The following is a 41,602-nucleotide window of genomic DNA, read 5'->3' as shown; positions in this document are numbered from 1 at the left end:
CAAATTATTAGCAATATGGTTTAACCGGTATAATATAGGACAAGCCGTTTTTTGATCTGTGGTTATATTATTTTTCGGACTCAGAGCCGGTATTAATTCGTTGCATTATCATTTCATAGCCATCATTTCCATAGGTAAGGGAGCGGTTAACCCTGCTTATAGTAGCTGTAGAGGCTCCCGTGGATTCTGCAATTTCGATATAGGTTTTACCCTCTGTAAGCATCTTGGCAACCATAAGCCGCTGTGAAATGGTAAACAGTTCGTTTATAGTACATACATCTTCAAAAAAATTGTAACATTCTTCCCTGCTTTTCAGAGTGAGGACTGCATCGAAGAAATAGTCCATTGCTGGTGTTTTTAATTTGTCTTTCATTTTTAATCTCCGAATTTACTTAAATTATTTTGCAATATAAGAATATTTTAACACTTTACAATAGCAAAGTAAAGAGCTAATAATTTATCCAGAATATTGCCTGAACCTGATAATTATGGCATAATGGTAGCTGAATAACGGCTTATTCTAATATCAGATGATGATAAAAGAAGGATAATAGATACAGGAAAATTTACTACAGAGCTAAGTGAGGCGGGAGTGATAAAATGGAGAAGCTGAAACTAAGTCTTTTACAAAAATGGGATATAAGTGACCAATATACCTTTGTGCATAGCACCGGAATACTTAATGATGGAAGGGCTTTGATTTTTACAAGAGAGGCAGAAGTTTCGGATAAGTATTGTGTTATTATGTTTTCGCCTTCAGAAGTAAAGAAAATAGCTGTCTGTGATTGTTCGGACTCAGGAAGAAATTATCCTGTGTTTTTTATGTGTGGTGAAGGGTTTGGAATTATAAAAGACGGAAAACAGATTGAATATTATAGAGGTGATTTTTCTGTACCGGAAATCATACCTATAAAAAACGGTTCTTTAATTTCGGGAAAGGTTATACCGGAAAAAGCCCAACAAAGATGTTTTCAGGTTATATCAGACAGCTCTCTTATTCCAGTTTGTTTTGAAAATAAAATTTATTATGGCTTAGCAAGGTGTTTTGGACTTTTAGACATTGATTTTGAGGTAAAATCGGCTAAGTGGAAATCTTTTTTGGAAATAGATAAAAAAGCATTTGTAAATTATGATGATAGTAATGATGAAATGCCTAAAATTGACAGTTTGAAAATATTTGATAATGAAATTTATGCATTTACGTCAGGGGAAAGTACAACATCTGTTAATAAGTGGGGGCTGGATTACTATGCTCTTGCTAAAATCTCTGATAAGGGAAAGGTAACGGAAAAGCTCATTGAGTCGGATAACTTGAAATCATCAGGTAAAAAAGGTGGTGTGAACGGAACATTTACAAATTCTGAATATGTAATAATGACACCTCTCTTTAAGAATGATGATTGGAATGGAAAACAGAAAGTTTTTTCACTTAGTACGGGTGAATACTTTGATATCGGTTTTCCTAAAGGAATGGCAAAGCATACGCTGCATAATATAAGTGAAAATCTTTGTCTGACATCTCTTTATAACAGGGGATTAAGAGAAATTGCGGTTTGCAAAATAGAAACAGTTAATTAAAGAGTAATTTAAGGAGAAAACATTGAAAAAAGGTGAAATCGCAGAGGGAATAATCAGTTATGTGGATTTTCCGGATAAGGGAATAATAATCCTCGGAGATGATGAGAGAAAGGTTGTACTTAAGGGAGGAATAACAGGTCAGAAAGTAAGATACAGAATTCAGAAAAAAAGAAATGACAGGTATGAAGCCTGTATAGAAGAAGTTATAGAAAAAGCGGCCATAGAAACCAGAGAGCCTGTCTGTAAGAATTACGGACTTTGCGGTGGCTGTTCTTACCATACCCTGCCTTATGAAGAACAGCTTAAGTTAAAAAGCACTCAGGTAAAGAAGATGCTTGACAGAGTTATAACTACTGATTATGAATATGAGGAAATACTTGGAAGCCCTAATGAGTGGGAAACCAGAAATAAAATGGAATATGCATTTGGTGATAGCTATAAGGGTGGCCCAATGTCGCTTGGGCTTCATAAACGAGGACATTTTCACGATATTTTATATACTGATGACTGTAAGATAGTAAATGATGATTTTAATAAGGTACTAAGATGTGTATTTGAGCATTTTAACGAAGCAGAAATCTCATTCTATAATAAGGCAATGCACAGGGGATATCTCAGACATTTGCTTGTAAGAAGGGCAGCTAAGACAGGAGAAATTCTGGTAGCCCTTGAAACTTCATCTGACTTTATAACAAAATCCGAAAAGAATGCTATGGAAATGGATAGCCTGAAGGAGTTTTTAGCTTCATCAAATGCAGTGTATGATAAGGATAAAGAGCAGAGTCAGGCAGAAAAGAATATTTTGGCCAAAATGGTGGAAAAGCTAAGAAAAGTAAGCTTAGAGGGTGAAATAGTCGGTATTATCCATCTTATAAATAATGAAGTTTCTGATGATGTGAAGGCTGAAAGGCAGGAAATTCTCTTTGGAAGAGATTATATAAATGAGGAGCTGCTTGGACTTAAATTTAAAATCACTACATTTTCATTTTTCCAGACTAATTCTCTAGGAGCAGAAGTACTTTACAGCAAGGTAAGGGAGTATGTGGGAAATAATGAAGGAAATGTAGTATACGATCTTTACAGCGGAACCGGCACCATAGGTCAGATAATTTCACCTGTAGCTAAGAAGGTAATAGGTATAGAGATAGTGGAAGAGGCCGTAATCGCAGCCAATGAAAATGCCAAGTTAAATGGGCTTACCAATACTGAGTTTTTGGCAGGAGATGTATTTAAGGTGCTTGATGAAGTGAAGGAAAAACCTGATTTCATTATCCTCGACCCGCCAAGAGACGGTGTATCCCCTAAGGCACTTAAAAGGGTGTTATCCTATGGTGTGAGGGATATAGTTTATATTGCCTGTAAGCCTACAAGCCTTGTAAGAGATATTCCTGAGTTTGAGGCAGTAGGGTACAGGGTGAAGAAGGTCTGTTTGTGTGATATGTTTCCGGAGACGTTGCATGTGGAGACGGTATGTTTATTGTCCAAACTTCATGAAGCTAAGAATCATATGGGGGGTGACGTCGAAGATAAAGCAGAGAAAATTGAAACTTGGGAAATTCGTGTATGATTATCTTATATAGAGAAAAAGTATACTTATGCACTAACTTGACAAATATTGAATTTTAATTTATTATTAAATATAGATTCAGTATTATTATAGAAAGAGGTGTGCTATGGCACAAGTATTAAAAGAAGAAGTTAGAAATAGAATACTAGAAGCAGCAGAAAAAGTATTTTATGAAAAGGACTATAGAGGTGCCAAATTAACAGAAATTGCAAAAGAAGCAGATATTCCTGTGGCACTAATTTATACCTATTTCAAAAATAAGGAAGTTTTGTTTGATGCAGTAGTAAGTTCTGTTTATATAAACTTCGAGTCAGCTTTTAATGAGGAAGAATCTTTGGAAAAAGGTTCTGCTTCTGAAAGGTTTGATGAAGTCGGCGAGAATTATATTCATGAACTTTTAAAAGAGCGTAAGAAGTTAATTATTTTAATGGATAAAAGCACAGGTACAAAGCATACAGAAGCAAAACAAAAACTCATATCGCAAATGCAGATTCATATTGAAGTAAGTTTAAAAAGACAATCTAAACAGGAATATGATCCAATGCTTGCCCATATTTTAGCCAGTAACTTTACAGAGGGGCTTCTTGAAATAGCAAGGCACTATCAAAGTGAAAAGTGGGCAAAAGATATGCTAAAACTTATTGCAAGGTGTTATTACAAGGGAGTGGAATCCTTGTAATCAGCATAAAAAATAGACTTTGCGTAATCAGCAAAGTCTTACTTTAAACCTTAATATTGAATTAAAATTCAATATTATTCAATTTTGAAAGGAGAGTTGTTCATGCCGGAAAAAGAATTACGAAAAAAAGTGATTGGAAAAAATGGTTTAGCAGGTTCACTTCTTGCTTTAAAAATAGTATTTGATTTGATACCACAAATCTTAATTGTATATTTGATTAGTTCTTTAATCACAAACAATATTAACGAAGGTAATTTAAAGTATATATTCTTGGGAATCTTTACATCGTTTTCATTAAAGGGAGTGTTTTACTATTTTGCAACAAAGGTTGCTCATGAGAAAGCATACGAAAAATTGACAGAACTTAGGGTAGATATTATTGGGCATTTGAAAAAACTAAGTTTGGGATTCTTTAAAGAACATAATACTGGGGAGCTTACCAACATTGTTCAGCATGATGTAGAGCAAGTGGAAGTATACCTTGCCCATGGTCTTCCTGAAATAATGGCAGTTACGCTTCTACCTACAATTATTTTTGTAGCTATGATTTTTGTAGACTGGCGTCTTGCTCTTGGAATGATTGCCGGAGTTCCACTTATGTATTTGGTAAAAGTTCTTTCTCAGAAAACAATGGATAAAAACTTTACGATTTACTTCAATCATGAAAACAGAATGAGAGAAGAGCTAATGGAATATGTAAAAAATATTTCTGTGATTAAGGCTTTTGCTAAAGAAGAGGAAATTAGTGAAAGAACATTAAAAACGGCAAGAGAATATATTTACTGGGTTAAAAAGAGTATGGGAGCAATCACAATTCCAATGGGACTCATTGACATATTTATGGAAATTGGAGTGGTTATTGTCATGATTTTGGGAAGCATATTTCTTTATCATGGAAATATTACAACACCTAATTTTATTCTTGCAATAATTTTATCGTCTGTGTTTACTGCATCCATAAGTAAGACAGCTACATTGCAACATTTTTCTATTGTGTTTAAGGAAGCGTTAAAGGCGATTGGAAAAGTTTTAACAGTTCCACTTCCAAACAAAAAGACAGAACAAGGTTTAGAATTTGGAAACATAGAATTTAAAGATGTAAATTTTGCATACGGAAAAGATGGCTTTGAGCTTAAAGATATCAATTTGACTTTTAAGAAAAATAGCTTGAATGCCTTTGTAGGGGCAAGCGGTTGCGGAAAGAGTACAGTATCTAACTTGCTTATGGGATTTTGGGATGCAGACGAAGGACAAATACTGATAAATGGAAAAGATATAAAAGAATATAGTCAAGAAAATATTTCAATGCTGATTGGTAGTGTCGGGCAAGAAGTTATCCTTTTTGATTTAAGTATTTTTGAAAATATAGCAATCGGAAAACGAAATGCAACAAAAGAAGAAGTCATAGAAGCTGCTAAAAAAGCGAGATGTCATGACTTTATTTCAGCATTGCCAAATGGATATGAAACACGAGTAGGTGAAATGGGAGTTAAGTTATCCGGTGGAGAAAAACAAAGAATCTCTATTGCAAGAATGATACTGAAAAATGCACCGATTTTAATATTAGATGAGGCAATGGCAGCTGTTGATAGTGAAAATGAAAGACTAATCGGTGAAGCGATTGATGATTTAAGTAAGGATAAAACCATCATTACAATTGCTCATCATCTAAATACGATTAGAGATTCAGACCAAATTATTGTTATGGATAAGGGAGTTGTTCTTGATGCAGGAAGCCATGAAGAGCTGATGAAAAGATGTGATTTTTATAAGGATATGGTTGAAGCACAGAACAAAGTAGACAGATGGAATTTGAAAGACGATAGTCCTTCACGAGCAAGAAACGAAGAGGATTGCGAGTGTATCAACGCAAGTCTTTCACGAGCAAGAAACGAAGAGGATTGCGAGTGTACGGAGGTGGTAACAGAAAATGTTTAGAGAAATATTAAAACTACTTACAAAAACCGGTAAGAGAGATTTGACTATATCAAGTATATTCTTTGCTCTTTATGGACTAAGCTCCATAGCTATGATTGTTATCGTATTTTCTATACTGTTTCAGATATTTGATGGAACGAGTTTAGGTATGCTTTATAAATATTTTATTGCGATTGGATTACTTGTAGTCTTCAAAGGTATTTGTAACATGGTTGCGGATATGAAAAAGCATAGTGCGGGTTTTGATATTGTTCAGCAAATCAGAGAACGCATGATTATCAAATTGAAAAAATTCAGTTTAGGATTTTATACCAATGAAAGACTTGGTGAGATAAACACAATACTTCATAAAGATGTTGATAATATGTCCCTCGTTGTAGGACACATGTGGTCAAGAATGTTTGGCGATTTTTTGATAGGTGCAGTCATATTTATTGGTCTTGCAAGTATTGATTTCAAACTTGCTATTCTGATGACTGTATCTGTTCCGATTGCACTTATCTTTCTGTATCTGACGATTAAGCAATCTGAAAAAATAGAAAATCAGAACAACTCAGCACTTCTTGATATGATTAGCTTATTTGTTGAATATGTGAGAGGAATACCTGTACTAAAGAGTTTTTCTAACAATAAGAGCTTGGATAATGAACTAATGAATAAAACGAAGAAGTTCGGAGAAACAAGCAAGAAAGCTTCAAGATTTAAGGCAAAACAATTATCTATATTTGGTTTTTTACTGGATATTGGATATTTAATTCTATTAATCGCAGGAGCAATATTTGTTGTAAAGGGAAATCTTGATGTACTTAATTTTATTATCTTTACAGTAATTTCAAAAGAGTTTTATAAGCCGTTCGCTTCTATGGAACAACACTATATGTATTATGTTTCGGCAGTAGATAGTTACGAGCGACTTTCAAGAATTTTATATGCAGATGTAATCCCGGATAAAATGAATGGAATTGTTCCGAAAGATAATGATATAGCTTTTGAAAACATAGATTTTTCCTACGAAAAAGACGAATTTAAAATGGAAAAATTGAGCTTTTCTATTGCTGAAAAACGGGTGACAGCCTTAGTTGGAGAATCAGGTAGTGGAAAGACTACTATAACCAACTTGCTTTTAAGATTTTATGATGTGCATAAAGGAAAAATCACGCTTGGAGGTGTGGATATTAGAGATATTCCTTATGATGAACTTTTAGATCGTATCAGCATTGTTATGCAAAATGTTCAACTGTTTGACAACACGATTGAAGAAAATATCAGAGTAGGTAAAAAAGGAGCAACAAAAGAAGAAATCATTGAAGCTGCAAAAAAAGCAAGGATACATGATTTCATTATGAGTTTACCAAATGCTTACGAAACAGATATTGGAGAAAATGGTGGGCTTCTTTCAGGTGGACAAAGACAAAGAATATCTATTGCAAGAGCTTTTCTAAAAGATGCACCAATTTTAATTCTTGATGAAATGACAAGTAATGTTGATCCTGTAAATGAATCTTTGATACAAGATGCCATTACAGAACTTGCAAAGAATAGAACTGTTCTTGTAGTGGCTCATCATTTAAAAACCATTCAAAAAGCTGACCAAATTCTCGTATTCCAAAAAGGCAATTTACTTGAAAAAGGAAAGCATTGGGAACTTCTTGATAAAAATGGTTATTACACAAAATTATGGAAAGCTCAGTACGAGGTATAATCATGATTTTGTTAAAAGATGTTTCTTATGAATGGGAAGATGGACGAACTGCTTTAAAAAATATCAATCTTGAAATTAAAAAAGGTGAATTTATTTTAATTTCAGGGAAAAGTGGAAGTGGTAAAAGCACTCTTGGAAGTGTAATGAATGGTCTTATTCCGCATTATTATAAAGGAAAAATGCAAGGAAAAGTCTTTGTGTCAGGAAAAGATATAAGTAAATTATTACTTCATGAAATAGGGCATATTGTAGGGACTGTATTTCAAGATCCAAGAAGTCAGTTTTTTACGACAACGACAGATGAAGAAATAGCTTTTGGGCTTCAAACCATCTGCAAATCAAGAGATGAAATCAAACATAGAGTAGAAGAAGTATATGCAGAGCTGGATACCCCGGAACTGAAAGGAAAATCTGTTTTTGAATTATCAAGCGGACAGAAACAAAAGATAGCTATTGCAAGTATCTATGCGATGAATCCGAAAGTTTTAATTTTAGATGAACCTTCAGCAAATTTGGATATGAAAGCAACATTTGACCTGTTTTTAATTTTGGAGAAATTAAAGAAAAAAGGAACAACGGTTGTTCTAATTGAACATCGTTTGTACTATGTAAAGTCTTTATTTGACCGTTTTCTTTTGATGAAAGATGGAGGAATTGCACAGGATTTGAGTCGGGAAGAAGTTATCCATCTTGAAGGGGAGTTTTGGGATGAAAATGGACTAAGAACTCTTGAATTAGAAGAATACAGGATAAGTGAGAAGAAAGATTCATATCAATTAAATGATGAAAGTATTAGTGGAAAAGGCTTGAAATTTTGTTACTCAAGTACAACTAAGGTTGGAAATAAGCAAAAACAGTACATCTTAAATCATCTTGATTTCAATATGGAGTGCGGAAAAGCCATTGGTCTTATCGGCTTAAATGGTACCGGGAAAACTACCTTTGCAAGAGTGATTTCAGGACTTGAGAAGATAAAAGAGGGAACAATATGGGCGGAAAAAGATAAAGAGTTGAATCGTAAAGATTTAATGGATATGTCATATTTTGTCTTTCAAGATTCAGACTATCAGTTATTTTCGGGAAGTGTACTTGATGAAATGTTACTTGGTATGGAGGGTAAAGATAAAAAAGAAAATACTCAAAAGGCAAAGTCTATTTTGAATGTACTTGGCTTAGATAAATACATTGATAAGCATCCATTTGCTTTATCAAGAGGAGAAAAACAAAGACTGACAATAGCTTGTGGAATGATGAAACGGGCAAAAGTTTTTATCTATGATGAACCAACATCAGGTTGTGATAAAGACTCAATGCTTTCAGTCGCAAAACTAATTGAAGAACAATTAAAAAATGGGACAACAGTTTTGGTAATAAGTCATGATTTTGAGTTTTTAGCAAACACAGTGAGCAAGCTATGGGTAATGGGAGATGGGAAAATAGAAAAGGTTTTGAATATGAGTGAAAGTAATAAATTTCTCATATTAGACAAGATGAGAGGAGGTAGAGAGCTTGTCAGATAGAAAAACTATAGATCCGAGAATAAAACTTACTCTACTTCCAATTGCCTCCTTTACGAGCTTTTTTATAAGCGATACAATTCTACTTTTTGTACTAATTGTTTTTGCCTTTTTTCTATATTTATATAGCGGGATGTGGAAAAGATCGTTACGCTTTACCTTGTTTTTTGTGCTTTTATACTGCATAGAGTTAGGGCTTGGAAAGTTCCAGGAAGCAAGTATTGTATTTGCAATATATATGTTTATTTACTTTGCATCAAGAATGACCTTAATCGCTATGTTTGGTGGATATATAGCAAAGACTACAAGTGTAAGTGAAATGCTGGAAGCGTTAAATAGAATGAAAGTACCAAGAAGCATTGGTATACCTTTTAGTGTTTTGCTTAGGTTTGTACCAACTATAAAAATAGAACTCAAGGCATTAAAAGAGAATATGAAGATTCGAGGAATCGTAACAAGCAGATTTTTTCCGTTGCTACATCCAATTAAATATATTGAATATACGTTTGTTCCGCTTTTAATGAGAATGATTAAGATTTCAGATGAATTGTCAGCTTCGGCACTCATTAGAGGACTTGATAGTGATGAGAAGAGGGTAACATTAACAGAATTGCGGTTTAGAAAAACAGACTTAATGATTGGACTATTAGGAGCTTTGATAATTGCTCTTGTGATAGTAATACAGAAAATTTATTAGGAGGACTTTTATGAAAAACAAATTGAATGGTCGTGATTTTATTACAATCGGAATCTTTAATGCAATTGGAATTGTCATATACATGGCAGCCGGCTTTGCTATGGCAACAACAGTTATTGGAGGATTTATTGCTTCAGGAGTTAGCTTTATGGTAGCTGCTACCGTTTATATCCTTATGGCTGTAAAAGTTAAAAAGAATGGCGTATTTACAATATCAGGAATGCTTCTTGCTTTAATTGCATTGTCAGGAGGACATTTGCCTCATGCAGTCTTTGCTGTAATCGGTGGAATTATATGTGATTTGATTATAGGAAATTATGAGAGCAAGGGACGAATGATTATTGGATATGGGACATTTGCATTAGCGGATTTTTTAGGGACAGTAATTCCTGTGATTTTATTCGGGACAGCTTCTTTTGTGGAAAGAGCATCAAAATGGAAAATGAGTGAAGCGGGGATAAATGAAGCATTATCTTATTTCAAAGTTTCGTGGGCAGTAGGATTTGGCTTGATAACTTTTGTTCTTGCTTGCATAGGAGCATTTGTTGCAACAAGGATACTTAAAAAACATTTTGAAAAAGCAGGAGTGATTTAATCAATCTTTGTTTGTGAGGGAAAAATGGATTAAATAATGGGTGTCAAATACTTTTGACACCCACATCATAAAAAAGAATGAATAGCAAGCGTTAAGTAAGTTTTAAATTTCATCGTATTATATCATAGTTCATCCTAAATAAGTTTCCAATTAAAGTTTTAATGTTTTGATTGTACCTAAATCCTTTGTAACTATAGCCGTATCAAATCTTACTTCAAATAAAATCAAGGATTCCCCGGCATATTCTATAGTATCTTTGTAATCCGGAACTTTAGCAATAAATTGCTCAGCAACATCAAAAATAGTTTTTGGACTTTTTTGAACTATGCCCTTAGCTTTGACATGTTCATTTCCTGAGTGAGGAATTGTAGTAAATGCCACATATGGATTTGATTTTATTTCTTTGATTTTATCATTTCCTTTAAAAGACGAAAAGTAAAGTATATTTTCAGCCGGCTCAAAATAAAAATTTACTATTCTCACATTTGGCATATTATCTACAGATGTTGCTAAGGCTATTTCTGTTTGTTCAGCCATAATTTTTAAAAATTCTGTTTTTGTATTCATTTAAGAAGACCTCCTTTTTTTATAGTTTAATTATACTGAATAAAAGTATCAAATTGTGAAACCTTTAAAATTCATCTACAAACTTAAAGAGATTTGATATGAGTCATATTATCTTCTATTTTTTTAATAATCAATTCCTTTAATTCAGGCGGAGTAATTGCAATAATTTCTTTTCCAAAAACAGAAAAGTAACTCGAGATAAAATCTTCTTCATTTTTGTTGTAAAATCCTTTAATAACCGGTGTATTATTACACCAAGCTAATGTCATTGATGGATAATTTTCTTTTATAAATAAATCTACACCTTTTTCTGTTATATTTACTTCAAAATCGGTAGAATTCTTTTCTTTGAAATTATTTGTTTTCAAAGTTTCAATTTTATGGTCGTTAACAGGTTCTTTATTTTTATTGACAGATAAAGAAAGAATTTTATCACAACGAAATACTTGCATTTTGTCATTATCATAATTATATGCTGTTACATACCATTGACCAAACGATGCAGATATATTCAAAAATTGTACAGTGTATTTATAATCGTTATTTTTACTTTTATAAGTAATATCACATACAGAACAGTTAATTGATAAATACAATACATCTTTCAAAAAAGGACAATTATTCACTTGCTTTAAAGATGTAAAGCTGAATACTGTTTCCATTCTGTCCAAATTCAGCTTATGTTCTTTAGAGATACAGGATTCAAATTTCAGTTTTAGTTTCTCTAGGTCTAAATCAAAAGGGGTAGATTGATATTCTTTCAGTGTCAGCATGGAGAAGTACATCGCATACATTTCATCAGTGGTAAAAATAATAGGTGAAAGTAATCGGTTTTTTAAAATTCCATATCTTCCATACCTGCCATGTTCCGAAAATATTGGCATTCCAATCTGTTCTAAAGATTGAACATCTCTGATTGCAGTGCTTCTTGAGATATTATATTTCTCCATCAAATCTATTAAGTTAAAATAGCTCTTATTATTTAAATATATCATCATATCATTAAGTCGCTCTGATTTATTCATTTTAACATCTCCTATAAACATAAAGGTGTCACAATGTGAAACCTTTTGTACATTATACTATAAATGAAAGAAAAATACGAGGTAAAAACAAATGGTCTGAGAATTATTTTTAACATCATTGCAAAGTAGTATAGGAACTTTAGCGATATTTTATGTGAATAATGGAAAATGTTGTGCTTTTAATACTTATTACTAAAAAGGTAATAAAAGAACCGAGCTATAAACACATTAAAATAATCCCTTGACAAGAAAATATTATAATGTTAGCATAAATTATTTCTATGAGATAAGACGTTTAATTTTATTAAGAAGGGAATTAGTAATTATGAAAACTTACCGTGATTTTGATAACTATCTAAAAAACTTTCCTGATGAAAAGGGATATTTCGGTGAATACGGAGGAATGATTTTACCTCCTGAATTAGTTCCTGCTTTTAAAGATATTACACAGGCATATTCGGAAATCTGTAATAACGCACGTTTTATAAATGAATTAAGACGCATCAGAAAAGAGTTTCAAGGCAGGCCTACTCCTGTTTATCATTGTGAACGCTTATCTTCATTGCTGGGAAAATGTCAAATATACCTTAAAAGAGAAGATCTTAACCATACAGGTGCACATAAACTGAATCATTGTATGGGTGAGGGTCTGCTTGCTAAATTCTTAGGTAAGAAAAAACTCATTGCCGAAACAGGTGCCGGACAACATGGTGTTGCACTTGCCACGGCTGCGGCCTATTTTGGTTTGGAATGTGATATCTACATGGGAGAAGTTGACATAAAAAAACAGCATCCCAATGTAATAAGAATGAAAATGCTCGGTGCAAATGTAATACCTGTAACGCATGGACTTAAAACATTAAAAGAGGCGGTAGACGCTGCTTTTGAAGCATATTTAAAAGAATACAAAGATGCAATATACTGTATAGGATCTGCTGTAGGACCTCATCCATTCCCTATGATAGTTCGTGATTTTCAATCAATTATAGGAATAGAAGCAAAAGAACAATTCAAAGAAATGACAGGTAATTTGCCTGATGTTGTTTGTGCGGCTGTTGGAGGAGGCTCTAATGCGATAGGAATGTTTGAAGCATTTCTGGCGGAACCGGTTGATATTGTAGGTGTAGAACCGCTTGGAATAGGAAGTGGCGTAGGAGAACATGCAGCAAGTATGACATTCGGTAAAAAAGGAGTTCTTCATGGTTTTGAAAGTATGCTCTTACAAGATGAAAACGGAGAACCGTTGCCTGTGTACTCCATAGCCAGCGGACTTGACTATCCGTCAGTCGGACCTGAACATGCATATTTGAGAGAATGTGGAAGAGTAAAATACGAAGCTGTGAATGATGATGAGGCTATGCAGGCATTTTTCTTACTATCCCGTTATGAAGGAATAATTCCTGCAATAGAAAGCTCACATGCTGTGGCATATGCAATAAAATATGCCAGAAATCAAAATCCGGGATCAATACTTGTAAATCTTTCGGGTCGAGGTGATAAAGATATTGATTATGTATATGAAAAATATGGTACAGGTGAGCAATTTTTAAAAGAATTTATTAATAAATAATATATCAATTTTATATTATTAGCTGATTATAAAATAAGTTTTTTTGTCAATGGTAGAGGTGTAAAATCACCTCTACTATTTGTATAAAAGTCAAATATTTCTATACGAAGCCAATAATGTAAATATATCTTTGACACTGTCTTAAGTATTTTATCCCTGTTCTCACAAATCGGCAAAATTCATTGAGTTTTCATTATGAAACTATTGAAGTCCTAAGCAGCAGGTTTTATAATCATTCGCTTACAGCTTGGCAAATTATGACAGAATTGGTTTTCTAAATAGAAAATAGTTGCCTTGAGGTTGATTACCTTTTAACTCACAACAGATTTGATTTATAAAATTAGAAAATTAATCCGTTATAATATAAAATACTACTGTGAAAAATAAGTAATATATGCTAATCTAATACTATAAGTAAATGAATGAAAAATGAATAATAAGAAGGGAGGGACATACTTTAAAAATCAATTCTTTCGTAGCTATTAGTGATAATGATTGTGAATGCAACATGAACAGAGAAGGAGCGCTATTTTATGGAAGAGAAGAAATATTTAAAGTGGTATAACAAAGTCGGATACGGTGCAGGTGATATAGCAGGTAATGTAGTATATGCACTTTTAGCAGCATTTGTAATGATTTATTTAACAGATACTGTTGGACTAAATGCCGGTATTGTGGGTACTCTAATTGCAGTTTCAAAGATTTTTGATGGAATTAGCGATATATTTTTTGGTGCTATGATTGACAAGACAAAGTCAAAGATGGGTAAAGCAAGACCTTGGATGTTATATGGATATTTCGGATGTGCTGTCTGTTTAGTTGCAATCTTCTGTATTCCTGTGGATATGGGACAGAAGGCACAGTATGCCTGGTTCTTTATAGCATATACATTATTAAATGCAGGTTTTTATACAGCAAATAATATTGCTTACTCAGCGCTAACAGCTCTCATTACAAAGAACAACTCAGAGCGAGTTCAGATGGGTTCTATAAGATTTATGTTTGCGTTTGGTACAAGCATGCTAATCCAGGCAATTACAGTTGGTTTTGTTGCAAAACTCGGAGGAGGGGCAGCAGCCTGGAGAACAGTGGCAATCATTTATTCAATCATCGGTGTTATTTCTAATACACTTTCTGTTTTATCAGTAAAAGAACTTTCAGATGAAGAACTTGCAGAAGATAAGAAAAGTGATGAATCTGAAGAAAAGTATAATCTTATTAGTGCATTTAAGCTTCTTGTGCATAACAAGTATTTCCTTATGATTTGCGGTTCGTATCTTTTAATGCAGCTTTATTCAGCAACGCTTGGAATGGGTATTTACTTTATGAAGTATGTACTTGGAGATGAGGGATTATTTGGTACTTTCTCCTGGGCTATCAACATCCCTATGATAGTCGGTCTTTTAGTGACACCGATTTTAGTTGCTAAGTTTAATGGGATGTATAAGTTAAATGTTGCCGGATATGTGATTGGTACTGCCGGACGACTGGGTGTAGTTGCAGCAGGATATATGGGAAATATTATGCTTATGCTAGCTTTTACAGCAGTTGCGGCACTCGGAATGAGCCCTCTTCAGGGAGATATGAACGCTCTTATAGCAACAACATCAGAATATACAAGACTTACAACAGGTAAGAAGGTTGACGGAACGATGTATTCCTGTACATCATTCGGAACAAAAGTCGGTGGTGGACTTGGTACTGCAATCGCGGGTTGGATGTTGGCTGCAAGCGGATATGTTCAGAATGCTGTAACTCAGTCGCAGCCTTGCGTGAATATGCTTTATGTTATGTATCTCTGGCTTCCGATGATTTTTAACTTAATAATTACGTTTGTCCTTATCAGACTAAATGTTGAAAAGGCAAACAAAGAACTACAGAAACAAACAAAATAATGTATATTTAAGAAATGGCGTTGTCTTATAGGTATTTCCTGTAAAACAATGCTTTTCTGTATCATGTCAATTTTTTATATTGCTTCAATATGGTATAATATTATAAATGTTAAATGAAACAAACTGAAATTCAGAGGTAGACTAAATGAGTGACTTTGAAAAGTTATTTTCTCAAATTAAACAACTTTCAGCTGCAATTACAGAGAAAAAATATTACGACTACAGTAAAAAGGGATATGATATTTTAGTTAGAATATATGATATGGGAATTACACAGGAACAAGTATATAGCGCATTTTTGCAATATTACAACAGTTTACAAGATGGATTACCTAAAGAGTGGCTTGCAGAAATGTTAGATTATATAAGTGGATGGTGTAGTCCGGAAAAATGCATTTGGAAGAATGATAGTTCAAGTTAGTTGCAAAACCGGATTACAGCCGGTGCTGCACTAAAGAACATATCGTCAGTAAAACTGTTGAAGTCTCTTGGCTTTATACAGGTAGGAACAGAAAAAGTGTCTTTTCACAAAGATGAAAATGGAAAAGATATTGTATTTGATGGTGGAATTTTTGAATTGAAATAAGGTAATAGTACAAGTATGTTAATACAAGCAATTACAGATGGGTAGGAAATGCCTTCAAAGACGGATTGAATATTAAGTAATAATGATTCTCTGTTAAAAGCCTTACGCCCCCCCGGAATACCATATTATTGCAATTGAATTGATATGTGAAAAAGTTAGTATTTGTGGTAAAATATTAATGCTGAGGATATAGTCGCTTGTATTTTGCGGAGGTAAATATGAAATTAATTATTGCAAAGATAATTTGGAGTGGGATAATAATTGCTTGTATCCTATTGGCAGTGTTTGGTTTTGTTATTAATGTGCGGGAGATAGCTCCTTATTTTTCTTACCCTAAAACCGAGGCAAAAGTTCTTAAGGTACACAATTATCAGAAAAGAAGCGAGACCCAGGAAATGAAGTACGGAAGCAGCGTTTCAATAGAGTATACGGTTCAGGGTAAACAGGTGAGGAGCCGGCTGGAATATCCCGATAGAGACTCTATCCTCGAAGTGGGAGATATTATTACCATTGCCTACAATCCGGACAATCCAACCGATTGCCGCGATATGAGCCCGCCCGATATTACGAAGATAATAGCTTTTTGTGGAGTAGTAATCTTTATTGCCTACATTTGTAAGAAGACTTTGGCACCGCGCCGTTGAGAATTACCGGAAAAAATAGGAAAAAGCAGAGAAAATTATATGAAAACTTATTTTAAAGATGGAACAATTACGATACGCAGTATGGAAACAGAAGATGCCGAGATATTGTACAAAACATATTTATCATATGGGTGGCATCCGCAAATCGAAACTTATAAGAATTATTATAAAGATCAAGAGGAAGATACAAGACTGGTTTTCATAGCAGAATATAACGGTAGAGTATCAGGACAGTGTACGTTGGCGCTTAATCCGAAAGAAGGTCCGTGGGCAGGACAGAGATTTCCGGAGATAGTTGATTTGACAGTATTTTTGGATGTTCGTGGAAAAGGTATTGGGAGTAAACTATTGGATGTCGCAGAAAAAGAGGCTGCCGGAATTTCTGATATGGTATTTCTAGCTGTTGGTACACACTCGGGATATGGTTCTGCACATAGACTGTATATAAAACGAGGATATATCCCGGATGGTAGCGGAGTATGGTATAAGGGGAAAGTGCTTGAGCAATATGCTCCCTGCATTAATGACGACGATTTATTGCTATTTTTATCAAAGAAATTCATATAGTGGGGGCTATATATGAATGACAGTTATAAAGCACTTATAGGAGGAAAAACCGAATGAAATTTACATTTGAATTAACGGAACAGGATTATCTGGATTTTAATATGTTTACCGTGAAGAATTATAAATTCTATAAAACTCAAATGAAACTGTTTCGCGGTATCTTTACAATAATACCTATTGGAACGGGTTTGGTAAACCTGCTGCTTAATGGAGAAAAAAGAATAGGAGTTATAGTCGCTCTTCTCATTGTCATGACATTGATATCTATACTGTTTTGGTGCGGATTTCCGAAGTTTTATGATGCTTTGATGCTTAGAAATGCCAAAAAGATTTTGTTTAGGGAAGGAGAAAACCGTATTCTGGGGAAGAGAACCCTTTTCTTTGAGGAAGATAAAATTCAAACAGTAACAGATCTATCAGGTGAGTCAATGCTTGCTGCAATAAAATTCCGATTCAGTAATATAAAGATACAAGTGTCAAAAGTATAAAAATTCGATGCAAGCTTGCTTGCAAGAGAATTTATTATCTTTTGATACGCAAAAAATATGAGTAAGTAGCCATTTTTTGCAAAAAAATGAGCGGATTACGAATATTTTTGCAAGGATTGCGAGAGGTGAAGCCGAAGCAATCCTGTATCATTGGGTGTCAAATACTTTTGACACCCACATCATATAAAGGTATATATGAAAAGATACATGATTACAGGGGGATCTTAATGAGAGAATTTAAAACGGCATCAACACTTTTTGACGGTAATTTGGCATTATCTATAGCGCCGGCTCTCACGCCGAAAGGATTGGAAGAAAATCCGTTATTTTTTAACGGAGAAATTGTTAATCCGGTGGTGATTTCAGGAGGGCTTTTGGTACTTGCGGATATTGTAAGTACAAGATATTTTAAGTACACACCGGTGGAGCAAAGAGACCCCATTCTTTCTGCGCAGGGGGACAGGTTAAGAGCCGAATGTTTTTCCGCCTGCAATGGTGTTTATGCAAGAATGGACGTGTTTCAAAGTGTTTTGGACGGTGAGATACTTTATGGTACAACAAATGTGGATATCAGTAACAATTTAAGAAAATCACTGTTTGAAATAAAACAGGGGGACAGATTAAAATTTCGAATCGGAGATGACGGTTGGAAAGTATTACATAGTAAGAAACCTGTACATGGGGGTGAATTGACAGATATACTGATACAACGTCCTGTTAAAATGCCGGACAGATGGATTCGGGCATTAGGGAATTGTACCCTGCTTCATCAAAATATGAAATACAAATTTCATATTGAGGGAATGCAGGCAAAGGCTTTTATTGCAATGTTGCCACCTGCTACGGGAAAGGATCAATCCGGGTGGCTGACTCCTACAAAAAGCGGTGTGATGTTAAAGCTCAGAGAAGAAAAAGATAGTGTATATATTAGCGGACTTCACCGACTCAGTGCGCTTAAGCGTATAATGAGCAATGTAAATGCCATTTATTTTTATGCCCCCGGGAATGGTGAAAAAGGACAGATGATGGTTGAAGTATGTATGACCGGAGCTAATATTACGCTAAGTTTGACGGCAAAGAGCTATGAGGGTTATTCCGGTGAAGGGGCATTGTTGGATTTGCTTTCAGACGTAAAAGTATCGGAATGTGCCGACAGAATCGACGATATATTAAATTTTGACCCGAGGCTTGACCTTGATAAGATGTCAAAGTCAATGGGCCTGATAAAAAATGATATGAATAAGGCTCTGGAATTGCTTGCGGTTTCAGGAAAGCTGGGGTTTGATGTTCATGAAAATGCATTTTTTCACAGAGAATTACCGGATGATCCGGATAGAATCTTAAAAGATAACCCAAGACTTGAAGGGGCAAAGAAACTTGCGGAAGATACCATATATGCAGAAGACAATATATGGCATGTGAAATCGGGTGAAGCAGTCTACAGAGTAATTTATCCTACAGACTGCGGGGTGGAAAATGCAAAGTGCACCTGTACGTGGTATCTGAGACATCAAAACAGCAGAGGACCATGTAAACATATTTTGGCTGTGAAATTGAAAAAAGAAGCAGTGTGAAAACACTATTAATTACTGTTTGTACAGTAGGCTAAAAGAGGAGGTATGGAGGTTAGTATGGCAGGCAAACTTGAAAAAGCGGTGGAAATTTATCGCTCTCTGGGATATGAGGAAACAGATTTTGAAGATATTTTAAACCTTGGAACAGGAAGCAGTGAAGAACAAAAAATTGCAAGGGAAGGACTGAAAACGGGTGAATGGTTGGAACTTAAGCAATTATCTGAGAATTCTTACGGCTTTGTTCCTGTCGTGGATGTTGATTTAGGCAAACTTGCAATCTTTGCAATCCGTGTAGGAGTGGATGCCAAGCGTGCAGCACATATTTTAAGGCGAGGCAGTGAGGTTGCTTTAAAGGCTGTTGAGTCTCGGGGTGAAACTTACGCTATGAATTTTATTAAGGCTGCCTGTACTTCAAACAGGAGAATATGGGAACACTCCTTGTCGGTTCTTGGTACATTGGCGATAAAACTGGTTCATCAAATGAATCTTGATATTCCTGAATCGGTGGAGTATATGAAGGACTGGGCGGCAGTTGCAGCAATGGTTTTGGGCTCTGAAAGAAAAGAACAAAACTTTGACGAAGGATTTGCACCGGCAAAAGAGGATATTATAAGAAGATTTATAGAGCATATTGAAATGGGTATTTCTGTGAATGTGCCGTCAACAGGACCTTTTTCAAAAGTGCTGATCTGGGGGGTAGAGAATAATGTGCTTACAAAAGAAGCTGCTATGGAACAGGTATTTTATGCACTAAATATTGCACAAAGACCGGGCGACAGAAAAGAACTGATGAATATTTTGGAGCAAATAGGACTTACGGATGATGATATCAGATCTCGAGCAGAAACAATCATTCCACTGTTGGGACTTGGAGAAACCGCTTTACTTGAAAGATTTGCACCGGTTCTTATAGAAAATGCTTCAGAAGATTTGCTGTATCAGGTTCTTATTTCCTGCAGTTTCGCAAAGGTTAAGAAAATTAAAAAAATGATTTTAAATGCTGCTTTAAAAAGGGAAAAACCGAAGTCTGCAAAAGAGTATGAAGAATGGATTTTACTGTATAAGCAGGATGAGGATAAAAGTATATCAAAACTTGCCGACAGTCTGGAGAAGGCTTGGGGCTTGGAACTTGAAAAAGAAGATGTAAAAGAAGAGGTACAGGGACTTTGGAGGGAAACACCGAAACTTTGGGAACTTCCTGAGTTTGAGATAGGAGAAATTTCACCGGAGGCATTGACGGATTTGGTGGCAGTGATTTCAGAAAGAAAGGAATGTGTTGAGGATATTACTTTTGAGAGATTAATTGCTATGGCAAATAACATTGCATACAAAAATCCCAATGAGGCTAAAATGAGTCTGGCAGGAATTTCGAACAATGACTCAAGCGGCATATTGGCACTTGGTATATGGGCAAAAAATCTGGAAAATAATATATGCCCGGATAGAATGAGAGAAGTGTGGGATGGTGAAAAACAAGTTTTAAGAATCGTGTATGGTGAACTCTTATATACAAGAAACATTGTGTTATTTACGTCTATCAACAAATGGCCATGCTTACTAAGCACTCCGAGTTATGAAGATTTAAGTATCGGATTATCCGATTTAATCAATCGTCTGCTAATATATAAAAATGAAAATTTATCATATGTTTCAGAGCCTGATTTACAACTTGCACTTACAAGGCTAGACATTGATTCGGTTACAGAAAAAGATGCAAAAGAGTACTTAGAAAAACTAAATGATATAAATTTGAAAATCTTACTTCCGTCAGGAGAACTTTTACAGGATGAATACGGAAATGACGTATTAGTCGGTGAAATAATTGTCGAATACTTAAAAGATCCATATATTGAACCGGAATTTACACCCGGAAAAACCTCGTGCTGGAAGGTGGAACTTGATATGCCAAAAAGTCTGAAAGCCTTACCGAATAGATTTTCATACAGCAATGATTCTATGTTTTCTATGTTTCCGACTTGGGGAGATTATGCTCTTACGGCGGTACACAGAGACTGTGAGGTATACCATGGGCAGGGTATAATTTTAAGACAGATAGCAAGAAGAAGAAAGCCGATTACAAAGGGTGCACTGATGAACTGGCTTGCTATAGAGAGTAATCTAAGTGATGAGAATGCGGAAGATGTGATTAATGCAACCCATGAAGCCTGGGAAAGGGGACTTCTGCTTCCGGATACAGCAGATATTTCTTATTTGGACTGGAATGGTGATACGCCCTCAAATCTGGCAAGTATGGCTCTTTCTATGGAATGTATGGCAAAAGACGGTATGTTAAGTGTTGTATGGCAAGCCGCCTGTGATACTGTGGAAGTATCGCTTGGGGCTCCCAGAATGCTGACAGGAACTGCTGAGGTTGTAAAGTTTTTAAGAGATTATCTGGATGAGGTTATCATAGCCGTGCAAAACAAGTTTGCTCCTAATAGTGTATTGGAAATGAAGGCAGTTAAAAATCTTGCTGCTAAATCAGGGGCTTCAAAGGCAGTAGGCTATGCAAAAGAAATCGTGAATAAATTAAAATCTTTTGATACAGAGATTATAAAAGAACCGGAAAACAGTGAAGAGGCATCGGATACTCCAATCTCAAAAAATGACTTTGATGAAGTATGGGTGACATTACCTGAGCCAAAAACACTTATCCCCGATAATGTTTCTATGAGTGTAAAAACTGTTGAAATAAGAAAAAATGAAAAAGTTTTTCAATTTAACTTAAATCTGCCTGATGTACCTGAGTATGAATATCAGATAACAATAGCCGGGTGGATTTACGGACTTAGAAATGAGGGACAGATTTCTGCATTTAGGGCTAATCATAACGGGGAAATTATAGATGAAGAAGAAAAGTCTGTATGGCTTCATTATGATAATATAAAAAAGAAGATTGTGGTAAGCAGGTTCAGAAATTGGAGAAATGAAGAAAACGGTCCGTTAGAAGGAGAATCCACCCCATATTCAAAGACTCTCCTCACTATTGCTGTGGCACTTTTAGCTCAGGACGGAGAAAGTATTTATGGCGCAAAAAGCCTTACCAAAGAATTGATAAAAACCGGTGAACTGAATGTGGAATCATTGAGAGATATTACAAGAGAGTTACTGCTTCATGAAGATATCAGCCCTGCAAAGCTGGTACGGGTGGTTGAGAAGGAAAGAGAACTTCTGAGTGTGCTTTGGGTAATGCTAAGTGAGTGCATCAAATATGCAGGAGCAAAGACTGTGAAAGATAATAAGCCACCGGTATGGATAAACAGAATTTTGGATATTTGTATTTACTATGCAGACTATTTAAAGGAAGCAGCCGGCAGGGGATTTATTCCTCCGGAAGATGCAAAATGGCAAGGTCTTTTAGAAATTGCAAACAGTACTGCCAAGTCTGCTGCAATAAAAAAGGCAAAAATCCTGGTAAAAATATTGGGATTGCGTGAGTGAAGAATGGGCAGGCAGTACATTTGCTCCCTATTTTGTAAGCACAATGTCAAGCCACTATGATTGGGCTAAGAAAAAGTTAAAATTAGAGGAAGGTAATTAATTACAGAAACTGAAAGAAAACTATTCTTATTTACTATCTGAGAACAAACACATATAATAGACCATAGCAGGTGAAACTAAAATACATAACTAAAGGAGTAAATATGGTAAAAGATATAATGAATTTTATCCGTGAAACGGATCCGGAAGTGGGTGCAGGAATAATAGATGAGTATGAGAGGCAGCAGAACAATATAGAATTAATTGCGTCGGAAAATATTGTTTCTACGGCTGCAATGGTTACTATGGGAACGGTGCTTGCCAATAAATATGCGGAAGGTTATCCGGGGAAACGCTATTACGGAGGCTGCCAGGAAGTAGATGTATTAGAAAATATTGCCATTGAAAGAGCAAAGAAGCTTTTTGGAGCAGAATATGCCAATGTACAGCCGCATTCTGGAGCTCAGGCAAATATGGCGGTTACAATGGCGGTTTGTTCGCCGGGAGATACCATCATGGGAATGAGCCTTGACGCAGGCGGACACTTAACCCATGGCTCTCCTGTTAACTTTTCGGGATTATTTTATAATATTGTGCCTTACGGAATTACTGAAGAGGGTTTCTTGGATTATGATGAGATTCTTGCTCTTGCAAAGAAGCACAGACCAAAGATGATTATTGCCGGCGCATCTGCCTATCCGAGAGTGATTGATTTTAAGAAGTTCAGGGAAATAGCAGACGAAGTGGGAGCGGTACTTTTTGTGGACATGGCACATATTGCAGGTCTTGTTGCGGCAGGTGTGCATCCAAGCCCGGTTCCTTATGCTGATATAGTGACATCTACAACTCACAAGACCTTACGCGGACCAAGGGGAGGTATCATCCTTTCTACGGCTGCCGCGGCAGAAAAATATAATTTTAATAAGGCTGTTTTCCCGGGAATACAGGGTGGACCGCTTGAACATGTGATTGCCGCTAAGGCAGTTTGCTTCGGAGAGGCTTTAAAGCCGGACTATAAGGTATACCAGGAGCAGGTGGTAAAGAATGCAAGGGCACTTGGCGGGGAAATGATGAAGCGTGGATTTAAACTGGTTTCTTCAGGCACGGATAATCACCTTATGTTGGTTGATTTAACTAATTTTGAGGGAGTGACGGGAAAAGACATGCAGAATCTCTGTGATGAAGTGAATATTACCTTGAATAAAAACAGTATTCCGCGTGATCCACGTTCGTATTTTGTGACTTCCGGTGTGCGTATCGGTACCCCTGCTGTGACAGCCAGAGGATTTAAGGAAGAAGACATGGCAGTTATTGCGGACTGTCTCTTCAAAGTTGCAACAGATTTTGAAAACAGTAAAGAAGAGATACTTTCTAAGGTTTCAGTGTTAACCAAGAAGTATCCGATTTATGAGGGATAATATACAGACGATTTCTACTATTTTCCCCTATTTTTTATCATTTTCTTATTTATCATATAGTGGCAGGCTCTGTTCCTGACAGACAGATTGCTTTGGATATTTGGCGGACACCTATGGAGGAATACGACCCGAATTTGAGAAGGATGCAGTTTCTGTAGAAGGAAGCATCCTTCTGCCTTTGCTAAAGAACAGTAAGGCTGAAACAGTGAAAAAGCTGAAAGGTGGTATCATGAAGGAAAATAAAACTTATTATAAGAAAAAAATATATTTTGTCTTGCTTGTCATGACTCTTGCTTTAGGCTTTCAGAGTCTTTATGAATACTACAGGGTGAGTATAGAGAATCCTTTTCTGAGGCTTTCCAATGTCTTATTCGGCATTTTAAAGATGTTTTTATTTGCCCCGCCAATATCACCTGAGAACAGCCCGGGTATCTTTTATGAAATTGCTAAATGGATGGCTCCTATACTTACATCTGCCTTCGTATTTACCAAGATTTCAAATACCTTACTTCACCTGAAAAATATAGTTTTTAACAAATTCAGCAGAAATCATATACTGGTTTTTGAAAACAGCCTTATGTCAAAGACATTAATAACTAACCTGATGAATGAGAAAACTCCGTATAAGATTTCGATTATATCCAAGCATTTTATTGATGATAATCTAAAGGGAAAATATGAGAAAAAAGGGATAGCCACCTATCAGACAGACTTTGATAACAGTGGTAAAAATGAGATAAGGGAGTTATTAAATACCGTAAATATAAATAAAGTGAAGTATATGTTTTTCTGTGCTGACAACGACCTTGAAAATTATGCTTTATATGCCAACATTGTCAAAAGAATTAAGCCTAAAAGGAATATTACCTTTTACGTAAAATGTGAATCTAAAACAGTGTCATCCTATATTGAAGACGTGATCATACGCGAGAGGGAAGAGGCAGAGATTCTTAAAAAGATAGATACCGTACATTTTGACCAGACAGATTTGACTATGAGAATGCTTATGTCGGATAATTGCGTACTTAAAAGCCTGACAAACAGTATTGAAGGTCTGACTCATATCGGGGATAGTATTTCATTAGAAAAAATCAACGAAAATATAAAAAATATGCATATTCTGATTATTGGAGTAAATGAACTTACTGCGGCGTTATTAAAGTATATTGCAAATGATATGACCTTATGCCTTGAAGAAAATACAAGGGTAAGCATAATGGATAAGGATGCAGGTACGCGCATGAATGAAATTCTTGCCAAAAACGAAGGGCTTAAAAATGCCCTGAATCTTCAAATTGTCGATGTTGGGGCAGGAAGGGATTCACTCACGGAATGCTTAACTAAGGTAAAAAATGCGGGTGATTTATCGCTTATTTTTATGATGAATGAGGATGTGGTCAAAAGCCTTAAATATCTTAAGAGGTTGACAGGATATTTTGAAAATATCCCAAAGATAATAAGAAATGTATCAAATATAGACCTAACCTATGTCCTGCCTAAAAACCGGGACAATATCCGGATATTTGGTGATGTGTCGCAGATTATGACAAGTGATATTATGATAAGGGAGTCTCTTGACATAAGGGCTAAGGCTTTCAATGACAGCTATAATACAGCTGCGGAGATGTCGGGCATGGGCAAAGGCAGTAGCTGGAATGAACTTTCTTATGTAAAGAGGACATCTTCAAGAGCATCGGCTACACACGGCAGGGTAAAGGAAGAAATACTTAGAAAGATTTTCTTTAATAATTCGGATGATGAGATAATGCAGTATCTGTCCGAAAAGTTTGAAGAGTTCAGCAACTTGCAGCAACTTATGCAAGAGGATTGGAAAGAGTTTAAGGAGAAATTTCGCGAGTATTTAAAAGAAAATCCTATTCTGGACTTTTTATCAAGACTTGAGCATAAAAGATGGTGCAACAGCTACTATGCGATGAATTTTATCTATGGTGACAAAAAGGATGAGAACTTAAAAACTCATCCTTGCCTCATAGATGAATGGGAAATTATTATAGGTGATAAGTTTGACATCTGTCATCCTGAATATGATTTGTTATCGGTATTTACATTGTTTAAGACGGAGAAATAAAATGGATAAAGAGCAAAAATATGAGGCAGCATCTGACGAAATGAAGAAAGCAGGGAATGAATATAACGAGAAGGAATATAAGTACACTGCCTTTATAAGCTATAGGCATGTGGAGCCGGACCAGAGTATAGCAAAGCAGGTTCATCAGATGATAGAGACCTTCAAAGCACCCAAGGAGTTTTATCAAAATGGCAAAAGACCGGCGTTTAGAGTGTTTAGAGACAGGGAAGAATTAGCCGCCAGAGATCTTAGTACATCCATAAGAGAAGCGCTTGAAACAAGCAGATATCTGATTGTGATTTGCTCAAAGCGCACACCTTTATCTGAGTGGTGCAGGAAAGAGATAGAGATATTTAAGAGTTTACACGGGCAAGAGAGAATAATTCCCGTATTGATAGAGGGTGAACCTAATGAGGCTTTTCCCGTATCCCTTAAAGGAAAAGAAAGTAATAATGAAGAGGCGGCGTATGAGATATTGGCAGCGGATTTAAGACCTGTGAAAGTACTAAAAGCAGATTTTAAGGGATATGCATATCTTCAGGATAATGACAGGCAAAGCCTAAAGGAACTCACAAAGGAATCCTTAAGTATATTAAAAACAGAAAAGTACAGGATAATGGCAGCCCTCCTTGGCTGTGCTTTTGGAGATCTAAAGCAGAGGGACAAGGAGAGAAAAAACAGAAGAATTTTAGGTATATCAATCTTGTCAGGTACTGTCTTTTTGATTTTTGGTATATTTATGGCAAATGCATATCAAAAGGCGGAGCTGGCGAGGAAAGAGGCTGTACAATCCAATGCAAATATACTTATGAAAACATCTAAGGAATTCTTAAAAGAGGGAGATTATCTAAAGGGAGTATTGGTTGCAAAAGAGGCAAACGGTATGTTGAGAGAGGATATGAAATACTATGATTCGCTTAAGGCTGAAGAAGAATTTATTCTAAACAGCAGTATATATCACAGCGGTGCATCTACTCTTACAACTATATCAACGAAAAACAATCTGACATATATGGCGGTAAGTGATGATGAAAAATATGTTGCCTATGGACTTGAGAATAATGATACTGCCGTTGCAAGCGTACAAAACGGTGAGGTGCTGGAGGTGTTTACGGGACATACTCAGCAGGTGAAATTGGTTGATTTTTCAAAAGATAACAGATATTTGGCATCATCTTCATTTGATAATACCTGTATTATATATGATTTGGAAAAAGGAGAAGAGAAGGTAAAGCTAGAGATAGAGGGAGTGCCAATGCTTACCAGATTTTCAGAGGATGGTTCAAAACTGTTTTATGCCGTAAATGCTAACAATGTCTTAGTTTTCTACACTTATGATACCACAAACTGGCAGAAACAAGGTGAGTTTGCGATTAGTGAGCCATTAAAAACAGTTGACATCAGTAAAGACGGAAGTGAAATCCTGGTAGTGTTATGCTCGAATACCGAAGAGCAGATTACAATAAGAAATATGGCTGACGGAAAGATTGTTAAGGTTATACCAAGAATAAACGGTAAGGATCCTAGTCAGGGTGAATATGAAAAACCGTATATATATGCAAAGTATTCATCAGACGGTGAAAATCTTCTTCTGCTTACCTACTCGGAACTTATAAAATTTTCGCTTCAAAATAATAAAGAAGTATTTAAGAAGGAGATAATGATTAATGATCTCGGCGATTTAAATTTGATTATGGAAAGTGATGATGGAAAGAATATTATATTGAAGGCAAATCCCAGAATATCTGTTTTAGACGGGAAAAGCGGAGAAATAAGTGATGAAATATATTTTCCGAATATAAAGATGAAATATTTTACCTATAATAATAAAACCAATACTATAGTTGGATTTGGTGAAAATGGTAATTATTCAATCTGGAGAGATAAGACTATAATAGAATCAAATCTAAATTATGGTGGAGGAGTGCCGACTGAATTTGTGTTCTTAAAAGACGGAAGTAAGATATTGGCAAATGCCCACGAAAGCCAAACGATTAAGATAATAGAATTAAAGTCAAGAGTACTGTCAGAAAACGTAACTGCAAGGATAATGGCAAATTCAAACGATAGTTCTCATATGTTATTGTATGACGGCAATGACTTGGCTGTTTCGGATGATGACGGAAGGACTGTAAAGAAAATCACTGTAGATGAGCCTTCAATATATGCTCTTTTAGCAGCTTCAAAATTATGCCAGATATCTAATAATGGAAGGTATTATGCTGTGATGTTTAAGGACTATATGTCTGATGTACCGCATAAGACTTTGAAACTTTACGATCTTTCTAATAACAAGAAAAAGAAGATATATATAAATAATACGGCATCTTTAGTTTATTTTTCGGATGACTCAAAGCATATCTTTGTAATGGACAGTGCAGAAGGCTTAAGTATTTATGATGTGGAGAATTTGAAGCAGGTAAAGAGATATAGTGAAATAAAAGGCGATGTATTAAATATGAAGCTTTCAAATGATTCTAAAATACTTGCAGTAAATATGTTGTCGGGAACCGCATTTTTATATAATCTTGAGACTAATAAGCAGATTGATGAAATTAGCGGTGAGATTATAAATGTTGAAAATTCCGGTGGTGAAATAACAGCAAAGGGAGTAAAAAAGAACAGTATATTTAAGTGGAACAGTAATTCAGGTTTGATCACTTGGGATATGGATGATGAGTGTCGACAGACACCTCAGAGCTTTGATGATGTGCATTTTTACAATGAAAATGCAGATATAGTTATGATTATAAGAAACAATGATATTGACAGAAAGTGTTACGTAGTCGATTTTTCAACAGGAAAACTGAAGTTTGTGCTTAATGTTGCATTAAGAAGATATAATGCCAACGGGCATATTTCTCCTGACGGTAAGTTAATTACCATAGACAAGGATTACTGTGAGAAATCCGGCAAAGACAGTGATCATTGGTCTTACGAGATGATGACTTCTATTTACAATGTTTTAAGTGAAGGAGAGGTATCAAAGGAGGTTGATGGGATTCTTGCAGGCAGAACGCTATCTCAGGAAGAGAAGGTGCGTATTGGTATAACTGCGAAGTGATGAAAAATTGAGTATTTTATATACTAAACTTGGAACATTCTGACTTTATTATTACAAAACTCAAATGATTTTCTTAAATTTTTTTGCCTGTATTTAATTGGTTAAAAGCTTGTGATATAATGTGAACACTTAACGAAATCAAGCCAAAGGCGAAGATTGAGTTTAGTGAGAGCGGTATCTAAGTACTTAGTGAAGTCGAGCCAATTTTGGCGAAGGCTGAACTTAGTACTTATGATATAATGTGAACACTTAACGACGACACGCCATATATTACCAATTAAAAGGAGAATTTTATGAAAAAATATAATAAAATCATTACACTCTGCCTATGTGCCGCGCTGGCATTTGGAATAACAGCCTGCGGCAGCGGGCAGGAGAAAAAAGAGATATCAAAGGAAGTATCGAAAGTAACATCTCAGGAATCTTCCCGGAGGACCTCACAAGGGGTTTCTAAGGAGGCATCCTCAAAAACTTCGAATGAGGTGAGCAAAGAAGAGCCGACATATTCAAATATGGCCGGTAAAGAAAGTGCGGAAGAAGTTAAGGCTTTGCTGGAGGCTCAGTTGGATAAAGACAGCGTAGAAAACTACATGAAGCAAGTAAATGAATATAATGAAATTGTAGGTAGCGTTGGCTTACAGGGAGATTTTACAAAATTCGGTACAACTGAATATGATGTAGAGAAAATCAGTAACTTGTGGAAAGAAAAGAAGGGTGATTTTGTCGGAACTAACTGCAGGCTTAACAGTTTCTTCTTACTTAAAAACAATATTAAAGTCCCTAGTATAAAAAGTGACAGTGAACTCTTGTTTTTAGATAATGACTCTATTGATAAAGGAAAGTTATTGAATGCCAAAGATAAGGAAGCATTTAATGTATTATTTTCAAGGGTAAAGACCGAAGCAACCGAAGATGTTAAAGTGCATGCCAAAAATATGGAGAAATACTTTGAAAATATCAAGTTTGACGAGAATGCAAGGATGCTTTCTGTAGTCTTACACGATAATCTTGACGGAGAATATCTTTTTGTAGGGCATGTCGGAGTTATGGTTCCTGACAAAGAAGGATTTTTATTTGTAGAAAAGCTAACCTTTGAAGAGCCTTATCAGGCAATTAAATTTGCAAGTAAAGAAGAATGTTATAAGTATCTTCAGGGAAAATATGCAGACTATACAGGAGAAGGCCTGGCAAAACCTTTTGTAATGGATAACAATAAAATGGTTGAAGTTAAATAGATATCTGATAATTATAGCGTTTTACAGAAATGTAAGGCGCTTTTTTGTTTAATAGGAAATTTCTGTGAAATTTCCTATTAAACAAAAATCTCTCTGAGGGATGCGCAGCTCGCGGTAGGAAATTACTTCAAACTAAATTGAAGTTTGTTTGAAGTGACTTTGAAGTTGACTTTGAAGTGACTTTGAAGTAGTTCAAAAAATAAGTGGTATGTATGTATTTTAAGGGGGCCTCAAAATGTAAGGCGCTTTTTTCTTTTTAAAAATATTTTTCAACCTTTAAGTTTCGTTTAAGTTTCATCATTTATTATATGCTCATAAAATAAATCACACAAAAAAAGAACAACTAATGAAAGGAGGAAAACTTATGGGATCAGGTACATTTCAAAGGTTTGAAATTAAGTATTTGTTAAATAAAGAACAAAGAGAAGCCATATATGAAGCAATGAAGCCTTATATGAAGGCAGACAGCTATGGCAACAGCACAATCAGAAATATCTACTTTGACAGACCTGATTTTTTACTCATAAGAAATTCTCTTGATAAACCAATTTATAAAGAGAAATTAAGGGTAAGAAGTTATAAAAAGGTAAATGAAGAAGATAAGGTATTCATAGAACTTAAAAAGAAATTTGATGGAATAGTATACAAAAGGAGGATAGAAGCTAAAGAAAAAGAAGCAATGAATTACCTTTGCAACGGAAAGAAGCTTAGAAAAGAAAGCCAGATAGGCAGAGAAATAGATTATTTCCTAGATTTTTATAAGGAGATAGAACCGAAAGTATTTCTTAGCTACGATCGTCAGGCTTATTTAGACAAAGAAAATCCTGATTTTCGAATGACTTTCGACGAAAACATACTTTGGAGAGAAGATAATTTAAGCCTGACTAATGAAGTCTATGGTAAACCGATACTTGAAGACGGTGAAGCCTTACTGGAAATAAAATCAGCGGATACTTTTCCGTTGTGGTTAGTGGAGGTTCTGAGTAAATACGGTATTTATAAAGTTTCATTTTCAAAATACGGTAATGCATACACAGAGATTTTGAAAAATAAAAGATGGTTATTTACAAGAATCCCGGTATTTACTAAAGAAGAAAATTTGAAAGAGAGGTTGGAATATGGATATATTTAGCAGTATTTTTAGCAGTGGCACAACAACCACAGCAGTTTCACCAATTACGGTGCTTATCTGCATAGGAGCAGCACTTGCGATAGGTATATTTTTGGCACTGGTATACACTTACAGAAGCAGATATACACAGAGTTTTGTAATAACACTTGCAATGCTTCCGGCAGTAGTAAGTATGGTTATACTTCTTGTAAACGGAAATGTAGGAGCGGGAGTTGCAGTAGCCGGCACCTTCGGTCTCGTAAGGTTTCGTTCAGTTCCCGGTACGGCAAAGGAAATAGGAGCTATCTTCCTGGCGATGACTACAGGACTTGCGGCAGGTATGGGATATGTAGGATATGCCGCAGCATTTGCACTTATTATGGGAATTGTAACCCTTATTTATAATAAATTCGGTTTAGGACTGATTGGAGGAGCAAGTTTACAGAAGAGCCTTACTATTACAATACCTGAGAATCTTGATTACACAGATGTATTTACCGAAACTTTAGGCAAGTATACAAAGGATGCCAGACTTTTAGGTGTAAAGACTACCAATATGGGCAGCTTATTTAAGTTAAATTATGATGTTACCTTAAAAAAGGAGGGAATAGAAAAAGAATTTATAGATGAACTGAGATGTAAAAACGGTAACCTGGAAATTCGCCTCAATCGCCCGGGAATGGGCGGCGAAGAACTTTAACCATAATTAAACAATAAAGAAAGGAAATGAAGATTATGAAAAAGAAAATAATGATGATAGCTTTAACAGGTGGACTTATACTCGGAGTAACAGCTTGTAACGGAGTCGGTGCCGCAAATAGCGGTACCGCAACCACCAAAACGGTGACAACAGTAACCTCGGATACTAGCAGCACAAGTTCGGGAAGTTTGGCAAACAGTTCTGCAGGTTCAACTACCTCAAGCGGAACAACCACAACAGGTAAAGTAAAATCTGACATGTTTACAGACCGCGATAAAGATGCTTCCTATGATGAAGCAAGTGCTACCAAGGTGAACTTAAGTGAAATTAAGGATTCTACCTATACAATTACAAAGGAAGGAACTTATATACTTTCCGGCTCATATTCTGGACAGATAGTTGTAAATGTTGCAGATACGGCAAAGGTTCAGATCGTACTTGACGGTGTGACAATAACCAATGAGAGCAGTGCAGCCATATATGTAAAAGAAGCTGACAAGGTTTTCGTAACACTTAAGGACGGTACTAACAGTACACTTACAACTTCCGGAACCTTTGTTGCAACCGATGACAACAATGTGGATGGTGTTATTTTCTCTAAGGGAGACCTCACCATAAACGGAAGCGGTTCTCTTAAGATAAGCTCTACCGCACATGGCATTGTAGGCAAGGATGATGTTGTAATCACAGGCGGAAATATTGACATTACATCTGCCAAGAAAGGTATAAGCGGAAAGGACAGCGTAAGAATAGCTGACGGTACAATTAATATTACGACGGGAACAGATGGTATACACTCTGAAAACAGCGATGATACAAGCAAGGGCTTCGTATATATTGAAGGCGGCACTATTACAATAAATGCGGCAGATGACGGTATACACTCAGGAACTACTCTCGATATCGTAGGAGGCAAGATTGATATTACCAACAGCAATGAGGGTATTGAAGGTAAGGATGTAAATATTTCAGGAGGAGAAATAAACATAGTTTCAACTGATGATGGTATCAATGCAACAGCCTCTTCAACAACAGGAGAAAAGGCAAGTATGCAGGCACAGGATGCAAGCATTAATATTTCAGGCGGTAAAATTACAGTAAATGCGGAAGGAGATGGTATAGATTCTAACGGTAACCTCACAGTAAGTGGCGGAGAAACCTATGTAAGCGGTCCGACTAAAGGCGGTAACGGAGGTATAGATTATAACGGTACAGCTACAATTACAGGCGGAACAATTATAGTTACTGAGATTCAGAGCATGACAGAGAGTTTTGGTTCTGATTCAACTCAGGGTGTTGTACAGGTAAGCGTATCCAATCAGGCGGCAGGAACTACTGTAAGTATTGCAGATTCAAAAGGTAATGTACTGGCAAGCTATACACCTTCAAAAGAGTATAACAGCGTTATTATCAGTACAGAAGGCATGGTAGAGGGTGAAACATATACAGTAACTGCAGGAACTGAAACTAAAGAAGTAACACTCAGCCAGCTTGTAAGCAGCTCAAGCGGAATGAATGGTGGTCCCGGTGGAAGTGAAGGTGGTCCCCGGGGTAACTCAATAAATGGTAACAACGGCAACTTTGGAGGCCCAAACGGTAACGGAGGTCCTGGCGGAAATGGCAACTTCGGAGGACCAAACGGTAACGGAGGTCCTAGTGGTAATGATAACTTTGGAGGTCCGAACGATAACGGAGGTCCTGATGGAAATGGCAACTTTGGAGGTCCAAACGGAAATGGAGGAAATTTTGATGGTGGGCATCAGGGAAGACCTGAGGGAGCACCACCTAGTGGAGGATCAAGGAATTGGGGGGATAATTCAGACTCGTCAGGTAATAGAAATGGAATGAAAGAAGGGCAGAGCAACTCTTTCGGGACAAAGGGTAATTCGAATCAGAACAACAGCTCCGGAACAAATGGAAATTCTCAAAATAATAGCAAATCCGGACAAAATGATGGTTCTGAACAGGGCAGTAAGAGCAGCACCGGTACTTCTAAAAGTATCTGATAATGTAAACCAAATTATTCACAGGATACTTCGTGAGTAATTTGAATATAAGTTAGTTTCAAAGGGATTGTGAGAGTTTGATATGCTCCCTTCTAGGTAGACAAGAGAAAAAATAAAATCTCTTACTGCCTGGAAGGGAGCATTTTATGTCTAAAAGCAAGATATCACATTCAGAGAAATTACAGACAGTATATCTGATATTAGAAGGTAAAGAATCACTCCGACATGCTGCTGTCAGATTGGGAATCAGTCTCTCCTCCATACAACAATGGATAAGCATTTATAAGAGTGAAGGTGAAGGAGCCTTTCTTGTTACAGTAAATAAACGGTATTCAAAAGAGCTGAAAGAGCAGGCAGTATTGGATTATCTCTGCGGTCAAGGTTCCCAACAGGAAATCTGCCAGCGCTATGGAATCAGATCAAAAAGTAAGTTACAAAACTGGATAAAGAAGTATAATAGTCATGAGGAGCTGAAAGTTTCCAGGACAGGAGGAACATTTATCATGACCAAGGGAAGAAAAACAACCTTCGATGAGAGGGTGGAAATCGTTCAATACTGCATTGGACATGACCGTAATTATGCTGAAACAGCAGCTAAATTCGGCATTTCCTATCAGCAGGCACGAAACTATATCGTAAAGTATGAAGCAGGTGGAGTGAACGCTCTCCAGGATAGGCGCGGCCGACCAAAGCCGGTTGAAAAAATGACTGAGTTGGAGAAACTCCGTGCCGAAAACAAGATTCTGCGTGCCGAAAAGGAACGAGCCGAAATGGAGGCATCTTTCTTAAAAAAACTCGACAAGATAGAGAGGAGGCGGGGCTAAGCCTGGTCAGACACGGACAGGTCTATCAGGCAATCAAAGAAGAACACGAAGAGCATGGTTATCCGATTAGTGCGCTCTGCAAACTGGGATCTGTAAGCCGTGCGGCATACTACAAATGGCTTCACAGAGAGAAACCTGCTTATGAAGCAGCAAATGAATACATTGCTGATGAAATCGAAAAAATCCATATGGCCAGCCCTGATAAGGGCTATCGCAGAATACGGGATGATCTGGAACGTTATCACGGAATCAAGACAAATGATAAACGAGTGCTTCGGATCTGCCGTAAGAAAGGGATTAAGTCCACGATCAAGTATTCCAATAACGGATGTACAAGACAGGCGATAAATCCCCAGTTTATTGCGGATAACATATTGAACAGAAATTTCACAGCGGAAGCTCCAAATCAGAAATGGTTGACGGACGTCACAGAATTCAAATGGTATGATGAGAACAATGACAAGCATAAAGTGTATCTTAGCGCGATACTTGATCTCTATGACCGGCGGATTGTCGCATATGTGATCAGTGACCATAACGACAATCGTCTGGTCTTCAATACGTTTGATAAGGCGATTGTTTCCAATCCGGGAGCAACACCTATGTGTCATTCTGATCGAGGATTTCAATATACCAATCGGAACTTTCATGCCAAGCTTGAGGCTGCGGGTATGACACAAAGTATGTCCAGAATAGCCAAATGCATCGATAATGGCCCGATGGAAGGATTCTGGGGCATTTTGAAACGTGAGCGGTATTATGGCAATCGGTTTACAGTCAGAGATTCTCTTGTGAAAATGATAGAGGATTACATTGAATACTACAACACCAGACGGTTACAACGAAAACTGGGAATTTTAACTCCATTCGAGAAGCACGAACAATATCTGGCGGCAGCATAAAAACTGCCACCAGATTAAAACTATCTGATGGCAGAAAATTTTTATTTTTTTAATTGTCTACTTGACGGGAAGCAGTTCAGTTTAGCCTCTTGCAATCCTTTTTTTTGTTTAATAGGAAATTTCTTTGAAATTTCCTATTAAACAAAATTTCCCACGTAATATCTTTCATTTTTACGGTAAATATGGTATGATATGGGTGCTTATCAGAGTAAAAAGGAGTAATACCCATGGTTTTTTCAAGTATTTTGTTTATTACAAGATTCCTGCCACTGGTACTGGCAATTTATTTCATAGTGCCTAAGCGTATAAGGAATCTTGTTTTGTTTTTGTCAAGCATACTTTTCTATGCTTGGGGAGAGCCTGTATATATTTTGCTGATGTGCTTTACTATAGCTGTAGACTATGTATTTGGTATAATTATAGATAAACAGATATCGGCAGGCAAAAAAAACGGAGCCAAAGTCTCGCTGGCAGCCGCTGTAGCAATCAATCTTTTGTTGCTTGGCTTTTTTAAGTATGCAGATTTTACCATAAATACGGTTAATTCGCTTACGGGGGCGGGAATAGCAGCAATTAAGCTTGCTCTTCCGATAGGAATTTCATTTTATACCTTTCAGAGTCTTTCCTATGTAATAGATGTGTACAGAGGAGATACCAAGGTACAAAAGAACATCCTTGATTTCGGGACCTATGTAACCCTTTTTCCGCAGTTAATAGCCGGACCTATCGTAAGATATCGTACAGTTGCGGAAGAGATGAAGGGGAGAGTAGAAAACAGAGCGGATTTTGCAAGAGGTATCAGCCGTTTTATCTTTGGTATGGGTAAAAAAGTATTGCTTGCAAACAACGCAGGACTTCTTTGGGACAGCGTAAATGCCCTTACAGTTTCTGAAATGTCGGTGGGAAGTTTCTGGCTTGGAATCCTTGCCTATACCTTCCAGATTTACTTTGACTTTTCAGGTTATTCGGATATGGCTATAGGTATGGGACTTATGCTCGGTTTCCATTTTGATGAGAACTTTAACTATCCGTATATGGCAAAGTCCATAACCGAGTTCTGGAGAAGATGGCATATTTCACTTTCTACCTGGTTTAAGGAATATGTATACATTCCGCTCGGAGGAAACAGAGCCGGACTTGGCAAGCAGATCAGAAATATAATAATAGTCTGGATGCTTACGGGATTTTGGCATGGAGCAAGCTGGAACTTTGTAGCCTGGGGACTTTACTATGGAGTAATCCTGATTTTGGAAAAAGTTTTCCTGTTAAAATGGATAGAGAAAATGCCTAAGCTTGTGAGACATATTTACACCATGTTACTTGTAATTATAGGCTGGGTACTGTTCTCCTTTGACTCATTTAAAAAGGGAGCGGACTTCATAGCAGGAATGTTCGGACTGGGCGGTTATGAGCTTGTAAATACTGAGTTTATTTACCTATTACTTAATAATCTGATTTTGCTTGTAATTCTCGCTATTACAAGTACGGATTTACCTAAAAAATGTATTGAAAAGTTTGCTGCTACAAGAAATACAGCCGTTAAATTTGTAAATATAGCTGTATTGGAAATAATTTTTGGAATTTGCGTAGCTTATTTGGTTGCTGCGACATATAATCCATTCCTGTATTTCAGGTTCTAACGGGAGATATATATGAAAATATTAACTTATGAAAATGCTAAGATAGCTGTATTTGGAACAACCTTGGCAGCTTTATTTTTGGGAGCTGTACTCCATAAACCTGTAGAATTTTCCGAAACGGAGAACAGATATCTTGGACAAAGACCTAAACTTACTGCGGTTAAACTTCTTGACGGAAGTTTTATGAAAGACTACGAAACCTTTATCACAGACCAGTTTCCTAACAGAAGCTTCTTTATGGGAGTAAAAACTGCGGTAGAGAGACTTCGTGGAAGAGCTGATGACAACGGCGTATATTTTGGAAAAGAAGGCTATCTTTTCGGGAAGTATGATGGAGCCTTGTTTGAATCCGAAACGGCTAAGAATAATATTTCTGCTGTAGCAGAATTTGTAAAACTGTATGGAGATAAATTTGGTAAAGAGCATTTTAAGATAGCACTGGCTCCGTCTTCGTCAGAAATATTAAAAGATAAGCTGCCTGCTAATGCACCTGTTTATAATCAGACAGGATTTATTGACAAAATAAAAAAAGAAGCGGGAGAAGATAATGTGATAGATCTGGGTGAAAACCTGAAAAAGCATGCGAATGAGTACATTTATTTCAGAACCGACCATCACTGGACAACTCTCGGAGCTTATTACGGTTATGAGGCTATAGCCGCGGGGCTTGGACTTGAGGTTCAGCCTTTGGAGAAATTAAAGGCAGAGACTGTATCTAATGATTTCCTCGGAACCTATGATTCTAAGGTAAATACAGGTATAACAGGAGGAGTAGATGCAGACAGTATTACAATCTACTCCTCTGCGGAGATAGACAAAGCCGGAATGATATGGGATAATGACAAGGATAAGAGCTTTGACAGCATTTATAAAATGGATGCTTTAAAGGGGAAAGATAAGTATACGGTATTTTTTGGCGGAAATCACAGCGTAACGGATATTAAAACTGAAAATAAGACAGGTAAGACCTTACTTATAATTAAAGATAGTTTTGCTCATAATCTTGCACCGTTTTTAATAAAGGACTATGATAGAATAATAATGCTTGACCTCAGATATTTTAATAAAAGCCTTAAAAAATATCTGACTGATAATGAAATTACAGATTTACTTGTACTGTACAGTACGCCTGACTTCGCAGAGGATGCAAATATTGGCAGATTGTTGAGGTAGATATGTTAAAAAAAGCATTGAAGATTTCACTTATAATTTCGATATTTTTCGCTGTTTTACTTGCGGGAGCGGCCTTTTTAACCAAGAAAACCAAGGATAATATTAAAAAGGCGGAAACCACTGTCCCGGACAGGGTGGAGTATGCCAGACCTGAAATTATTTCTGCAAAGGATATGTACAAGAAGGTTGCTAAGAAGCTGAAGGAAAAAAAGCCTGAAGTATATTCTGTGAAGTATCAAAAAGCAGCTAAAAGTATAATTGACAAGTATAAGAAAAACGGTAAATATACCGTAGATGCACCGCTACTAATTGTAAATCCCTACGGAACAAATACTACGGGGCTGTATATATATTTTAAGCATAAATTCAGAGTGAATACAAAATATACTGTCAGCGTAAAGGAGATTGACGGTAAGGAAAATATAAAGGATGCAGACTTTTCAGGTTCTTTATATACCAATACCACAGGTATGCCTCTTGCTGAGCAGGAAGGCCTTATCATAGGTATGATTCCGGGAGAGAAAAACTATGTTTCGGTATATATTTATGATGAAAATAATAAAATGATAGCCAAGGCCGGTTATAAGTTGGACATACCTGAGTCTGAAACAGTGACTATGAAGACTCTTAATGTGACACATGACAGAGAGGTAAGCCAGCTTTCAGATGGCTTATATTCTGTATTCGGTTTGGACGATACAGGCAGAAAAGATAAACATATTTTATTTTATGACAACAATGGTGTGATAAGGGCTGAGCTTCCGCTTGTAAAAGGCGGAGACGCGGCAGAGACAAATATAGGTCTGATTGATGATAAGCTGTTTTATGCTATTGACAGTAAAAGATTTGCACTGATTGACAGGTTTGGTAAGGTAGAAAAACTTATTGGGCTTGAGGACGGAGCAGTTTCACTCGGAGATATGGATTTGAATACAGCTATCAGGAAGGCAGTAACTCTTTCAAAAAGAAAGGGTAATGACGGAATTCATTCAGTAGACATTTTAGAGGGAAAATCCAAAGAAATAATTAACTTTAATAAGTTATTTGCCGCATACTATAAAAAAGGCGGTTCTAAGCTTAAATTTACTTCGGTACAGTTTATCAATGATAATGACCTCATAGTCAGTGAGAAAAATACTTCGTCCGTAATCAGAATAAATAATGTATTCAGAAATCCGAGTATTAAGGCGGTTATTTCAGGAACCGAGGAGCTGAAATCCGCTTATGAAAAGGTATTTTACAGTAAGGATGGGGATTTTGTAAGCCAGAAAAGACAGAATACTGCCTATGTTGACAGGTCTGAAAAGCTCGGTAAGAGACAGTATCATTTAATGGTATTTAACAATAATACCGGAGGCAGAAATTCATTTTACTATAAATATATGGTAAATGAGGAAAAAATGACTTATAGCCTGGAAAATGCTATGGAGCTGCCTTATTCTTCGGATGGAGGAAATATCTCCCTCAATCAGGGATATCTTATAGCGGCTTCAACAGGTGAAGGAGGCTTTGAAGAATACAACCCTGACGGATACAGGCTGGCAAGTTTTACCTTTAAGGACGGAAAGATGGCTTACAGAGTATTTAAGCATAGTATGAAAGGCAGTTGGTTTACAAAATAATGGAATTTAATGAATTTATAAATGATAAAAAGATACTTACAGGTATAGGAAAGTTTGGGTTTAAGAGTCCGACACCTGTACAGGAGGCTGCTTACAAGAAGATACTTGAAGGAGGCAGTTTCTTTGTACAGGCACCTACAGGCTCAGGCAAAACTTTGGCTTATTTACTGCCTTTGTTTGAAAAATATAAAAAGACAGAGCGTGAAAATAAGATTGTAATTGTTGCACCGACTACGGAGCTTGCTTTACAGATTCACAGGCAGGCAGAGCTGGTACGAGGCAATACAGGCATAGGCCTTCATTCAGTCTGCCTTGGCGGAAACGCAAGCATAATAAGACAGATTGAGAATTTAAAGAAAAAGCCCCAGATTATAGTAGGTACTCCGGGAAGAATCACAGACCTTATAAGAAAACGTAAGATTGCAGCTCATTTAGTAAGAACCTTGGTGCTGGATGAAGGTGACAGGTTATTTGACAAAAATAACAAAGAAACCACTGATGCTTTGATTAAGTGCTTCGTCAGGGACAGACAGCTTTTGCTGTTTTCAGCGACAGCAACCGATTCGGCTTTGGAAGGCGCAAGGGCTTGGGATAAAGATATTACAGAGATTATTGCCGATGGCGGTAAGGAAATTCCGGCTAATATCAAGCACTGGTATGTGGTTTGTGAAAAAAGGAACAAACTTGAAATTCTTCGTGGAACAACAGGAGCAATAAGGACAAGAAAAGCTATTATTTTTGTAAACGGCATTTATGATATAGAAGAAACCTATAAAAAACTTGCCCATCATCATTATCAGGTGGATTTTATAGGCGGAGAGCGTACAAAAGAAGAGCGAAAAAAAGCTATGCAGGGCTTCTTACATAAGAAAATCAAGTATCTGATAGCTACTGATATTGCTGCAAGAGGTTTACAGTTTGATGATGTGGACACAGTTTTTCATGTAAATCTTCCTGAGAATGCCGATACCTACCTTCACAGAGCGGGCAGGACGGGCAGAGCAGGAAGGGTTGGAAGAAACTTAAGTATAATAACTGAAAGAGAACTCCCTCTTATTAAAAAGTATGAAAAGGCACTTGGAATAAAGTTTTCACAGAAATTTTACTATGATGGTAAGCTAATGGATGTGAAGAAGGAGGACAGGAGAA

General features: G+C 36.4%; 32 protein-coding genes (1 of these 32 running past the window's edge). 29 read left to right on the top strand and 3 right to left on the bottom strand.

The window, feature by feature from the left end; genetic code table 11:
* Positions 1–67: 67 nt before the first annotated feature.
* Complete coding sequence (locus GCWU000282_RS03415) at positions 68–373, bottom strand: YerC/YecD family TrpR-related protein (protein ID WP_023353611.1); 306 nt, start codon at positions 371–373, stop codon at positions 68–70.
* Positions 374–600: 227 nt separating this feature from the next.
* Here GCWU000282_RS03415 and GCWU000282_RS03410 point away from each other — a divergent pair, with 227 nt between their 5' ends.
* From GCWU000282_RS03410 to GCWU000282_RS03375, 8 genes are all read left to right on the top strand, one after another.
* On the top strand, positions 601–1,578 hold the full coding sequence (locus GCWU000282_RS03410) for a hypothetical protein (RefSeq protein WP_023353610.1): 978 nt from the start codon (positions 601–603) through the stop codon (positions 1,576–1,578).
* Between the two features lie 22 nt (positions 1,579–1,600).
* Positions 1,601–3,145: a class I SAM-dependent RNA methyltransferase gene (locus GCWU000282_RS03405; protein ID WP_023353609.1), complete on the top strand. Its 1,545-nt coding sequence runs from the start codon at positions 1,601–1,603 to the stop codon at positions 3,143–3,145.
* A 106-nt stretch (positions 3,146–3,251) separates the two neighbouring features.
* Positions 3,252–3,824 (top strand): TetR/AcrR family transcriptional regulator, encoded by a 573-nt coding sequence (locus tag GCWU000282_RS03400; RefSeq protein WP_023353608.1) that lies wholly within the window; start codon positions 3,252–3,254, stop codon positions 3,822–3,824.
* Positions 3,825–3,926: 102 nt separating this feature from the next.
* On the top strand, positions 3,927–5,762 hold the full coding sequence (locus GCWU000282_RS03395) for an ABC transporter ATP-binding protein (RefSeq protein ID WP_023353607.1): 1,836 nt from the start codon (positions 3,927–3,929) through the stop codon (positions 5,760–5,762).
* On the top strand, positions 5,755–7,464 hold the full coding sequence (locus GCWU000282_RS03390) for an ABC transporter ATP-binding protein (RefSeq protein ID WP_023353606.1): 1,710 nt from the start codon (positions 5,755–5,757) through the stop codon (positions 7,462–7,464). The genes GCWU000282_RS03395 and GCWU000282_RS03390 overlap by 8 nt, the downstream gene beginning before the upstream one ends.
* Positions 7,465–7,466: 2 nt before the next feature.
* On the top strand, positions 7,467–8,984 hold the full coding sequence (locus GCWU000282_RS03385; RefSeq protein WP_035039187.1) for an ABC transporter ATP-binding protein: 1,518 nt from the start codon (positions 7,467–7,469) through the stop codon (positions 8,982–8,984).
* Positions 8,974–9,678, top strand: a complete 705-nt coding sequence (locus tag GCWU000282_RS03380; protein WP_023353604.1) for an energy-coupling factor transporter transmembrane component T — start codon at positions 8,974–8,976, stop codon at positions 9,676–9,678. Before GCWU000282_RS03385 ends, GCWU000282_RS03380 begins: the two co-directional genes overlap by 11 nt.
* 10 nt (positions 9,679–9,688) lie before the next feature.
* Positions 9,689–10,273, top strand: coding sequence for an MptD family putative ECF transporter S component (locus GCWU000282_RS03375; protein ID WP_023353603.1), 585 nt, complete (start codon positions 9,689–9,691; stop codon positions 10,271–10,273).
* Between the two features lie 150 nt (positions 10,274–10,423).
* On the opposite strand, the gene GCWU000282_RS03370 is transcribed toward GCWU000282_RS03375, so the two are convergent.
* Together GCWU000282_RS03370 and GCWU000282_RS03365 are read right to left on the bottom strand one after the other, a co-directional pair.
* A complete protein-coding gene (locus tag GCWU000282_RS03370) occupies positions 10,424–10,840 on the bottom strand; it encodes a pyridoxamine 5'-phosphate oxidase family protein (protein ID WP_023353602.1) in 417 nt (138 codons plus the stop codon).
* Between the two features lie 83 nt (positions 10,841–10,923).
* The gene (locus GCWU000282_RS03365) at positions 10,924–11,865 is read right to left on the bottom strand and encodes a helix-turn-helix transcriptional regulator (protein ID WP_035039184.1); all 942 of its coding nucleotides are present in this window, start codon (positions 11,863–11,865) and stop codon (positions 10,924–10,926) included.
* 325 nt (positions 11,866–12,190) lie between these two features.
* Between GCWU000282_RS03365 and trpB the strand changes: the two genes are divergently transcribed.
* The 21 genes from trpB to GCWU000282_RS03255 all read left to right on the top strand — a co-directional run.
* A complete protein-coding gene (trpB, locus tag GCWU000282_RS03360; RefSeq protein WP_023353600.1) occupies positions 12,191–13,435 on the top strand; it encodes a tryptophan synthase subunit beta in 1,245 nt (414 codons plus the stop codon).
* Positions 13,436–13,968: 533 nt separating this feature from the next.
* Positions 13,969–15,330, top strand: a complete 1,362-nt coding sequence (locus tag GCWU000282_RS03355) for an MFS transporter (protein ID WP_023353598.1) — start codon at positions 13,969–13,971, stop codon at positions 15,328–15,330.
* Positions 15,331–15,475: 145 nt separating this feature from the next.
* Positions 15,476–15,751, top strand: a complete 276-nt coding sequence (locus GCWU000282_RS03350) for a hypothetical protein (RefSeq protein WP_023353597.1) — start codon at positions 15,476–15,478, stop codon at positions 15,749–15,751.
* Positions 15,752–16,134: 383 nt separating this feature from the next.
* On the top strand, positions 16,135–16,560 hold the full coding sequence (locus tag GCWU000282_RS03345; RefSeq protein WP_023353595.1) for a DUF3592 domain-containing protein: 426 nt from the start codon (positions 16,135–16,137) through the stop codon (positions 16,558–16,560).
* Positions 16,561–16,599: 39 nt separating this feature from the next.
* The gene (locus tag GCWU000282_RS03340; protein WP_023353594.1) at positions 16,600–17,127 is read left to right on the top strand and encodes a GNAT family N-acetyltransferase; all 528 of its coding nucleotides are present in this window, start codon (positions 16,600–16,602) and stop codon (positions 17,125–17,127) included.
* A gap of 53 nt (positions 17,128–17,180) precedes the next feature.
* Complete coding sequence (locus tag GCWU000282_RS03335) at positions 17,181–17,615, top strand: hypothetical protein (RefSeq protein ID WP_023353593.1); 435 nt, start codon at positions 17,181–17,183, stop codon at positions 17,613–17,615.
* Between the two features lie 227 nt (positions 17,616–17,842).
* On the top strand, positions 17,843–19,189 hold the full coding sequence (locus GCWU000282_RS03330) for an SWIM zinc finger family protein (RefSeq protein ID WP_035039180.1): 1,347 nt from the start codon (positions 17,843–17,845) through the stop codon (positions 19,187–19,189).
* Positions 19,190–19,246: 57 nt separating this feature from the next.
* Positions 19,247–22,630, top strand: coding sequence for a hypothetical protein (locus GCWU000282_RS03325; RefSeq protein WP_035039177.1), 3,384 nt, complete (start codon positions 19,247–19,249; stop codon positions 22,628–22,630).
* Positions 22,631–22,833: 203 nt separating this feature from the next.
* A complete protein-coding gene (locus GCWU000282_RS03320; RefSeq protein WP_035039174.1) occupies positions 22,834–24,087 on the top strand; it encodes a serine hydroxymethyltransferase in 1,254 nt (417 codons plus the stop codon).
* 229 nt (positions 24,088–24,316) lie between these two features.
* Positions 24,317–26,176: a hypothetical protein gene (locus GCWU000282_RS03315; RefSeq protein ID WP_035039433.1), complete on the top strand. Its 1,860-nt coding sequence runs from the start codon at positions 24,317–24,319 to the stop codon at positions 26,174–26,176.
* Between the two features lies 1 nt (position 26,177).
* The gene (locus tag GCWU000282_RS03310) at positions 26,178–29,240 is read left to right on the top strand and encodes a toll/interleukin-1 receptor domain-containing protein (RefSeq protein WP_023353588.1); all 3,063 of its coding nucleotides are present in this window, start codon (positions 26,178–26,180) and stop codon (positions 29,238–29,240) included.
* A gap of 293 nt (positions 29,241–29,533) precedes the next feature.
* Positions 29,534–30,475 (top strand): DUF4300 family protein, encoded by a 942-nt coding sequence (locus GCWU000282_RS03305; protein WP_023353587.1) that lies wholly within the window; start codon positions 29,534–29,536, stop codon positions 30,473–30,475.
* Between the two features lie 364 nt (positions 30,476–30,839).
* Positions 30,840–31,607: a polyphosphate polymerase domain-containing protein gene (locus GCWU000282_RS03300; protein WP_084295325.1), complete on the top strand. Its 768-nt coding sequence runs from the start codon at positions 30,840–30,842 to the stop codon at positions 31,605–31,607.
* Entirely contained in the window at positions 31,594–32,286 is a 693-nt protein-coding gene (locus GCWU000282_RS03295) for a DUF4956 domain-containing protein (protein WP_023353585.1), read from the top strand. The genes GCWU000282_RS03300 and GCWU000282_RS03295 overlap by 14 nt, the downstream gene beginning before the upstream one ends.
* Before the next feature lie 35 nt (positions 32,287–32,321).
* Positions 32,322–34,292: a carbohydrate-binding domain-containing protein gene (locus GCWU000282_RS03290; RefSeq protein ID WP_051384111.1), complete on the top strand. Its 1,971-nt coding sequence runs from the start codon at positions 32,322–32,324 to the stop codon at positions 34,290–34,292.
* A gap of 146 nt (positions 34,293–34,438) precedes the next feature.
* The gene (locus tag GCWU000282_RS03280; RefSeq protein WP_023353583.1) at positions 34,439–35,116 is read left to right on the top strand and encodes a helix-turn-helix domain-containing protein; all 678 of its coding nucleotides are present in this window, start codon (positions 34,439–34,441) and stop codon (positions 35,114–35,116) included.
* Positions 35,071–36,018 (top strand): IS3 family transposase, encoded by a 948-nt coding sequence (locus GCWU000282_RS03275; RefSeq protein WP_156913106.1) that lies wholly within the window; start codon positions 35,071–35,073, stop codon positions 36,016–36,018. Before GCWU000282_RS03280 ends, GCWU000282_RS03275 begins: the two co-directional genes overlap by 46 nt.
* A 227-nt stretch (positions 36,019–36,245) precedes the next feature.
* A complete protein-coding gene (locus tag GCWU000282_RS03270; RefSeq protein WP_023353580.1) occupies positions 36,246–37,658 on the top strand; it encodes an MBOAT family O-acyltransferase in 1,413 nt (470 codons plus the stop codon).
* 12 nt (positions 37,659–37,670) lie between these two features.
* Positions 37,671–38,831: a DHHW family protein gene (locus GCWU000282_RS03265; protein ID WP_023353579.1), complete on the top strand. Its 1,161-nt coding sequence runs from the start codon at positions 37,671–37,673 to the stop codon at positions 38,829–38,831.
* Positions 38,832–38,833: 2 nt separating this feature from the next.
* Positions 38,834–40,453, top strand: coding sequence for an aryl-sulfate sulfotransferase (locus GCWU000282_RS03260; RefSeq protein ID WP_023353578.1), 1,620 nt, complete (start codon positions 38,834–38,836; stop codon positions 40,451–40,453).
* A protein-coding gene (locus GCWU000282_RS03255; protein ID WP_051384110.1) for a DEAD/DEAH box helicase crosses the window boundary here: on the top strand, positions 40,438–41,602 show its 5' portion. It continues 11 nt past the right edge of the window; only the first 1,165 of its 1,176 coding nucleotides appear in the window; the start codon lies at positions 40,438–40,440; its stop codon lies off the right edge, out of view. The genes GCWU000282_RS03260 and GCWU000282_RS03255 overlap by 16 nt, the downstream gene beginning before the upstream one ends.

The organism is Catonella morbi ATCC 51271 (assembly GCF_000160035.2).
Taxonomy (GTDB): Bacteria; Bacillota; Clostridia; order Lachnospirales; family Lachnospiraceae; genus Catonella; species Catonella morbi.
The sequence above is the reverse complement of the archived record's forward strand: the minus strand, read 5'-3'. Positions and strand labels throughout refer to the sequence as shown.

Excerpts from the sequence above, each read along its gene's own strand:
- GCWU000282_RS03390 (WP_023353606.1), top strand. The coding sequence starts at position 5,755 with ATGTTTAGAGAAATATTAAAACTACTTACAAAAACCGGTAAGAGAGAT.
- GCWU000282_RS03385 (WP_035039187.1), top strand. The coding sequence starts at position 7,467 with ATGATTTTGTTAAAAGATGTTTCTTATGAATGGGAAGATGGACGAACT.
- GCWU000282_RS03280 (WP_023353583.1), top strand. The coding sequence starts at position 34,439 with ATGTCTAAAAGCAAGATATCACATTCAGAGAAATTACAGACAGTATAT.
- GCWU000282_RS03270 (WP_023353580.1), top strand. The coding sequence starts at position 36,246 with ATGGTTTTTTCAAGTATTTTGTTTATTACAAGATTCCTGCCACTGGTA.
- GCWU000282_RS03290 (WP_051384111.1), top strand. The coding sequence starts at position 32,322 with ATGAAAAAGAAAATAATGATGATAGCTTTAACAGGTGGACTTATACTC.
- trpB (WP_023353600.1), top strand. The coding sequence starts at position 12,191 with ATGAAAACTTACCGTGATTTTGATAACTATCTAAAAAACTTTCCTGAT.
- GCWU000282_RS03330 (WP_035039180.1), top strand. The coding sequence starts at position 17,843 with ATGAGAGAATTTAAAACGGCATCAACACTTTTTGACGGTAATTTGGCA.
- GCWU000282_RS03340 (WP_023353594.1), top strand. The coding sequence starts at position 16,600 with ATGAAAACTTATTTTAAAGATGGAACAATTACGATACGCAGTATGGAA.
- GCWU000282_RS03265 (WP_023353579.1), top strand. The coding sequence starts at position 37,671 with ATGAAAATATTAACTTATGAAAATGCTAAGATAGCTGTATTTGGAACA.
- GCWU000282_RS03355 (WP_023353598.1), top strand. The coding sequence starts at position 13,969 with ATGGAAGAGAAGAAATATTTAAAGTGGTATAACAAAGTCGGATACGGT.
- GCWU000282_RS03305 (WP_023353587.1), top strand. The coding sequence starts at position 29,534 with ATGAAAAAATATAATAAAATCATTACACTCTGCCTATGTGCCGCGCTG.
- GCWU000282_RS03260 (WP_023353578.1), top strand. The coding sequence starts at position 38,834 with ATGTTAAAAAAAGCATTGAAGATTTCACTTATAATTTCGATATTTTTC.
- GCWU000282_RS03370 (WP_023353602.1), bottom strand. The coding sequence starts at position 10,840 with ATGAATACAAAAACAGAATTTTTAAAAATTATGGCTGAACAAACAGAA.
- GCWU000282_RS03365 (WP_035039184.1), bottom strand. The coding sequence starts at position 11,865 with ATGAATAAATCAGAGCGACTTAATGATATGATGATATATTTAAATAAT.
- GCWU000282_RS03325 (WP_035039177.1), top strand. The coding sequence starts at position 19,247 with ATGGCAGGCAAACTTGAAAAAGCGGTGGAAATTTATCGCTCTCTGGGA.
- GCWU000282_RS03315 (WP_035039433.1), top strand. The coding sequence starts at position 24,317 with ATGAAGGAAAATAAAACTTATTATAAGAAAAAAATATATTTTGTCTTG.
- GCWU000282_RS03310 (WP_023353588.1), top strand. The coding sequence starts at position 26,178 with ATGGATAAAGAGCAAAAATATGAGGCAGCATCTGACGAAATGAAGAAA.
- GCWU000282_RS03375 (WP_023353603.1), top strand. The coding sequence starts at position 9,689 with ATGAAAAACAAATTGAATGGTCGTGATTTTATTACAATCGGAATCTTT.
- GCWU000282_RS03410 (WP_023353610.1), top strand. The coding sequence starts at position 601 with ATGGAGAAGCTGAAACTAAGTCTTTTACAAAAATGGGATATAAGTGAC.
- GCWU000282_RS03400 (WP_023353608.1), top strand. The coding sequence starts at position 3,252 with ATGGCACAAGTATTAAAAGAAGAAGTTAGAAATAGAATACTAGAAGCA.
- GCWU000282_RS03300 (WP_084295325.1), top strand. The coding sequence starts at position 30,840 with ATGGGATCAGGTACATTTCAAAGGTTTGAAATTAAGTATTTGTTAAAT.
- GCWU000282_RS03345 (WP_023353595.1), top strand. The coding sequence starts at position 16,135 with ATGAAATTAATTATTGCAAAGATAATTTGGAGTGGGATAATAATTGCT.
- GCWU000282_RS03415 (WP_023353611.1), bottom strand. The coding sequence starts at position 373 with ATGAAAGACAAATTAAAAACACCAGCAATGGACTATTTCTTCGATGCA.
- GCWU000282_RS03295 (WP_023353585.1), top strand. The coding sequence starts at position 31,594 with ATGGATATATTTAGCAGTATTTTTAGCAGTGGCACAACAACCACAGCA.
- GCWU000282_RS03395 (WP_023353607.1), top strand. The coding sequence starts at position 3,927 with ATGCCGGAAAAAGAATTACGAAAAAAAGTGATTGGAAAAAATGGTTTA.
- GCWU000282_RS03350 (WP_023353597.1), top strand. The coding sequence starts at position 15,476 with ATGAGTGACTTTGAAAAGTTATTTTCTCAAATTAAACAACTTTCAGCT.
- GCWU000282_RS03320 (WP_035039174.1), top strand. The coding sequence starts at position 22,834 with ATGGTAAAAGATATAATGAATTTTATCCGTGAAACGGATCCGGAAGTG.
- GCWU000282_RS03335 (WP_023353593.1), top strand. The coding sequence starts at position 17,181 with ATGAAATTTACATTTGAATTAACGGAACAGGATTATCTGGATTTTAAT.